Annotated in this window: 49 protein-coding genes, 1 tRNA gene and 8 pseudogenes (2 of these 58 cut by a window edge); 21 read left to right on the top strand and 37 right to left on the bottom strand. The window is 43.7% G+C overall.

All coding sequences use genetic code 11. The annotated features are described in order from the left end of the window. The 3 genes from HGD77_RS06060 to HGD77_RS06050 all read left to right on the top strand — a co-directional run. Positions 1-376, top strand: the 3' portion of a protein-coding gene (locus tag HGD77_RS06060; protein ID WP_005251436.1) for a CoA transferase subunit A. Its footprint begins 329 nt before the window's first position; the window shows 376 of its 705 coding nt (coding positions 330-705); its start codon lies off the left edge, out of view; its stop codon occupies positions 374-376. A 2-nt stretch (positions 377-378) separates the two neighbouring features. Beyond that, a complete protein-coding gene (locus HGD77_RS06055) occupies positions 379-1,017 on the top strand; it encodes a CoA transferase subunit B (RefSeq protein WP_005104503.1) in 639 nt (212 codons plus the stop codon). 96 nt (positions 1,018-1,113) lie between these two features. Next, positions 1,114-2,526 (top strand): short-chain fatty acid transporter, encoded by a 1,413-nt coding sequence (locus HGD77_RS06050; RefSeq protein ID WP_004646585.1) that lies wholly within the window; start codon positions 1,114-1,116, stop codon positions 2,524-2,526. 54 nt (positions 2,527-2,580) lie between these two features. On the opposite strand, the gene HGD77_RS06045 is transcribed toward HGD77_RS06050, so the two are convergent. From HGD77_RS06045 to HGD77_RS06030, 4 genes are all read right to left on the bottom strand, one after another. After that, the gene (locus tag HGD77_RS06045; RefSeq protein ID WP_121979738.1) at positions 2,581-4,071 is read right to left on the bottom strand and encodes an OmpA family protein; all 1,491 of its coding nucleotides are present in this window, start codon (positions 4,069-4,071) and stop codon (positions 2,581-2,583) included. A gap of 184 nt (positions 4,072-4,255) precedes the next feature. Further along, entirely contained in the window at positions 4,256-5,491 is a 1,236-nt protein-coding gene (locus HGD77_RS06040) for a dihydroorotase (RefSeq protein WP_005266789.1), read from the bottom strand. A 10-nt stretch (positions 5,492-5,501) separates the two neighbouring features. Continuing rightward, on the bottom strand, positions 5,502-6,518 hold the full coding sequence (locus tag HGD77_RS06035; protein ID WP_004280134.1) for an aspartate carbamoyltransferase catalytic subunit: 1,017 nt from the start codon (positions 6,516-6,518) through the stop codon (positions 5,502-5,504). A 224-nt stretch (positions 6,519-6,742) separates the two neighbouring features. Next, positions 6,743-7,087 carry a hypothetical protein gene (locus HGD77_RS06030; RefSeq protein ID WP_005251424.1) on the bottom strand — a complete coding sequence of 115 codons (345 nt, stop codon included), beginning with the start codon at positions 7,085-7,087 and terminating at the stop codon, positions 6,743-6,745. Between the two features lie 232 nt (positions 7,088-7,319). Here HGD77_RS06030 and rlmKL point away from each other — a divergent pair, with 232 nt between their 5' ends. Next, positions 7,320-9,524: a bifunctional 23S rRNA (guanine(2069)-N(7))-methyltransferase RlmK/23S rRNA (guanine(2445)-N(2))-methyltransferase RlmL gene (rlmKL, locus tag HGD77_RS06025; RefSeq protein ID WP_004280136.1), complete on the top strand. Its 2,205-nt coding sequence runs from the start codon at positions 7,320-7,322 to the stop codon at positions 9,522-9,524. 185 nt (positions 9,525-9,709) lie between these two features. Here rlmKL and clpB read toward each other — a convergent pair whose 3' ends face one another. The 4 genes from clpB to crp all read right to left on the bottom strand — a co-directional run bounded on the left by clpB (position 9,710) and on the right by crp (position 14,980). Beyond that, positions 9,710-12,289, bottom strand: coding sequence for an ATP-dependent chaperone ClpB (clpB, locus tag HGD77_RS06020; RefSeq protein WP_168730753.1), 2,580 nt, complete (start codon positions 12,287-12,289; stop codon positions 9,710-9,712). A gap of 251 nt (positions 12,290-12,540) precedes the next feature. Further along, positions 12,541-12,906, bottom strand: a complete 366-nt coding sequence (locus HGD77_RS06015; RefSeq protein WP_004280138.1) for an antitoxin Xre/MbcA/ParS toxin-binding domain-containing protein — start codon at positions 12,904-12,906, stop codon at positions 12,541-12,543. 143 nt (positions 12,907-13,049) lie between these two features. After that, positions 13,050-14,099 carry an NADP(H)-dependent aldo-keto reductase gene (locus HGD77_RS06010; protein ID WP_168730752.1) on the bottom strand — a complete coding sequence of 350 codons (1,050 nt, stop codon included), beginning with the start codon at positions 14,097-14,099 and terminating at the stop codon, positions 13,050-13,052. A gap of 173 nt (positions 14,100-14,272) precedes the next feature. Continuing rightward, on the bottom strand, positions 14,273-14,980 hold the full coding sequence (crp, locus tag HGD77_RS06005) for a cAMP-activated global transcriptional regulator CRP (RefSeq protein WP_004280141.1): 708 nt from the start codon (positions 14,978-14,980) through the stop codon (positions 14,273-14,275). A 147-nt stretch (positions 14,981-15,127) separates the two neighbouring features. On the opposite strand from crp, the gene HGD77_RS06000 reads away from it, so the two are divergent. Next, positions 15,128-15,550 (top strand): OsmC family protein, encoded by a 423-nt coding sequence (locus tag HGD77_RS06000; RefSeq protein ID WP_121979955.1) that lies wholly within the window; start codon positions 15,128-15,130, stop codon positions 15,548-15,550. Between the two features lie 65 nt (positions 15,551-15,615). Here HGD77_RS06000 and HGD77_RS05995 read toward each other — a convergent pair whose 3' ends face one another. Continuing rightward, complete coding sequence (locus HGD77_RS05995) at positions 15,616-16,653, bottom strand: metallophosphoesterase (RefSeq protein WP_121979956.1); 1,038 nt, start codon at positions 16,651-16,653, stop codon at positions 15,616-15,618. 220 nt (positions 16,654-16,873) lie between these two features. On the opposite strand from HGD77_RS05995, the pseudogene HGD77_RS05990 reads away from it, so the two are divergent. Beyond that, positions 16,874-17,404 (top strand): annotated as a pseudogene (locus HGD77_RS05990) (transposase); the annotation flags it as partial. A 168-nt stretch (positions 17,405-17,572) separates the two neighbouring features. Here HGD77_RS05990 and HGD77_RS05980 read toward each other — a convergent pair. The 4 genes from HGD77_RS05980 to HGD77_RS05965 all read right to left on the bottom strand — a co-directional run bounded on the left by HGD77_RS05980 (position 17,573) and on the right by HGD77_RS05965 (position 20,133). Beyond that, positions 17,573-18,355 (bottom strand): sulfite exporter TauE/SafE family protein, encoded by a 783-nt coding sequence (locus HGD77_RS05980; protein WP_071850361.1) that lies wholly within the window; start codon positions 18,353-18,355, stop codon positions 17,573-17,575. Between the two features lie 68 nt (positions 18,356-18,423). Then, on the bottom strand, positions 18,424-19,296 hold the full coding sequence (locus HGD77_RS05975) for an MBL fold metallo-hydrolase (protein ID WP_005262089.1): 873 nt from the start codon (positions 19,294-19,296) through the stop codon (positions 18,424-18,426). Positions 19,297-19,298: 2 nt separating this feature from the next. Beyond that, positions 19,299-19,715, bottom strand: coding sequence for a DUF6691 family protein (locus HGD77_RS05970; RefSeq protein ID WP_004646572.1), 417 nt, complete (start codon positions 19,713-19,715; stop codon positions 19,299-19,301). A gap of 1 nt (position 19,716) precedes the next feature. Continuing rightward, on the bottom strand, positions 19,717-20,133 hold the full coding sequence (locus HGD77_RS05965) for a YeeE/YedE family protein (protein WP_005251416.1): 417 nt from the start codon (positions 20,131-20,133) through the stop codon (positions 19,717-19,719). Positions 20,134-20,253: 120 nt separating this feature from the next. Between HGD77_RS05965 and HGD77_RS05960 the strand changes: the two genes are divergently transcribed. Further along, complete coding sequence (locus HGD77_RS05960; RefSeq protein ID WP_071850363.1) at positions 20,254-20,574, top strand: ArsR/SmtB family transcription factor; 321 nt, start codon at positions 20,254-20,256, stop codon at positions 20,572-20,574. Here HGD77_RS05960 and HGD77_RS05955 read toward each other — a convergent pair. From HGD77_RS05955 to HGD77_RS05940, 4 genes and pseudogenes are all read right to left on the bottom strand, one after another. Then, positions 20,571-20,933 carry a YidH family protein gene (locus HGD77_RS05955; protein ID WP_004646570.1) on the bottom strand — a complete coding sequence of 121 codons (363 nt, stop codon included), beginning with the start codon at positions 20,931-20,933 and terminating at the stop codon, positions 20,571-20,573. The genes HGD77_RS05960 and HGD77_RS05955 overlap by 4 nt on opposite strands. 107 nt (positions 20,934-21,040) lie before the next feature. Further along, entirely contained in the window at positions 21,041-21,781 is a 741-nt protein-coding gene (gene dsbG, locus HGD77_RS05950) for a thiol:disulfide interchange protein DsbG (protein ID WP_071850364.1), read from the bottom strand. Positions 21,782-21,799: 18 nt separating this feature from the next. Then, positions 21,800-22,648: a TlpA disulfide reductase family protein gene (locus tag HGD77_RS05945; RefSeq protein WP_071850365.1), complete on the bottom strand. Its 849-nt coding sequence runs from the start codon at positions 22,646-22,648 to the stop codon at positions 21,800-21,802. After that, positions 22,645-23,604 (bottom strand): annotated as a pseudogene (locus HGD77_RS05940) (cytochrome c biogenesis protein CcdA); the annotation flags it as partial. The pseudogene HGD77_RS05940 and the gene HGD77_RS05945, both read right to left, overlap by 4 nt. A gap of 2 nt (positions 23,605-23,606) precedes the next feature. Between HGD77_RS05940 and HGD77_RS05935 the strand changes: the two are divergent. The 4 genes and pseudogenes from HGD77_RS05935 to HGD77_RS05920 all read left to right on the top strand — a co-directional run. After that, positions 23,607-23,711: pseudogene (locus HGD77_RS05935) on the top strand (winged helix-turn-helix domain-containing protein); the annotation flags it as partial. Next, positions 23,704-25,083, top strand: a complete 1,380-nt coding sequence (locus HGD77_RS05930) for an ATP-binding protein (protein ID WP_121979957.1) — start codon at positions 23,704-23,706, stop codon at positions 25,081-25,083. The pseudogene HGD77_RS05935 and the gene HGD77_RS05930, both read left to right, overlap by 8 nt. A gap of 283 nt (positions 25,084-25,366) precedes the next feature. Continuing rightward, positions 25,367-25,513 (top strand): annotated as a pseudogene (locus HGD77_RS05925) (IS5/IS1182 family transposase); the annotation flags it as partial. A gap of 174 nt (positions 25,514-25,687) precedes the next feature. Beyond that, the gene (locus HGD77_RS05920) at positions 25,688-26,671 is read left to right on the top strand and encodes a potassium channel family protein (RefSeq protein ID WP_004280160.1); all 984 of its coding nucleotides are present in this window, start codon (positions 25,688-25,690) and stop codon (positions 26,669-26,671) included. Between the two features lie 114 nt (positions 26,672-26,785). Here HGD77_RS05920 and HGD77_RS05915 read toward each other — a convergent pair whose 3' ends face one another. The 6 genes from HGD77_RS05915 to arsC form a co-directional block, all read right to left on the bottom strand. After that, complete coding sequence (locus tag HGD77_RS05915; protein WP_071850368.1) at positions 26,786-27,847, bottom strand: ArsO family NAD(P)H-dependent flavin-containing monooxygenase; 1,062 nt, start codon at positions 27,845-27,847, stop codon at positions 26,786-26,788. Positions 27,848-27,988: 141 nt separating this feature from the next. Further along, positions 27,989-28,693 carry an arsenical resistance protein ArsH gene (gene arsH, locus HGD77_RS05910; protein WP_004280163.1) on the bottom strand — a complete coding sequence of 235 codons (705 nt, stop codon included), beginning with the start codon at positions 28,691-28,693 and terminating at the stop codon, positions 27,989-27,991. A 4-nt stretch (positions 28,694-28,697) separates the two neighbouring features. After that, entirely contained in the window at positions 28,698-29,738 is a 1,041-nt protein-coding gene (gene arsB, locus HGD77_RS05905; protein WP_071850369.1) for an ACR3 family arsenite efflux transporter, read from the bottom strand. A gap of 5 nt (positions 29,739-29,743) precedes the next feature. Continuing rightward, positions 29,744-30,217 (bottom strand): arsenate reductase ArsC, encoded by a 474-nt coding sequence (locus HGD77_RS05900; RefSeq protein ID WP_004646560.1) that lies wholly within the window; start codon positions 30,215-30,217, stop codon positions 29,744-29,746. 6 nt (positions 30,218-30,223) lie between these two features. Then, positions 30,224-30,544, bottom strand: a complete 321-nt coding sequence (locus HGD77_RS05895; protein ID WP_004646559.1) for a metalloregulator ArsR/SmtB family transcription factor — start codon at positions 30,542-30,544, stop codon at positions 30,224-30,226. Positions 30,545-30,752: 208 nt separating this feature from the next. Further along, positions 30,753-31,187, bottom strand: a complete 435-nt coding sequence (arsC, locus tag HGD77_RS05890; RefSeq protein ID WP_004646558.1) for an arsenate reductase (glutaredoxin) — start codon at positions 31,185-31,187, stop codon at positions 30,753-30,755. Between the two features lie 167 nt (positions 31,188-31,354). On the opposite strand from arsC, the pseudogene HGD77_RS16990 reads away from it, so the two are divergent. The 3 genes and pseudogenes from HGD77_RS16990 to HGD77_RS05875 all read left to right on the top strand — a co-directional run. Next, positions 31,355-31,596, top strand: a pseudogene (locus HGD77_RS16990) (S24 family peptidase); the annotation flags it as partial. Between the two features lie 81 nt (positions 31,597-31,677). Continuing rightward, positions 31,678-31,968, top strand: a complete 291-nt coding sequence (locus HGD77_RS05880; RefSeq protein ID WP_168730751.1) for a hypothetical protein — start codon at positions 31,678-31,680, stop codon at positions 31,966-31,968. Between the two features lie 858 nt (positions 31,969-32,826). After that, positions 32,827-33,771 (top strand): sensor domain-containing diguanylate cyclase, encoded by a 945-nt coding sequence (locus tag HGD77_RS05875; RefSeq protein ID WP_004646556.1) that lies wholly within the window; start codon positions 32,827-32,829, stop codon positions 33,769-33,771. A 630-nt stretch (positions 33,772-34,401) separates the two neighbouring features. Here HGD77_RS05875 and HGD77_RS05870 read toward each other — a convergent pair. The 3 genes and pseudogenes from HGD77_RS05870 to HGD77_RS05860 all read right to left on the bottom strand — a co-directional run. Continuing rightward, positions 34,402-34,818 (bottom strand): hypothetical protein, encoded by a 417-nt coding sequence (locus HGD77_RS05870; protein ID WP_228127478.1) that lies wholly within the window; start codon positions 34,816-34,818, stop codon positions 34,402-34,404. Between the two features lie 76 nt (positions 34,819-34,894). Further along, a tRNA-Val gene (locus HGD77_RS05865) sits at positions 34,895-34,971 on the bottom strand. A gap of 47 nt (positions 34,972-35,018) precedes the next feature. Then, a pseudogene (locus HGD77_RS05860) lies at positions 35,019-35,765 on the bottom strand (transglutaminase-like domain-containing protein); the annotation flags it as partial. Positions 35,766-35,852: 87 nt separating this feature from the next. Here HGD77_RS05860 and HGD77_RS05855 point away from each other — a divergent pair. The 3 genes from HGD77_RS05855 to tnpC all read left to right on the top strand — a co-directional run bounded on the left by HGD77_RS05855 (position 35,853) and on the right by tnpC (position 38,247). Continuing rightward, positions 35,853-36,236 carry a transposase gene (locus HGD77_RS05855; protein WP_005100287.1) on the top strand — a complete coding sequence of 128 codons (384 nt, stop codon included), beginning with the start codon at positions 35,853-35,855 and terminating at the stop codon, positions 36,234-36,236. Continuing rightward, positions 36,233-36,568 (top strand): IS66 family insertion sequence element accessory protein TnpB, encoded by a 336-nt coding sequence (tnpB, locus tag HGD77_RS05850; RefSeq protein ID WP_004282310.1) that lies wholly within the window; start codon positions 36,233-36,235, stop codon positions 36,566-36,568. Before HGD77_RS05855 ends, tnpB begins: the two co-directional genes overlap by 4 nt. A 74-nt stretch (positions 36,569-36,642) precedes the next feature. Continuing rightward, positions 36,643-38,247 (top strand): IS66 family transposase, encoded by a 1,605-nt coding sequence (gene tnpC / locus HGD77_RS05845; protein ID WP_005100285.1) that lies wholly within the window; start codon positions 36,643-36,645, stop codon positions 38,245-38,247. A 31-nt stretch (positions 38,248-38,278) separates the two neighbouring features. Here the strand turns inward: tnpC and HGD77_RS05840 are convergent. The 7 genes and pseudogenes from HGD77_RS05840 to efp form a co-directional block, all read right to left on the bottom strand. Next, positions 38,279-39,532, bottom strand: a pseudogene (locus HGD77_RS05840) (transglutaminaseTgpA domain-containing protein); the annotation flags it as partial. A 13-nt stretch (positions 39,533-39,545) separates the two neighbouring features. Next, positions 39,546-40,451, bottom strand: a complete 906-nt coding sequence (locus HGD77_RS05835) for a DUF58 domain-containing protein (RefSeq protein ID WP_004646553.1) — start codon at positions 40,449-40,451, stop codon at positions 39,546-39,548. Between the two features lie 12 nt (positions 40,452-40,463). After that, positions 40,464-41,426 carry an AAA family ATPase gene (locus HGD77_RS05830; RefSeq protein ID WP_004646552.1) on the bottom strand — a complete coding sequence of 321 codons (963 nt, stop codon included), beginning with the start codon at positions 41,424-41,426 and terminating at the stop codon, positions 40,464-40,466. A 56-nt stretch (positions 41,427-41,482) separates the two neighbouring features. Then, on the bottom strand, positions 41,483-42,511 hold the full coding sequence (locus HGD77_RS05825) for a transposase (RefSeq protein WP_080591915.1): 1,029 nt from the start codon (positions 42,509-42,511) through the stop codon (positions 41,483-41,485). Positions 42,512-42,971: 460 nt separating this feature from the next. Then, complete coding sequence (locus tag HGD77_RS05820; protein WP_171476920.1) at positions 42,972-43,277, bottom strand: YbdD/YjiX family protein; 306 nt, start codon at positions 43,275-43,277, stop codon at positions 42,972-42,974. Positions 43,278-43,284: 7 nt separating this feature from the next. Further along, positions 43,285-45,384, bottom strand: coding sequence for a carbon starvation CstA family protein (locus HGD77_RS05815; RefSeq protein WP_004279748.1), 2,100 nt, complete (start codon positions 45,382-45,384; stop codon positions 43,285-43,287). A gap of 171 nt (positions 45,385-45,555) precedes the next feature. Further along, on the bottom strand, positions 45,556-46,125 hold the full coding sequence (gene efp / locus HGD77_RS05810) for an elongation factor P (protein WP_004279747.1): 570 nt from the start codon (positions 46,123-46,125) through the stop codon (positions 45,556-45,558). Positions 46,126-46,507: 382 nt separating this feature from the next. Between efp and epmB the strand changes: the two genes are divergently transcribed. Genes epmB through HGD77_RS05795 form a run of 3 tightly spaced genes read left to right on the top strand, consistent with a single transcriptional unit; the run spans position 46,508 to position 51,432 of the window. Then, the gene (gene epmB, locus HGD77_RS05805) at positions 46,508-47,530 is read left to right on the top strand and encodes an EF-P beta-lysylation protein EpmB (protein ID WP_005251335.1); all 1,023 of its coding nucleotides are present in this window, start codon (positions 46,508-46,510) and stop codon (positions 47,528-47,530) included. A 9-nt stretch (positions 47,531-47,539) separates the two neighbouring features. Further along, on the top strand, positions 47,540-49,285 hold the full coding sequence (locus tag HGD77_RS05800; protein ID WP_168730750.1) for a GTPase: 1,746 nt from the start codon (positions 47,540-47,542) through the stop codon (positions 49,283-49,285). Continuing rightward, positions 49,267-51,432, top strand: coding sequence for an EAL domain-containing protein (locus tag HGD77_RS05795; RefSeq protein WP_005104571.1), 2,166 nt, complete (start codon positions 49,267-49,269; stop codon positions 51,430-51,432). The genes HGD77_RS05800 and HGD77_RS05795 overlap by 19 nt, the downstream gene beginning before the upstream one ends. A gap of 99 nt (positions 51,433-51,531) precedes the next feature. Here HGD77_RS05795 and rpmE read toward each other — a convergent pair whose 3' ends face one another. The 4 genes from rpmE to HGD77_RS05775 form a co-directional block, all read right to left on the bottom strand. Next, a complete protein-coding gene (gene rpmE / locus HGD77_RS05790) occupies positions 51,532-51,756 on the bottom strand; it encodes a 50S ribosomal protein L31 (protein ID WP_004279743.1) in 225 nt (74 codons plus the stop codon). A 195-nt stretch (positions 51,757-51,951) separates the two neighbouring features. Then, a complete protein-coding gene (locus HGD77_RS05785; protein WP_005104573.1) occupies positions 51,952-52,932 on the bottom strand; it encodes a bile acid:sodium symporter family protein in 981 nt (326 codons plus the stop codon). Between the two features lie 144 nt (positions 52,933-53,076). Continuing rightward, positions 53,077-53,478 (bottom strand): lactoylglutathione lyase, encoded by a 402-nt coding sequence (gene gloA / locus HGD77_RS05780; RefSeq protein WP_004279741.1) that lies wholly within the window; start codon positions 53,476-53,478, stop codon positions 53,077-53,079. Position 53,479: 1 nt separating this feature from the next. Continuing rightward, entirely contained in the window at positions 53,480-55,648 is a 2,169-nt protein-coding gene (locus tag HGD77_RS05775) for an AmpG family muropeptide MFS transporter (protein WP_085064286.1), read from the bottom strand. A 198-nt stretch (positions 55,649-55,846) separates the two neighbouring features. On the opposite strand from HGD77_RS05775, the pseudogene HGD77_RS05770 reads away from it, so the two are divergent. Beyond that, positions 55,847-57,671 (top strand): annotated as a pseudogene (locus tag HGD77_RS05770) (Lon protease family protein) (it continues 799 nt past the right edge of the window).

Genomic DNA, 57,671 nt, shown 5'->3' with positions numbered 1-57,671 from the left:
TGCTGGCGGTGCCGGTATTCCGGCTTTTTATACGGCGACGGGTGTCGGAACCGTGATCGCTGAAGGTAAGGATGTCCGTGAATTTAATGGCAAGTCTTACATTCTGGAAGAATCTTTAACAGCTGATGTTGCTCTGGTTAAAGCCTATAAGGCCGATAAAGCCGGCAACCTGATTTTCCGTAAAACCGCCCAGAACTTTAATCCGGTCTGTGCCATGGCCGGCAAAATTACCATTGCTGAAGTCGAAGAGATTGTCGAAATTGGCGTGCTGGATCCAGATGAAATCCATCTTCCGGGAATTTATGTGAACCGGATAGTCGTGAATGCTCAACCGGAAAAACGTATTGAACAGATGACCTTAAAGGCGGAGGCTTGATCATGGCTTGGACACGTAATGAAATGGCGCAGCGCGCGGCACAAGAGCTTGAAGATGGTTTCTATGTCAATTTAGGGATTGGCCTGCCGACGCTAGTCGCAAATTATATTCCGGAAAATATCAATGTCTGGCTGCAATCGGAAAATGGTTTGCTGGGGATTGGTGAATTTCCAACCGAGGAAACTGTCGATGCCGACCTGATCAATGCCGGTAAACAGACGGTTACCGCGCGAAAAGGTGCTTCATTTTTCTCAAGTGCCGACTCCTTTGCCATGATCCGTGGTGGTCATGTCAATATTGCCATTTTGGGAGCCATGGAAGTGTCTGAAACTGGTGATCTGGCCAATTGGATGATTCCGGGTAAAAAGGTCAAAGGCATGGGCGGTGCCATGGATCTGGTCGCGGGTGTACAAAAAGTCGTGGTCTTAATGGAACACTGCGCCAAAGATGGTACACCGAAGATTGTACCGCAATGTAGCTTGCCGCTGACTGGTCAAGCTGTGGTCAACCGGATTATTACCGACCTCGGTGTACTGGATGTTAGTCCTGATGGAATTCGACTGGTTGAACTGGCACCAGAGGTCAGTTTTGAGGAGATTCAAAAAGTCACTGGGGTAGCGCTATTACGTAATGCTGCCTGATCCAGCCAGCCCTTAAGAATGAAGCATCTTAAGGGCTTTTTTATATATAGCCGTTTCATTTCAAAATAATAATCGCAGAATAAATGGATTTTAATCATGCAAACTCAACAAAATATTTTGCAGCGCTTCGCCTTGCGCGTCAGCGACTGGTCTGAAAAATGGTTTCCGGATTCTTATATTTTTGCCCTGCTCGGCGTCATCATTGTGGCGATTGCCGCTATCGGAATTGGTGCACCGGCACAGGATGTCGCGATTTCCTTTGGTGACGGCTTCTGGAGCCTGATTCCCTTTACCTTGCAGATGTGCATGCTGATCGTGGTCGGTTATGTGGTTTCGGTGTCCAAGCCTGTCCAGCTTCTGATCCAGAAAATGGCGCGCCTGCCACATTCCGGTCGTGGTGCGATTGTCCTGGTCGCCACGGTCAGCCTGTTAATTTCTCTGATTAATTGGGCCATGAGTACTGTACTGACTGCACTCCTAGTGATTGCACTGGCACAGCGTAAAGAGCTTAACATGGATTACCGCGCTGCTGCGGCTGCCGCGATTATCGGGATGGGTGCGACCTGGGCACTGGGCATCAGTTCTTCAGCTGCACAGTTACAGGCCAATAAAAGCAGTCTGCCTGAACCGATTTATAATCTGACGGGCGTGATTCCATTTACCGAAACCATTTTCCTGCCGCAATCCATGATCATGACGGCGGTACTGATTGTAGCTTCAATTGCGATTGCTTACTGGTCAGCACCTAAAGGGTCTGACATTAAAACCATTGAGCACTTCCCGATTCAGATTGAAGAAGAAAAACCGGAAGTATCTGCCGAAAAAAGACCGGGGGATTGGCTGGAAAATTCACCCATTTTAAGCATTCTGATTGTGATTCTGGGCGCAGTCTGGATGTTTAACGAATTTTCCAAAAGCAATCCGATTCTGGCCATTTCCAGCTTAAATACCTATAACTTTATCTTCCTGATTTTGGGCGTGGCCTTACACGGTACACCGCGAAATTTCCTGAATGCGGTATCCAAAGCCGTACCCGCCATTTCTGGGGTACTGATCCAGTTTCCGCTGTATGGCAGTATTGCCTTTATGATGACCAATGCGCTAAACCCGGCCGATCTGTCATTGTCACATTACATTGCCGAGTTCTTTGTTTCCATTGCCTCGCAGGAAACCTTTGCCATTGTGATGGGCTTATACTCGGCGATTCTGGGTTTCTTTATTCCTTCTGGCGGAGGGAAATGGATTATCGAAGCGCCCTATGTGATGCAGGCTGCGCATGACCTGAAAGTGCATCTGGGCTGGTCGGTACAGATTTATAATGCGGCAGAAGCCTTGCCGAATCTGATTAATCCATTCTTTATGCTTCCGATGTTGGGTATCCTGAAATTAAAAGCCAAAGATGTGATTGGATTTACGGTGACCCAGTTGATTTTCCATCTGCCTTTGGTACTGTTCCTGCTATGGTTCCTTGGTCGGACATTGACTTATAGCCCGCCGGTATTTTCTTAATTTAAGATAATAAAAAAGGACGAAAATTCGTCCTTTTTTATTTAGGCCGCTCTCTTAATTTCCTGTCTTCTCAACTACACCTTCATCATCTACTTCACGTACAATTCCCGTTTCGGTATTCACGACCTCAAAGGTCACGCGACGATTCTGAAACTGTCCGGCAGGTGTGGCATTGGGTTCAACCGGCTGATCCTCTCCCATGCCAACTGCCTGTAACTGTGCAGGATTGACCCCTTTTCCAACGAGATAACTGGTAATCGCTTGAGCTCGTTGCACAGACAGCACCTTATTTTCTGCTTCACTACCCTGAGCATCGGCATGTCCTGTAACCTTCAGAATGACATGCGGTGCTCGTTGCAATAATGCAGCAGCCTGATCCAGCACCAATTTATTGACCTCGGGAACTTCAGTCGATGCCGTATCAAAATTAATGATCTGTAAATTCAGTGCAGTCGCCACATCCAGCGCTTTAACATTATCGGTCTTGATACTGGCCAAGGCTTGTTCTGCCTCACTATTGGCGGTATTAATCACGTCACTTCTATTGAGCGGCTGCTGGGTCACCACTGTGACATTTTTGGCCAGACTACGAATTTGTGCTGCCAGACGCTCGGCCTCTGCATTGGTTGCTGCACGCACTGAAACCTGATTGCCAATCCAGTCAAGTGACACATTTGGCATTCCCTGCATTGTTCTCAACACAGTCGGAATAGTATCCTGATCAATAAATTCTGAATGATAAACCTCACTGCTCAGCGCCCCACAACCAATATTATAATTAAAGATCTGTTTGATCTCGTTTTGCAAAATTTCCATATACTGCGGATTATTCAGCTGTAATTGACAACTGACAATTTCGCCATTACTGCCTGTACTTAATCGCAAGGATGCAGGCTGAGCTGCAGCAACTTCACTGGTCGCTTGGGTATTTGAATCTTCAACATCATCCTGCATGCAGCTACGAACCAAAAACAGGATCAAACCCGCCAGGATCAGAAAAATAATAAACGGCCATAAAAAGCCGGTTTTTCTTTCTTCCTGAACAATGATGGTCTGCTCCGCCAATACAGGTTCCTGATTTAAATTCTGCCCTGCCAAGGGTGAAACTCCAAGCGCTGCCAGAATAGGGCCAGCCCAAAGGGGTAATGCGCGCTGAATCGAATCGGCGTGGGTTTCCAGCAAATGGCTAATCGCTTCCGGACTCGAAGCACCTGCTTCAGTCTGTAAAAAATTCATGGTCGGTACAATTGACCGGTTCAAGGTATGCTCTATTTCATCTTGCGGCGCGCTCTGATCCACTTGATCGAGAAATTGCTGCTTGAGTGCCGGGTTTGCATTGAATAATTCATGGATTTTTGGATTGAGTTGCTGACCAAGATTCTCAATCCAGGCTGGACGTGCACGCAATATATTTAAAAATATAGGATAGAATTGAGTCAGTGCCTGATCTTTGGCAAATAAATGCTCGGTTTCACCTTGAAGCACAATCGCCGTAACATCGCTTTTTAAGCGTTCTATAAAGTCTATATTCATAATCGTCACCATTCTTTTGATTTTTCTAATAATGTTTAATATTTAATCAGTGTAACGATCCCCATTTTTTTAAAATGTAAATAATTGTATGAATATCATAAAGTTTCACTATTTTTATTGAGCACTCATTTTACTGATACAGAATTTAAAAATAAAAAAAGCCAGCCGAAGCTGACTTTTATAAAATTGGGATCACTTAAGCAGTAAAAGTTTGAACAACTTTACCCAGCACTTTTTGATTAATTAGCGGGGTATTTTTACCTTGTGACACGATGCTTTCTTTATTCAGGGTCCATTCCAGTTCCGGATCTAGCAGCACCCAGCCTGATTCATTTATCCATCGATCTGCCATTTGTGCAACACGTGCCGGAGCTAAGGTTACTTTTTCCACCCATTCCAGTGGGGTCAACAAACCCTCACGAATCAGTTGCAGACCAAAAGGCACATAGGTATCAAAAGCAGTGAAACCTGGCTGCGTTTCAGCAAACGGCGCCATTTTCGCAGAGCTGCTCAGCGGTTCATGATGAGTACAAATCGCATCAATCACACCTGATTTTACACCCTGACGCAGTAATTCTTTATCCTGCTCAGAACGGAGTGGCGGACGTACATGTGCAAGAGAGTTAAATCCATCAATCAAATGATCGGTCAAATGTAACTGATGCATCGCTACATCACAGGTCACCGGTAAGCCTTTTTCCTTGGCAATACGGATCAATTCGACTGATGCACCACAAGACAACAGACCGAAGTGTGCACGTACATGGGTTGCTTCAATCATCAACAGATATTTGGCAATCGCCACGGTTTCAGCCAGTGCCGGAATCATCGGCAAGCCCTGACGTGAAGCAATAAAGCCTTCATGCACACAGCCGTCTTTGGCAATTTGTGGTTCTTCTGCATAGAACACCACCGTCAAGTCTAAACCTGCAGCATATTCAAGTGTACGTAATACCACATCATCATTGGCAAACGGCGCACTGGCATTGGAAACCGCAGTACAACCGCCCTTTTTCAAGCCCGCCATATTTGCCGGTTGTTGACCATTTAAGCCTTGGGTTTGCGCACCAATCACTTGAAGATAGATCCCACCATCCAGCATGGCTTTTTCGACCAGACCATGAATCAGCGCACCATTATCTTGTACGATTGGCTTTGAATCGGGTGGCGTAAATACGTGCAAAATGCCATTTTCACGTGCCGCTTTTCCTTCAGACTTAAGCGTACCGTGTTGCTGTTGACCCGGTTCACGTAAACGCGCACACAAATCGACCATGGTTGGCATTAACCATTTGCCTTGACCATCAATCGTTTCAAAGACGTCTGCTGTTTCTGCAACGAATTTACCATTTTCCAGATACACGGTCTGGATAGAATTAGTGTTTTGGATCGGATCAAGAACACGGACATTTTCAATTTTTACAATAGTCATGACTTATTCCTTAACCCGCAATCGCTTCAATCAAACCTTGTTCTTGTAACTGGCCTTGCATCGATAAAGCCAACACCGCCATACGCACGGCAATACCATTGGTCACCTGCTTCAAAATCACAGATTGCGGACCATCCGCAATACTTGAGTCGATTTCAACGCCGCGGTTCATTGGTCCCGGATGCATCACGATACAATCCGGTTTGGCCATGGCAAGACGTTCTTTATTCAAGCCATACATTTTGTAGAACTCTGCTTGCGAGGCCAGTGCCGGAGAATCAATACGCTCGTTTTGAATACGTAAGGTAATGATCACGTCGCAGTCTTTGATGCCGTCTTCCATATTGTTAAATAGACGAACACCATCGCCATATTCTTCAAAACCCAATGGCAGCAAGGTATTCGGTGCAATCACCCGGATATCCTGGCAACCTAAAGTTTGCAAGGCAGCCACATCTGAACGCGCGACACGTGAATGCTTGATATCGCCAATAATGGCAATCGACATTTCTTCGAATTTTTTATTGGTTTCGCGGCGAATGGTCAGCATGTCCAGCATCGCTTGAGTCGGATGCGCATGACGGCCATCACCGGCATTAATAATTGCCACTGTTGGACAGACATCCTTGGCAATAAAATGCGCTGCCCCTGAAGATGAATGACGCACCACGAAAATATCGGCCGCCATGGCTTCCAGATTCCATAAGGTGTCACGCAGGGTTTCACCTTTGGAAGTACTCGAACGGGCAATATCGATATTGAGAACGTTGGCAGAAAGGCGCTTGGCAGCGGCTTCAAAGGTGGTGCGGGTACGGGTTGAATTTTCGAAGAACAGGTTCATCACCGTTTTGCCTTCGAGCAAATTATTGGTGATCAGCTGATTTTGGTCATTAAAAAAGGACTGTGCAGTGTCCAATATTTTTGTCAGGGTTTCTTTAGAAAGACCTTCGATGGTCAAGAAGTGTTTTAGATTACCTTCTTTATTGAGTTGAATCTGGCTCGGTGTATGCAATGCCGCCAAGTGCATGAGAGATTCCTTATGCGTTAAGTCAACATATTATACAGAGATTGGCGAATTTTTATAGTTGGCCATGCTGCTACTTGTACAAAAAGCATCTGAACAATAAAAACAAAAAATCAGATTCCTTTGTATTTTTTCAATAACATAATTTAACCCGATTTGCATCTTGCTGATTTTAAGTACAAAACCAACGGGCGCTTCAGTCTGGAGCATTCACACCCATCTCAGGTTTAACGCAGTGCACCAATATACCGATGTGACACCTGTGCACGATAGATATCGTCTTCATCCGGTTCGACCGAGATCAGCCCTTCCTGCTGGATCGGATGTGCAGATTCTGTTTGTGAGTCTTGTGCTGTTTCAGAAATCTCCAGTACCATTTTGAGGCGCTGGATCAGATGATTCAAATCTGGATCCTGGGTTTGCTCTGCCAGTTGAATCACATGCCGGGCATAATCCAGGTTCTCTGCCAGATAAATTGCATCAATTACCCGACCGGAAACCCGTCGTAAACGTGCATAAATTAAAGTGGCCACTGAAAAAGCGTCATGGTTGCGTAACTGATTCTCTAACATCTTAACCCCCATTATAAAATTGAAAAATCAGGCAGCCATCGCTCCCCATCGACTGACCGCCTGATTTGCCATGTATAGAGCAAAATGCATACCAGTTCCTCAATTTATAGTGTGAATATTATTTTTCTCTATCACATGCCACGGCCTTTCAGAGAATTTCAAAAGCTTTCAATATAAAAATACGGTAAACTTAGCGCAGTTTTTTATTTATCTTTTTTGGTCTCTCTATTATATGAATACCTCTCCACGTTTAAGCAATTATTGGGTCACCTGTGCCGATGGTCTGGAAACCTTATTAGAAGAAGAAATACAAGGCTTAGGTGTTCAGAATATTGAGCGTTTTCCAGGCCGTTTAACCTTTAAAGGTACACTGGAAAATGCTTATCGTATCTGCATGTGGTCACGTCTGGCTTCACGTGTCTTGATGCCGATCCACACGCATGAAATTGAATTTTCTCATGATGCGCGTGATGTGGCAGAAGAACTCTATGAAGGGGCTCTCAGCTTTGACTGGTCGCTGATTTTTGCACCACAAAGTACCTTTGCGATTCGTTTGCATGTCGAACGTGATATCAAGGTCAATACCCAGTTTGCGACTTTACGTGCCAAAGATGGTGTCGTAGATTCCTTTATGGAAGCCGTAGGCAAACGTCCAAGCATTGATACCAAACAGCCTGAAATTACCATGTATATTCTGGCAGGCAAGAAAGAACATACTTACTGCCTGGACCTGTCTGGCGACTCTTTGCATAAACGCGGTTATCGCCGCTTTATGACTGACGCCCCAATCAAGGAAAACCTGGCCGCTGCGATTCTGCAAAAAGGTGGTTTAAAAGCGTTAAATCCGGACATCATTGTCGATCCAATGTGTGGTTCAGGTACCTTTATTATTGAATCCCTAATGATTTTGACCGACCGTGCACCGGGTCTGGTCCGTCGTTTCGGTTTTAATGGCTGGAATGGCCATGACCATGAACTGTGGATGAGCATCAAGGCCGAAGCTGCTGAACGTCATCAAGCGGCAATGGAAAATCCATTACCACAATTCTATGCCTTCGATGCGGACTGGGAAGCGGTTAAAGCCACCAGACAAAATATTATCGCGGCGGGTTTTGAAGCTGCTCTCGACAATATCATGATCGAAGAACGGACTTTAAATGACTGGCCTGATTTCCATGCAGAAGGCAAGAAAGTATTCTTCGTGACCAACCCGCCATATGGCGAACGTCTCGGCGATAAAGCGCAAAACCGTTCTTTATACCTGGGTTTATCGGCTTTATTGCAAAAGAATTTCCCGAATCAAAAAGCGGCTGTGATTGCCTCCCAAGTGGAACAGGCCGATGTGCTAGCGTTCAATGATCCGCAAATCCTGCGTTTGATGAATGGTAAATTGCCGATCTATATCCGCTTCGGTACGGTTAAACCGGCCGCAGTGGTACGTCCATTCCTAGAAAGCTGGCAGCCTCAGCAGTTTGAACCGATTGAAGGTGCGATGGAATTTGCCAACCGTCTGACCAAAAATATGCAAGCTCTAAAAAAATGGGCAGTCAAGGAACAGATCCATTGTTTACGTCTCTATGATGCAGATTTACCTGATTTTAACGTCGCAGTAGATCTGTATGGCGAGCGTTTGCATGTACAAGAATATGCGCCACCTAAAACTATTGATCCGGAAAAAGCCAAAAAACGTTTCAACCTGGCCTTACAGGCAATTCGTGCCGTGACCGGTTTGGGCCGTGATGCGATCTTTATCAAGACCCGTGCACGTCAGGAAGGTAAAAACCAGTACACCAAACAAAGTACAGCATCCAAGCGTTTTATCGTTCAGGAAGGTCAAGCCAAGATTCTGGTCAACCTGACCGATTATCTGGATACCGGTCTGTTTCTGGATCACCGTCAAATGCGTTTACGTATTGCACGTGAAGCAAAAGGCAAACACTTCCTGAACCTGTACAGCTATACCTCAACGGCAAGTTTACATGCTGCTTTGGGTGGTGCTGCAAGTACAACCAGCGTCGATCTGTCGAATACTTATTTGAACTGGTCTAAAGAAAACTTTGTTCTGAACGGTTTAACTGTAGATCATGCGGATGAACAACACCAGTTCTTTGCCTCTGACTGTTTCGAATGGCTAAAAGAAGGTCATGAGCAATATGAGCTGATCTTTATCGACCCACCAACCTTCTCAAACTCGAAGAAATTCTACGGGACCTTTGACGTACAGCGCGACCATTTGTCCCTGTTAAAACGTGCGATGAACCGCTTAACCACTGATGGTACCTTGTATTTCTCAAATAACTATCGTGGTTTTGAGATGGATGAAGAAATTCTGGCCTTCTTTGATGTTGAAGAAATTACCCAGGAAACCATTGGACCTGACTTCAAGCGGAATCAAAAGATTCACCGTGCCTGGAAAATCCGTCATCCGCAAGTGTAATTTGATGATGAATTAACTGTCTTTATCACGATTGATATCTTCTTTATTTTCCCTGAGCTGAGTTTTAAGCCATGCTTTAAAGCTCGCCGCAACAAGAATACAAAAGTGTTGCAATGCTCGAAGTTAAAAATAAGATTAAAAAAAACCCAGCCTAGGCTGGGTTTTTTGTTGCAAGGAGAAGCGGTTTAGTTAAGTTTCATTTTTTCAAAGATTAACTCACCTGCTTCAGCTTTCACCAGAATGGTATCGCCCGGCTGGAATTCTCCGCCCAGGATTTTCTGCGCCAGACCATTTTCAATCCGCTGCTGGATTGCACGTTTCAGTGGACGTGCTCCATACAATGGATCAAAACCGGCCTCGATCAGCTGATCGAAAGCGCTGTCATCTACCGACAAGCGCATATCGCGTTCTGCCAGACGTTGACGTAAACGGTCCAACTGGATATCGGCAATACCGCGAATCTGGTCTTTTTCCAGCGCATGGAACACTACCAGTTCATCAATACGGTTGATAAATTCCGGACGGAAATGTTCCGATACCGCATTCATCACCACCGTACGGACTTCTTCTTTAGTGGCATTACCGCCCAATTCACGTACATCCTGCGAACCCAGGTTCGAAGTCATGACGATCACAGAGTTTTTAAAGTCCACTACCCGGCCTTGCGAGTCAGTTAAACGGCCATCATCCAGTACCTGTAGCAAGATGTTAAATACGTCCGGATGCGCTTTTTCGACTTCATCAAACAAGATCACACTATACGGTTTACGACGTACGGCTTCAGTAAGCACCCCACCTTCTTCATAACCGACATAGCCCGGAGGCGCACCAACCAAACGGCTGACCGAATGTTTTTCCATAAATTCTGACATATCGATACGCACCATGGCATCGTCGCTGTCAAACAGGAAATTTGCCAGAGCTTTGGTCAATTCTGTTTTACCGACACCCGTTGGACCCAGAAACAGGAATGATCCACTTGGTCGGTTCGGATCTGACAGACCGGCACGTGAACGGCGTACTGCATTGGATACCGCCACCACGGCTTCATCTTGCCCTACTACACGGTTATGCAGGAATTCTTCCATATGTAGCAATTTGTCACGCTCGCCTTGCAGCATTTTCGCAACCGGAATACCGGTCGCAGCACTCACTACTTCAGCAATTTCATTGTCGGTGACTTTGTTACGCAGCAATTTTGGCGTTGCGCTTTCATCGGCTTTTTCAGCCAGTTCAAGCTGCTTTTGCAACTCTGGTATCACGCCATATTGCAAACGCGCGGCCTCGCCCAGATCACCTTCACGTTGCGCTTTTTCAAGTGCTGTACGTGCCTGATCCAGTTTGATCTGTACGTCTTTATTGCCTTCGACCAGCGCTTTATCTGCACGCCAGACTTCTTCCAGGTCATGATACTCTTTTTCAACTGTGGCGATCTGATCGGACAAGTATTGAATCTCAGCTTTGGCACCTGAGTCTTCATCTTTTTTCACCGCTTCCAGCTGCATTTTTAACTGAATCAGACGGCGTTCCAGTTTATCTAAAGCTTCTGGCTTAGAATCGAGTTCCATTTTGATGCGCGATGCTGCTTCATCAATCAGGTCAATGGCTTTATCCGGCAACTGACGGTCGGTGATATAACGGTGTGACATTTTCGCAGCAGCAATAATGGCTGAATCCAGAATCTGTACCCCGTGATGGGTCGCATAGCGATCTTTCAGACCACGCAGAATCGCAATGGTATCTTCCACGCTTGGCTCATCCACCAGCACTTTCTGGAAACGACGTTCCAGCGCTGCATCTTTTTCAATATACTGACGATATTCATCCAGTGTGGTGGCACCGACACAGCGCAGTTCGCCACGGGCCAGCGCAGGTTTAAGCATATTGCCGGCATCCATCGCGCCATCACCTTTACCAGCACCCACCAGGGTATGCAACTCGTCGATAAACAGGATGATTTCGCCTTCGTGTTTGGCAATATCTTTCAGAACGGCTTTTAAGCGCTCTTCAAACTCACCGCGGTATTTGGCACCGGCCAGCAAAGAACCCAGATCTAGAGATAAAACACGTTTCCCTTTGAGTCCTTCAGGCACTTCACCATTAATAATCCGCTGCGCCAGACCTTCGACGATTGCAGTTTTACCGACCCCTGGCTCACCGATGAGTACCGGGTTATTTTTGGTACGGCGTGATAAGACCTGAATGGTACGGCGGATTTCATCATCACGGCCAATCACAGGATCAAGCTTGCCTGCCAACGCACGTTCAGTTAAATCAATGGTGTACTTATTCAGTGAATCACGCTGATCTTCATGATTATTGCTCATGACTTTTTCATCGCCTCGAAATTGATTAATCACTTGGCCTAAAGTCTCTGCCTTTACGCCAATACTATTTAATAAGGTTTTGGTATTTCCGGTTTCTGCCAGCGCCAACAGCACCCAATCCGTAGATAAAAACTCATCTCCGGCTTTTTGCGCAAAGCTGTCTGCCAGATGCAATACTTTTGCCGCTTCAGGACTGAGGTTGATATCTGCTGATGGATTGGTCAGGGTTGCCACATTGCTCAATGCTGTTTGCAGCTTGGTTTGTAGCTCACGCAGATTAGCACCGGCCTGTTGCAGCAGGCTGACATTGGATGCTTCATCCATCAAGGTGGCCAAGATATGGATCCCATCAATGGAGGTATGATCCTTACTCATGGCCAGCGATTGTGCATCGGAAAGGGTTTGCTGCAGGCGATTGGTAAATTTTTCAAAACGCATTCTTGTTATTCCTCACAACAAATTTTCTACTTGATGGATATATGGGTGCACTTGATAAAATTTCAAATCATTTTTATATATTTTTCAAAAACTTAATATAAACATTTAGACAGTCTTTAATAATAATATTGGTGTAATCAAATCATATTTCAAGTGAGGTTAGAAGAATTTTTAAGGTGAAGATAAACAATTCATATTTTATTTAATTTACTCTGCTATTTTTCAGCTTAGTAGAGAATAGAGAGATATTTTTAGTACGGTTGCAACCTTCCTAGTAATCGCAATACTTCACTCAAACCATGTTCTGTTTGCATTAGAGATCTTGGCGTTTGCTGATCCAAAAGCTTGTTAGGTGAATTGATAAACTGCCGCATCCAGCTCAAGTCTCCACCATGCAAGCTAAATAACTTTTGATAGATATTTACTAAAGCTATAGCTTTTTCGCCTGCTGTAGTATCTGGTTCTAATTCTTTTTCATTTATAACCAGAGATAATTCCGCCTCAGATAAACCCAGAATCAATGCAAGTTCGAATTCTTTCAGTTGCAACTGCTCAGCTAAGTTGAATACTGCTATAGCTAATACTTGGGATTTAGAAATACCTGTTTCACTATTCATTTTTATCAAATCATCTTGATGCGTCTTATTTCGATTATGCTGCTTTTATTGTTTTCCGGCCATGTTGTTTATCATCAAATTTAATTTCTCATAAAATTAAAACACCCTCGCTTGGAGGGTGCTTTAAAATAACAACACCATGATTATGGTGCCGGATTCGGTTGCTGACGGTGAATTGCCTCAATACCTTTCAGTATTTCCTCAGACAGATCAATTTCAAATGCCTGAATATTTTCTTTCAGCTGATCCAGATTGGTGGCACCAATAATCGTACTGGTCATAAAGAACTGCTGCTTGATAAAGGCCAAAGCCAATTGGGTAAGACTTAAGCCATGCTGTTCTGCCAGCTGGGCATATTGCTCGGTTGCCCATTCACTTTGCGGATTGCTATAACGGCTAAAGCGGGAGAACAGTGTTACACGCGCATTGGCAGGACGTGCACCATGCCGGAATTTACCGGTCAGATAACCAAATGCCAAAGGTGAATACGCCAACAAGCCCACACCTTCATAATGGGCAATTTCTGACATGCCGATTTCATAAGTACGGTTCAGCAGGTTATATGGGTTTTGTACACTGACAAATTTGGACAAACCTAATTTCTCTGCGAGGTGCAGAAATTTCATCGTGCCCCACGGGGTTTCATTGGAAAGACCAATATAACGGATACGGCCTTTTTTAATTTCATCCTGCAAGGCGGTCAGGGTTTCTTCGAGATCTGTCACGGTACGGTCTTCTGCCGCTTCAGCATTGCCATAACCCAGCTTGCCAAAGAAATTGGTTGGGCGTTGCGGCCAGTGCAGCTGATACAGGTCAATATAATCCGTTTGCAGGCGTGACAATGACTGGTCAATTGCTGCTGAAATTTCATCGGCAACGAAACGGGTTTTACCATCCCGGATATGGCTACCACCTTGCGAGGGTCCGGCAATTTTTGAGGCTAAAAAAAGTTTGTCACGGCCACCACGGGCAGCGATCCAGTTCCCGATAATACGCTCGGTAGCACCCTGCGTTTCAGGTTTTGGCGGTACCGGGTACATTTCCGCAGTATCCCAGAAATACACTCCCTGATCTAAAGCATAATCCAGTTGCTGAAAAGCCTGTTCTTGTGTGTTCTGCTCACCAAAGGTCATGGTGCCCAAACAAATTTCTGGCAAAAAAATGCCGGTATCCGCCAATGGTCTGAATTGCATAAAAACATCCTGTGAATTTTATTCAGTGAATTGAGATCAAGTGGGCTATAGCCTATCGGAATTATAAGGGAGACTTAAATCATCTTTTCTGAGAAGCTTGTTCTAAATTTTTATGTATTGAGTAATGACGCATAAAAAAAGCAAATCCGAAGATTTGCTTTTTAATATCTGGATTATTCGTCTATGGCACCATCTGCCACTGCTTCAGATGCTTCTTCTAATGAAGCATCAAAGATCAGGATGGCTTTACCATCGGTTTCGATCATGCCCTGCTCTTCCAGGGTTTTTAGTACACGTCCGACCATTTCGCGGGAACAGCCAACAATGCGACCAATTTCCTGACGGGTAATACGAATCTGACGGCCATTCGGCAAAATCATCGCTTCTGGCTGTGAAGACAGGTCGATCAGACAACGTGCAATCCGGCCTGAAACATCAATAAATGCCAGATCAGTAACTTTACGTGTGGTATTTTTCAAACGACGTACTAATTGAGCAAATACCGCATAGCTCAGATCAGGATATTGCTTGCTGATTTCGTGAAAGTTTTCATAGGTAATTTCGGCAATTTCACACACATCACGCGTACGAACTTCCGCAGTACGTTGTGGATTAACCTCGAATAGACCCATTTCCCCAAAGAAGTCACCCGCATTTAAATAAGCCACGACAATTTCACGATCATCATCTTCACGAAGAATGATAGATACAGACCCCTTCAGAATTAAATATAAAGATTTAGATTCTGATCCTGCATCAATGATCGTGGTACGTTTTGGATAACGATTAATATATGCACGTTTTAACAGTGCTTTCACGGATTCTGGTAATTGCCCCGGAGAAAGCGCATCAGTGCTTAATTGTGAAAAGTTTGAAGTCATGCTAACAGTTCCGATTATGGATAATTTATAGATCGCACAAGACCTAATGTGAACTTGTCACACAGTGGGATTGAAATTCCGTATCAACCCAATTTATGTTAGTGTACAGTTACTTGACAAATTTATAGCTTTTTTTAGGTAGTTTCAATGCAAACAAGCGTTCATTGGTTAGAGAATGTTGCTTTTAAAGCAAAAACTCAAAGTGGTCATACTATTATCATGGATGGTTCAGCTGAATACGGTGGTGAAAACCGTGGTCCTCGTCCAATGGAGCTACTTTTAACTGGTCTGGGCGGCTGTGCGTCTTTTGATATTGTTACCATTTTAAAGAAGGCTCGTCAGGATATTACCGATGTACGCTGCGAATTAAAGGCTGAACGTGCAGATACAATTCCGGCAGTATTCACGAAAATTCACTTGCATTTTGTAGTGACCGGCAAAGCGATTAAAGAGAAACAGGTCGCAAAAGCCGTAGAACTTTCTGCTGAAAAATATTGCTCTGCCAGCAAAATGCTGTCTGATGGCGGTGTTGAAATCACCCATGATTATGAAATAATCGAAGCAGAATAAAATCTAGATTCTGTAAAAAAGCGGCTGGAAAAGCTGCTTTTTTTGTATCAGAAAATTGCCTTTTCTCAGAACCGCTGAACTGAATACTGATTGCCATCTTCAAAGCTCAAGATATTTTCTGGAAATCTTAAGGCGCCGAGTCGATGTCTGAACGCGACACCCTGTTGACGATCGAGATAGCGTTTACCCACTGAATAATCCACACAAAATACGTTTTGTTGCTGTCCATACCATTGCAGTGCATCGATCGATTTGAGTAAACCGGTTTTTTCTTCAGTAGATTTAAAGTTCCGCCAATAATGTCCAGTAATGACTGGAATTTGGTCGGTATAGCTGTCCCACCATGGCACGCGGTCGATCATCCGCCACCTTCCACCGGCATAAATCGGTTCTAAGGCGATTTTTTCCGCACCAGAAGTAATGACCCGAATCGGATTGTGCATTTGCTCACGTAGCTCTTTTTCTGCGAGATGTTGCAATAAAGGTAAAGTTGCAGCCGGGTCTTTGAACTGGTGTTGGTAGCGTTGCTGCTCTATCTGGATGAATTCATTAATACCTAAGGCTTGCAGATCCAGCGCTGTATGTTGAACGAAATCAGCATAGGCTTCGCCAAGCGAAGTAAAACCAGAATTGCGTAATTGATCAATTGATCCTTGATGCCAACAGGCATGTACAACACGCAGCTGCTCCGACTCCAAGGCCAACGGTAAGCTATTTAAAAAATCCAGAATCCATTGTCGATCTTTGATTGAGGCTTGGATCGAATCAAAAGGTTTCAGATCATCCTGATGCGGTGAACCAAAAAACCAGCCATTGCCTTCCCGCAAAGTATCGGTCAATAGGTTCAATTCATGATTACCCATCACACATTGTGCATAGCCTTCATCTACCAGCTGTTTGACGCGTTTGATCACCGCAACACTGTCTTGCCCCCGGTCACATAGATCACCGACAAAAATTAGTTTGCGCTGTTCTGGATGATGACCATTCCGGTCATAACCTAATACCTGGATCAGTCGTTCCAGCGCGGCAATCTCACCATGAATATCCCCTACGATATCCACGGGACCAGTGAAAGCCTGCTGTATAAATGAGTACTTCATTTATGCATCCTGAATTAAGTCTAAAACAGAATATATCCCTAATAAGTATCCTTTAAATTTATGAAGATCTGAATACAGAATGAATCATCATTTAAATAATTTAACCCGAATCACGGATAAGAAATTGACTTGAAAAATAAGAGGACTAGAGCCATCAGTTGAGTTACCAAACCAAACTCACAACTCTAGTCCTGATGTTCAATAGTACCGATTCTGCTTAATTGATGATTTCTTTCTTAAATTTGAAGCAACTTATTGGAAGTTCCTCAAACAAAGTCATCATTCTCTAAGAATCAGAAATGCTCAGCTCACAATTTCAGAAATCTGCTTTATCACCATTTGGTACAAATGTTCTCATTTCAATAATTTCAAAGCCTTTTTTACATGGCTAAAGCTGGATAAAAGCTTTTTATTTAAGCACTTGCCTTGCTGCCAACGCATGATTCACTTGATCAATAGGCATGAATTAGCACTACATGCCCTGTATGTAGCTTTGATGAAAGGCAAAGATAAACAATACTTATAGATTGATTCAACAACGCTACCTGTTTGTAAAAATCAACGTATTCAATGCCATAAATCATTAGCCCAAATCGCATCACGTGGCAAAAGTTCTATGGGTTGGTTTTATGGCTGTAAATTACATATCGTGATGAACCAATTTGGTGAAATTAGTTGTTCTGCTTTATCGAATGGACATGTTGCTGACATAAAAATGGTTGAGCAATTGGTTGATGGTTTTGCATCGCTTCAAACAGTTCATTTACGCTGACTTCCTGAATCCGGCTTTTTGCATTCTGGATCAATTGCTCTGCAGTTTTCATCATTTTCATTCTTCCTCGGCCATTAAAATTATATTTTGTATAAACGATGCTCAGGTAGATTGAAAGCGTTTGAGTTTAAATTTCCAACTGGCTATTTAGCCCATGAGCGCTGAATAGATTAAATACATCGCCACCCCAACCACGGTAGTGGCAAATATTTTCTGTACCTTGTTACTGTCAATCCGCTGCATCAGACTGCGTCCAATTAACATCCCGACAATACAGGCCAGGACAAAGGTCAGCGTAACCGAAACAGGATATTGAAAGCCATCCAGCACGTGTGCAGAAATACTGACCCCACCAATCAGGAAAATAATCATCAGGGAAGTCGCAACGATACTGCGCATATCAAGGTCGGTGAATTTACGCAGGGCTGGAACAATTACAAAACCACCCCCCACCCCCAACAGACCGGTTAATAAACCTGCCACAACACCAATACCTGCTAGGAACGAAGCAGTTTTGACATTCCAGATCAGACGACCGGTCGATTGATTGACCTTGCACGGTGCATTGCCATGATCGGTCACTTTATTAAAAAAGATCCGGTAAGCCACGATCAGCATGACCAGACTGAAAGCCAGCGTCAGCCAGACCGGAGAAACGATATCGGCCAGATGCACGCCATAACGCGCTGTAGGAATACTAATGAGAGCAATCCAGAGGGCAGCGCGATAACGTACAATACGCTTGAACAAACCCTCGAACGTTCCGACCAAGGCCGACAGCGTGACCGCAAGCAATCCCACCGGCGCAGCCTGGGCCACCGTCCAACCCTGGGTCGTCATCAGTGCAGGTACAGCCAGAATACCGCCACCGGCACCGGTCAAACCCAATAGCACTCCGATAACTAGCCCTTCAAGTATTAATGCCCACATCGCCCTCTCCCTTATCCACAAAAATGATTCAATAAAGGTTGAACTTTTTGTTGAATCACGACACAAGCTTATTTGAAGTAGTTAAGAGGAAGCTTGAGGTAAGAAACACCGTTTTGTTCTGGCTCAGGAAACTGTCCTGCTTTCATATTGATCTGAATCGCCGGTAGAATCAGCTTAGGCATACTCAGTCCTGAATCCCGCTGATTTCGCATCTGAGCAAATTCAGCTTTACTGATTCCCTGATGAATATGGATATTCTGTTTTTTCTGCGTCTGTATATCAGATTCACACACATACGATTCACGTGTTTCAGGCAGATAGTCATGACATAAAAAGACCCGGGTATCTTCTGGCAACTGAAACAGGCTTTGCACCGAATCATAAAGCTGTTCTGCGCTGCCTCGCGGAAAATCACAACGTGCTGTACCATAATCTGGCATGAACAACGTATCACCCACAAAAACCGCATCGCCAATCACATAACTCAGGCAAGCAGGCGTATGTCCCGGTGTTGGAATGTTATAGGCTTTCAATGTTCCAATTTGGAACGACTCATGATCTTCAAATAAATAATCAAAGAGCTGCTGAGCATTCCATTGTTTAATATCCAGATGATAAATCGCGCCAAAAGTTTCCTGAACAATACCAATTTTCTGGCTCATGGCAATTTTGCCACCCAGTTCTTCTTTGAGATATTGCGCTGCAGTTAAATGATCAGCATGGACATGGGTTTCGAGAATCCACTCGACCGTTAAACCCTGCTCTTTAATATAGGCAATAATTTTATCGGCATGAATAGTGGATGTACTTGCTGATGCCGGATCATAATCCAGAACGCTATCAATAATGGCGCAGGCTTTGGTCGCCGGATCACGTACAACATAACTGAAGGTATTGGTATCTTCGTGAAAAAAATCTTTTACTATAGGTAAATTTGACATCGTTAAGCTCCTGACCATTTACGGTGAATCCATACACCCACCAGCATTGCTACAATAAAATAGAGCACTTGATAGTGGCCCAAACCGATCAAAGTGAAACTTGGCGCCGGACAGATGCCGGCAATGCCCCAACCTGCACCAAATAAAACCGCACCCGTGATCAGCTTCTTATCTATCTGATTATTTTTAGGTAAATCAATAGGTTCATTAAATACTGTTTTCGGTTGCGCCGTACGTAATGCTTTCTGGAAGGGAATAAAGGCCACAGTAATCGCGCCCATCATCACAAAGGCCAGACTGGCATCCCAATCGCCAAACAGATCCAGGAAATCGAGTACTTTTTCCGGATTGGACATGCCCGATACCATCAATCCCACAGAGAACAGCGCACCAAATAAAAAGGCAAACACATTTTTCATTTTAGAATGCTCCTGTGATATGACGGATAATATAAACAGCGACAAAACCTGCAAACATAAAAGTCATGGTCGCGATGATAGAACGCTTAGACAGCCGACTAATGCCACAAATTCCGTGACCACTGGTACAGCCCGAACCCAAACGTGTCCCAAAGCCTACCAGCAGACCTGCCACAATCATCATCAATGGGCTGGCATTCAATTCGATTTCAGGTTGTACAAACAGACCATAAATAAACGGTGTAATGATCAAGCCTGATAAAAACCAGATCGCAGGCGTTTTAAATACGGTTTTTGGGTTTAATACCTGCCCAACCAAACCACTGATTCCTGCAATACGGCCATTGACATACAGATAGCCGACCACTGAAAGTCCGAGCATTAAACCGCCAATAAATGCGATGAGGAAGTCATGCATGGTGAATCAATCTCTATACAATATACTTTTTTATATTATATATTAAAAAATAATAATCAAGCAGTTTTGTGGTAAATTGTGTAAACTGCATGGGTTACATCAAAGGTTTCAAGGACATCTATGGATATGATTGCTGCAAATGCCAAAATTGATTTTTCACAGGTCGATTTCGTCAGCCAATGCCTAAAAGTTTTAGCCAATCCTGATCGTCTGAAAATCTTATGTGTCCTGGTTGACGGGGAAATGAATGTTCAGGAAATTGAAGAATCTGCCGATATTCATCAACCTACACTTTCACAACAGCTGACTGTACTGCGTAAGGCCGACATGGTTGGCACCCGACGTGAGGGCAAACAGATTTTCTATCGTCTGAGTGACCCCAAGGTCTTGAGCCTGATGCAAAAGCTGTACGAGCTGTATTGCGCCCAGCCCTCTTCTTAGTGCAGCCAAAAAGAAATGATCAGAAGCAGTCCGCTAAAAGCAGTAAACAGATTTAGCCATACGGGATACTGGGTGTAATAACCTTCAATAAATTCCGGCGGTCGCAGTGATGTCAAACCCCGTCGATATTGCAGGATTGAGGCGAAATTCACCAACATACCAAATACAATCACCGCAATTCCCAACCATTGTGAATAAGCTATTTTCTGTGCATAAGTGTCTGGGTCCACCAGTTGCACTAGCAGGTTGGATTTTTCAATCACAAAACCAAAAGCAATTAATGCCAAACCACTCCGGTTCCACGCCAGAGCGGTTCGTTCCAAAGCAAGCAGTACCCGTGGATCATCCAAATTTGACATATCTTATCTGCTCTTCATGCTTAGCCTATCCACCAATGTAAATCTGCCTCCCTATCATGTATAGATGTTTTAAGTAAAAATTACTTTTCTATCATGTAGTTAAAATATTATTGTTCAAAAATTTCCTTGACATCCATCGCCAGGCCTTGAGCAGATTTAAATTCACCCTGATTGTTTTTCCAGACCATCGACGGTGTGGAGAAAAAGCCGTATTTCCCCATTAGGGCCTGGTTGGCATCAATTTTTGCAGCAATTTCGACAGGAATCTTTTCCATTTTCTTGAGCTGCTTTTTGCCTTTATTCTTGTTTATATCATTAAAAACTGCCGCTGGATCTTTCGAATTCAATAGTGTTGCCACCTGGCCACGGCTTTCTTCACGGATCACACCGACCTGAATATGACGCAGCTGTACCTTCCCTGATTCTACCCAAGGTCGGGCCGCCTGCCAGAATTTATAACAATATGGACAATTTGGATCGGAAAAGACATAGACCACACGTGGTGCATCTGGCTTGCCATCCTGGATCCAGGTGGATTTTTCCAGGGTTTTCCAGACATCGTCCAATACCGCTTTTTTCATATGCTTTTCAATCTGCTCATTGGACAGGCTTTTCCCTTGTGCATCAAACAGTTCGCCCTTGATATAATATTTGTCATCGTTGGAGATAAATACCGTATTGGAGTATTGGTCTTCATGCCCCACCCAGCCGGTCATTCCTTGCGGTGCCGGAATCTGTTTTACAAACACAAAGCCCTGTTTTTCAATATGCTGTTTAATATTTGCCTGTGTGTGCATGCTCATGATCAGGAACATGCCTGCACCAAGCACCTGGTAAATTTTGTTCATACTGAGTCCTTCCATTTTTTAAGGTTGATCTGAAATTCTATTTAAATATTGCTGCAACATAGCCGGACTGAGTTCCCCCATATGCCGCTCGACCAGCTGGCCTTGAGCATTAAAAAACAGCGTCGTTGGCAGACCAAAACTATTCAGCTGCTGTGGTAGTTCACCATATGGGTCCAGCAGGACATGTTTAAATTGAAACTGATGTTTTCTTAAATAGGCATTTACGGTGGCTACCTCCTCACCCTGATTCAGCATGACAAAATTCACTTGAGGATGCTGCTTGGCTGCTTTGGCCAACACCGGCATTTCGCGGTGACACGGCGGACACCAGCTCGCCCACAAATTAATTACCGTGGGCTGGCCAACGAATTGGCTGAGTGGAATCTTGTCTGTACCCAGACGCTCCTGTTCTAGTCCAGCAAAGGCTAGATCAGGAAACGCTGCTTCAGTTTTTAGACTGGATTTGAACGCGAGTCCAAGCCCGATCCAGAGTACAAAGATGATCAACAAGATGGCTTTGAATCGGGTCTGCAACTGTCTGTTTCGAATGACATACCACAAAGCACCAATCAGCACCCCTCCCCATAAATGGAAACCTTTGTCCTGGATTTTCAGTATGTCGATGGGTGCTGCAAAATACAGCTCGGCATTGAGCAGAACGAAAACAAGACGTGCACCCAGCATCCCCAGCAAAAAACTGCTCCAGAGCAAATCCTGACTTTGTCCAAGCAGTTGTTTAGACCATGAATACTTTCTGGCTAATCCAAACAAAACAGCAGATAACAGCATCAAGCCAGTGGCAACAATTATGAGTGTCCAGGGCAACATCAAAGGTCCCAGATGTAGCGCATCACTTGAAATCATCATGGTTGTTCCCCTTGCAGTTGCTGCAATTTACCGAGCAAATGTGTTGCGCTAAAAGTTCCTGTCAAGCGCAACTCGCGCTGTTCCTGATGTGCGGCATTTAAAAATATAAAGGTGGGCGGACCGAGGATTTGCCATTCTTTTAGCAGCTCATCCTGACTTGGATGATAGTGGGTCAGGTCTAATTTGATACGAACCACATTTTGTAAAGCCGCTTGGACATCACTACGTGGAATCACTTCCTTTTCAATCGGTTGACAGGCCACACACCAGTCTGCATAGACATCAATCACCACCGGCTGTGCAGGATGTTTGGCTAAAACCTGTTGCAATTGTGCGGCTGTACTGACTCTCTGCCATTCAAGCCGTGATTTCACATGGGCGACCTGTACCTGACTCCAGACATGATAGAGCTGCATGCCTCCTGCATAGACCAGTAAACCACTGAGCAGCATCAGGACTATTTTCGATACAGACCGATGCACATGAGGCAGCATCTTGAACAAGAAGTAGCCTGAACAGGTGATCAGTACCACACCCAAAAGGCCCAGGTATAAAATGCCGGGCAATAATGGAGGGGCGAAATACAAGGCCAGAGCCAACATGACAAAGCCAAAACTAAACTTCAGGCGATCCATCCAGATGCCAGGTTTGGGTAAAAGATGGGACCCAAATACGGCAGCAATAAATAGCGGCAAGCCCAGCCCAAGGCCTAAGACGAACAGATAACTAGCTCCCAGCATCGGTTGATTGAGCTGAGACACATAGATTAAGGCACCGGCCAACGGCGCACTCATACATGGCCCGACAATCAGTGCAGCGATCATGCCCATAAGACCGGCACCAATCAGCGTGCCACCCTTCTGCTTTTGCTGCCATTGATCCAGACGCTGTAACATGCCTTTAGGTAAGGACAGCTGAAATGCTCCAAACAGATTAAATGCGAACAAAACAAACAAAGAATGTACAGATTTATCACCTGAGACAAAAACTGCATCCAGATTTAATTCAGACCATTCGTGGTGTGGGATATATTTTTAAACCGTTTGAGCAGCGTCATGTTTAGTCACAGCTTGAAATGGCGTTTGGTCATGAGTCTTTTGGCCGTGTTTATTGTGCTGTGGAGTGCAGTATTTTCATGGCTGTATATTGACCTGAAACAGCGTTTACAAGACACACTGGATCAACGCTTATCGGCATCTGCACAAATGGTTGCCCGGCTGATTCAGCAGTTACCGCTGGATAGTCTAGGGGATGCAACCTTATCCAAATTAGCCAAGAATGATGATGCAAACCAGTTAATTGCCTGTGAAGTTTCTCTTTTTAGCTCTGACATCTCGTTAGGTAATCAGGTGATTGCCAAAACACGCGGTGCCCCCCAAAATTTAAGCCAGCGACCAGAAGGATTCAGCACCTGGCAGCAGGGTGATACGGAATGGCGCAGTTATGTTCTGCGTCGTGGCGATATTCAGGTGGTGGCAGCAGAACGTATGTTCTTGAGGGATACCTTACTACAGCAGATTCTGCAGTCCGTACTGATTCCCTTGGTCTTCTCACTGCTGATCTGTATTGCCCTGATCGTTTTTATTATCCGCCGACAGTTCCGGTCTTTGGATCAGCTCAGTCAATACCTGAACCAGAAAAACCTTAGCTATTCAGAGGTGGCAGATTTTTTAATACAGCTCAAGCCTGCAAGTATTCCCCAAGAAGTACAGCCTTTTGTCAACAATTCCACGCAGTTGATTCAAAAACTCAATGACAGTCTGCAACAGGAGAAAGCCTTTAGTGCCTATGCTGCACATGAATTACGCAGTCCCCTGACTGCAATTAAAACCCATGTACAACTGGCCCAGCTGATCGGTCAGCAGCAGCACCTGCCTGAATCCATTCAGCATAATTTGCAGCAGGCCAATGAGAGTATCCGGCGTTATACGCTGTTACTCGAGCAGCTTTTATTGCTGACCCAATCAGAAAACAGTATCCAGGCAATGCCTGAGGCCATCTGGCTTCGCCCCACACTTGAGAAAGTTCTTGCAGACTTAGGTACACGCTATCCAGAAATGAACAAAAAAATACAAGTAAACTGGGACAACTTGGGCGAAATTCAGCTGCCTGAATTTGTGCTGTATACCGTACTGAAAAATCTGCTTGAAAATGCCCTGCTGCATGCACAGGCTGCCCATATCTGGATTTCCATGCAGTCTGGTTGCCTAGTGATTGAAGATGATGGACAGCAACTGACAGCACAGGATATCCAACATTTAGGACAACGCTTCTGGCGCAAATCTGCTCAGCAGCACGGCCATGGTTTAGGACTGGCATTGACCGCTAACCTGTTAAAACAGTATGGCTATCAGCTCTCTTTCAATGCCCGACAGCCCTATGGGCTTCGCATTGAAATCAATTCAATACAATCGAAAACCCTAGAGATTTTTTGAAATAAAAATTCTTACTTTTCAACATCCAATAAAGATATCACCAATTCAAATCACTTCCTTTGTTTATACAAATAACTTTTTCTTCAACAAAAACCTTCTCTGTATTCTCAAGTTTATGAGCAGGCGATCACAACGCACTTTTAATTTTTAGCATAGAAACAGGTATAAAAATAATAAGACCCCTCTATGAAAACAAAAATGCCAGAGAAAAAAGATCACTTGATGCAACTAGGCCTGTCACCAATTAGCTTAAAAAAATCTAATCTGTCCTCATTATTTTTTCATGACTAAACGCTATGCATTAAGAGATGATCAGTGGGAACAGATTAAGGATCTGTTGCCCGGACGAGCAAGTACTGTTTGAGTAACTGCCAAAGACAACAGGGTATTTGTTGAAGCAGTATTGTATCGGTATCGTTCAAGTATTCCGTAGTGAGATTTACCAGAATGCTTTGGGGATTTTAGAGTCGTGCACACTCGCTTTAGCCCTAAAAATCCAGGATAATCACCACCCCACAATTCTGATTAATTTTTTAAAAATTTCCTTTCGATGGCCGGGCTTGCGCTAAACTCAAAGCATCTTATCGCACCGTAATGCACTGTTATGGAATTCAAGGCCTGGTATAAGCTTCGCAGATTTATTTATGACAATTTGCATAATGAAGAACACGAAAGCATCTTAAGTCGCGTCATCAATATATTTCTGATTATATTGATTATTGGGAATACTGCTGCCGTTTTACTTGAATCAATCAATGACCTCTATCAATCCTATCAGCTGCTGTTTGATGCCTTTGAATTATTCTCGATCTTTATTTTTACCCTGGAATATTTATTAAGATTTTGGGCCATTGCGGAAAAAGACCCCTTTGAAGGTGCATGGAAAAACCGATGGTTATGGATCCGTAGTGGCGGTGCCATCATTGACCTGTTGGCGATTCTCCCGGCCTATATTAACTTCTTTGTGCATCTCGATTTACGCTTCCTGCGAATCCTTCGATTATTCAGATTACTCAAATTAACCCGTTATTTCGTCTCCCTGCAGATTTTATTGCGGGTGATCAAGCGCGAAAAGGGCTCATTTCAGGCGGTTATTTTTATCCTGCTGATCATGATCATCATCGCGGCGGCTGGAGTATATGTGGTTGAAAATAAGGCTCAACCAGAAGTCTTTAGCTCCATCCCTGCATCCATGTGGTGGGCAGTGGTGACACTGACCACAGTCGGCTATGGCGATGTGACACCAATCACCCCCTTAGGCCGCTTTCTAGGGGCTTTAATTACTATTTTAGGGGTGGGTCTGGCAGCGCTTCCTGCGGGTATTCTGGCAAATGGTCTGGCCAATGAGCTGAGACAGCGCAAGCACAAACTGGAATTAAGATTTCGTGAACTGCTCGATGATGCAGAAATTGACTTAATTGAAGATCAAGAAAAAATTGAAATTTTACGTAAAGAAGTCGGACTGAGCAAAGAACAAATGCAGGATATCCTGTTAGAACTTATTCATGAGCGTAAGAAAGAACAACTCGAGCAGGAAAAAAACAAATATTTCTTCTGTCCACATTGTGGGCATAAGTTACCTGATTAAATTCGAACGTCAATGCAAGCGTATCATCACGAGCATCAGACCATCGGGTATGACGCTCGTTGCAGACAGATACTATTCACTCAATCCACTCGACTGAATCAGGATCAAATCCTCTCAGGCCAAAAATGCAGCGATGTCTTCCGCTACTGCCCGAGCTGTCCGGGAAACCCCGACCAGCGTGGCCGAAGCAGCACCTGTCCATTCTCCATAGCCCACCAGCCATAAATTTGGTACCTGAACAGAGCGGCCATTCTGAACCGCAATGGTCTGGTCCGGCTGGATAATTCCGAGGCTGCTGAGGTGATTCAGCGCCGCCTTAAATCCTGTACACCAGATCACCACATCCACATGCGCTGTGCTGCCATCTTCCCAAATCACGCCATGTTCTGTAAAAGCTGAAAATGGACGCCTGCTCTGCAAAATGCCTCGCTCACGTGCATCTTTAACTGAATCAATCATGACAATATCACCCACCCCCCCAATGGGCTGCTCAATCTTTCTACCTTCCTGCTGGGCTTTCAGGCGCTCAGTCGCCCTTAAGAACAGGACACGGCCATCGACATCATCTGCCAGAAACTGCGGCGGTGTCTGGGTGATCCAAAGCGTTTCGGCCACCTGAGATACTTCTGCCAAGATTTGTGCACCAGAGTTACCGCCACCCACCACCATGACTTTCTTGGTTTTAAATAACTCAGCATTTTTATAATCTGCGGAATGCAGTTGTACGCCCTGAAAATGCTCACGGCCGGCATACTCGGGAATAAATGGTTGGCTCCATGTCCCTGTAGCGCTTACCACCGCTTTGGCTTTCCAGGATTGTTCCCCGGCATAAACCTCTAAATACTGGCCCTTACTTTCCACGCGTTCCACACGCACCGGACGAACTACAGGAAAGTGATAGCGCTGCTCATAGGCGGTCAAATAATCGATCACCTCATTGCGGGTCGGATAGGTCTGTTCGGTCGCCGGCATCATCCAGCCTGACAGCGAACTCCAGCTATTCGGGGAGAAAAGGCGCAAGGACTCCCAGGCATGCTGCCAGGCACCTCCAGGCTGAGGCTGATCATCTAGGATGATAAACGGAATGTTCTTACGCTTTAAGAAATAAGCCGTGGACAAACCGGCCTGTCCACCACCGATGATGATCACATCAACTTCAGCTTGTAATTGAGCCAAAATATTTCCCCCCTTCTTTATTGTCATCAAATAAAAACCCAGCCTGCTTATCAGACTGGGCGTATTTCATAAAATTTTCAAGCGTTTAAATTAGCCTTCCATTGCTCAAGATACTTTTCAGTCTCTCTGATCACCTAGAATTTATAAACTACGCTGATTTACCCGTTTGGAAAGCTCTTCAGCCGATTCCTTGCGTTCCGAATAACGGTTGGTCAAATAAGCACTTTGCCCACGGGTTAGTAAAGTAAACTTATACAGTTCTTCCATCACATCGACAATCCGGTCATAGAATGCTGATGGCTTCATTCGTCCATCTTCTTCAAATTCCAGGAATGCTTTTGGAATTGAAGACTGATTTGGAATCGTGATCATCCGCATCCAACGCCCCAAAACACGCATCTGGTTCAGACTATTAAAGGACTGTGATCCCCCACTGACTTGCATCAAGGCAAGGGTTTTTCCCTGAGTGGCACGAATTGCACCCCCTGCCAGAGGAATCCAGTCAATCTGGGATTTAAAGATGGAACTCATAGAACCATGGCGTTCCGGTGAACACCACACCATACCTTCAGCCCATGCCAGAAGCTCATGCAGTTCTTTTACTTTTGGATGTTCAGTATCAGCATCTTCCGGTAAAGGTAGCCCTTTGGGATGGAAGATTTTGACTTCTGCCCCAAAATATTCAAGGATTCGACCAGCTTCAAGAACTGCAAGGCGACTGTAAGAACGTTCCCGATTAGACCCATAGAGCAGTAAAATCCGAGGAGGATGAGCTAGTTCTTTGGCTTGGACTTTTTCAAAGGTGGGTTGTTCAATAAGATTTGGATCTACGTTAGGCAGGTTCATCGGATCAAGCCTCTTTAAAATATTTCTTTCTTAGCCACAGTGAAACACTCACTAAAGCAATTAACACAGGTACTTCAACCAATGGCCCAATAATCGTGGTAAAAGCAACCGGCGAAGCGATACCAAAAGTTGCAATAGCGACTGCAAGTGATAATTCAAAATTATTTCCAGCCGCAGTAAATGAGATTGCAGCAGTTTTTGGATAATCATTGCCCATCCATTTACTCATAAAGAAGCTAATAAAGAACATGGCCACAAAGTAAATGATTAAAGGAATCGCGATGCGTAAAACTTCCAGTGGAAGACTTACGACATCCCCCCCTTTTAAGCTAAACATCGCCAAAATCGTAAACAGCAAAGCCATCAAACTCAGCGGGCTGATTTTTGGAATGAACTTGTTTTGATACCATTCTACGCCTTTTTGTTTCACCAAAATTAAGCGCGTTAAGAAACCCAATAAGAACGGAATTCCAAGATAAACCAGAACAGCATGGGTAATGGTCCAGAAGCTAAGATTGATCACTTGAGCTTCAATACCAAAATATGGCGGAAGGAAGGTCAGGAATAACCAGGCATAGGTACTGAAGAATAAAATCTGGAAAATACTGTTAAACGCCACCAATGCTGCAACATATTGGTTATCACCACAGGCCAGACCATTCCACACCAGTACCATGGCGATACATCGAGCTAAACCAATCAGGATCACGCCTGTCATATACTCTGGATAGCTATGCAAAGAAATCACAGCCAACGCAAACATCAGTACCGGAGCAATCAACCAGTTTTGAATTAAAGATAGCGTCAGGGTTTTCTTATCCTTAAACACTTGCGGCAAGGTCGCATAATCCACTTTTGCCAGGGGTGGATACATCATCAGAATCAGACCAATCGCGATTGGAATATTGACTGAATTAATACTGAATTGATCCAGAGCAACCGATGCTTGAGGAAAAAAGTTTCCTATGGCGATGCCTAACGCCATGGCAATAAAAATCCAGAGCGTCAGGTTGCGATCTAAAAAGGACATGCGTTTTTCAGACATGTGACTTACTCAACATTCGAAATTTGATTAATCGCTGCAATCAATTGCGAGCGAGAAAGCTCATTTACGTTAAGTTTAAACAAAGCATCCAGGCGACGATTGATATGTTCAACAGTGCTCATAAAGGCTTTCATTTTTTCTTCTTTATCCACCTCTAAATGGGACGGATCAGACAGGCCCCAGTGCGCCTTGATCGCTCCGCCAAGATAAAGAGGACACGCTTCCTGTGCTGCCGCATCACAGACGGTAATCACCACGTCTAGCTGATACTGTTCACAGGCATCAATGCTTTTGCTGGATAAGCCTTCAGTCGACAAGCCCAGATTGTGCAGGGTTTCAAGCGTCAAGGGATGCACCTGACCGGAAGGTTTGCTGCCGGCACTGTAAGCGACCCAGCCTTCTGGCGCACGGCTATTGAACAACACTTCAGAGAGAATGCTGCGGCAACTGTTCCCCGTACATAAAAACAAAAATTTCATGAAAACTTACTCGCAATGGCTCTGAATCGATAGAGCGGAAGAATCAAATAAAACCGGAACCTCACTAGCTTTTAGCACGTCCAGAATTTCAAAACACCAGGCCGGCAATTGCTGATTAATGCTGTAGTACACCCACTGGCTTTGCCGGCGATCGTTGAGTAAACCACAAGAACGTAACAAGGCCAGATGACGTGAAATTTTCGGCTGGCTTAACTGCAGTTTATCGGTCAGATCACAGACGCATTGCTCTTTGTTTTGTGCAATTAGCAGGACAATACTGAGACGTGTTTCATCAGATAAACATTTAAAAAACTGAACGTGGTCCATAATTGCTCCCATTTTTTATGCAAATATACACATATCCATATATATGGTAAAGATGACCTGTCAAAAATGATATCCAGATCAGAATATGCCTACCAGAAAGCGCTCGCTTGAACAATTTCCCGCTTTTTCCGATATAGATCATCGTCAATGTGTTTTTCAGATAAAAAAGCTCCAATCAAGTTGAAGCTTTTTCGCATGGGGGGACACTTTATTTTACCCGATTGCCCTGTTCATCCACGATGATTTCACCGTCTTCTTTGGCAAAGGCTTTTAATTGTGGCAAAGGCAGAATATCCAGTACCACTTCCGATGGACGGCATAATCGGGTTCCAAACTCGGTAACCACCAACGGGCGATTGATCAGGATCGGATGTTGCAGCATGGCATCCAGCAGTTTCTCATCGCTCCAGCCGGCATCATCCAGATTCAGCTCGGTGTAGGGATCGACATTTTTACGGAGCACTTCACGAACCGTCAAACCGGCATCCCGAATCATGTTGACCAGCTGATCTTTCGAGGGTGGCGTAAGCAGATATTCGATCACTTCCGGCTCAATTCCCGCATTGCGAATTAACGCCAGCGTATTGCGTGAGGTGCCACAGGCCGGGTTATGATAAATTTGGACTTTTGGCATTTGATTCATGAGCTTCCCTCTTATCGACGAATCATAGCTTTATATATGAATATACGCATATTCGCAATATAAAATATATGTGCTTTATGAATACAATCTGAGATGGGGACTCCAAAACCATTGGAAACAGTTTTAAAATGAGGCTGTCTTATGTCTAGGATACTGGGAGCAGTCCAGTTGATCCGGATGCTTATTACGGAGACATGCAATCTGATGACATTATTATGGTTCGTTACGGTGATGATGCTACTTTCAAAAATTAGTTATTGAGACAAATGGAAAAAGATATCTTCAGGCTCTAAGTCCAGAGTTCAAGCCAAATATTATTGAGTTAAACAACCAATGTATATTTGTAGGTCAGGTAGTTAACTGTATACGCTATGTTTATCGAGCGAGAACAAGATTTAGAAAGAATTAACAAAAGCCAATATATTCAGCGTTGTCTAAATTGATAAAATCGCCGTTTTCTACAGAAAATTTAAGATTGTTAAGGATTGAAGTGAATATTCAAAATGATTTACCAGAACTAAGTAATTACAGTGAGTTAAGCAGTAAAGAGCAATTAACTATCCATCAAATCCTTATTTCGTACGTACGCTCAGATCACCTCTATAATATTATCTTGACCCATAATGTTGAACCTTACGACTTAGTTAAACTTGTAAGTATTAGTTTTGAGAATAGAGATGCTGCTATCTGGGTTCATTTTGAAACTATTACAGCTGAGAGACTGACAATGCCTCTCGATATTATTTCAAGAATAGAAGTATGTAATTACGAAGTTTTTTAAGACTAGAATCGAGTCCCCCTAGCGGGGGGATTTATGTTAAATAAGATCTAAGACAAAATAGAAATACTCCTGGTAACATACATAAGAAGCCAGCAGCTTTTGCAGCCATATAATTCTTGACCTTTTTATGGGAAATATGTGGTCTAAAAATTATCCCTGTAAAACATCATATAAATCCTATAATTATTAGAAACGATGACATGATTTTAATCACTTATTTTTCTAAGTTCATATTAAACAATCCGATATGTACGAGTTCTCTTTTATAAGATTCTCTATATAATTCAAAGTTAAATAACAATAAACTTTATATTTTTTCTTATATGTGAAGCTTATCCCAAAAAATTTAAAGGAAACTATATACCAGCTCTTATAAGATTGTCCCCCCAATGCGTACAATGAAGATAAACTGTTGAATGATTTGGATAAATCACTAAATTAATATAAATATTATTATAATATAAAGGGTTAGACACTTTTCCTTTCGACTTTACAATTTCCTTTCGTTGTTAATAATTAAGATACATTTAAAATGCTTCTTTAGAACTATAATTTTGAAAATTTTTTGGTAGCTTCGATTCATTATGACTTTTTATATATTTCTAATACTTATGAATATCGCAGCTATAATGGCAGTGATTGCATTTTTTCATAAGTAATAAGAAAATTACATCTTGGTATTTCTAACCGCAGGCTAATTTTAAATTTCATTATAAAAATAAATTTCTTTAAGTATTATTTTTAGTATAAATTTCACACATTTCTATATAATACCTATTTTAGGCTCCCGTTTATAAGAATTACTCATATATTGGGTATTTCGCATATATATTCTTACTGTTGCAGTAGGTTCACTTCATGAATAATATTAACTTTAATAACTTTGAAGAAGCTGGCCAAGCCATTTTAAAATTCTTATCTCAACGCTTTGGCTTCAAATTGTGGATGATTACTCGTACTGAGGGTGACGACTGGATTGTATTATTGAGTGAAGATAATGGCTATAACGTTAAGCCCGGACAAGTATTTCATTGGGCAGACTCATTCTGCTCACACATGGTACAAAGTAATATGCCTCGTATTGCTCCCTATTCACCTGATATTCAAGTTTACGCAGATGCACCTATAAATCACCTAGTCTCAATTAAAGCCTATATCGGCCAACCTCTGTATAAAGAAGATGGCTCTCTTTTTGGCACTCTATGTGCAATTGATCCCGAACCTCAACCTAAAATTCTTGTTGAAGATGCTCCATTATTCGAGTTGATAGCAAAGGTACTCAGTTATACGATTCAAGCTGATATGAAAGCTGCTGAGTACATACGTAAAGCTGAGCGTTTTGAAATAGAAGCAATGTCCGACCCAATGACTGGACTTTTCAACCGTCGTGCTTGGGATGAGCTTATTATCAAAGAGGAAGAGCGCTGTAAGCGTTATGGTCACCCTACTGCTATTCTTATGATAGACCTTAATGATCTTAAGATCACAAATGATACTCTGGGTCATGCTGCAGGTGATGAGCTCATTCAAAGAATGGCTTTAGCTCTCAAAAACACGGTACGTAGTAATGATATTATCGCTCGCTTAGGAGGTGATGAGTTTGCTGTGATGACCATTGAAACTAACTTAGAGCATGCGAAGAAGCTTGCATCAAGAATTCAAAATACTTTTACAAAAGTTGGAATTAGTGCTGCAATTGGCTTTGCAATGCGTAATCCAACCTTTGGGTTAGCTGAAGCTATCAAAGAAGCAGATGCAAAGATGTATCAGAATAAAGTTATGGTCAAATCGAGTAGCCATTAATTAAACTACTTACCCGATGCAGTCTTTGTATCTGGTAAGGCCTTATCTACAATCTGAAGATGTACTATTGAAATAATTCAATACAACCGAAAACCCTAGAGATTTTTTTGAAATAAAAACTATTATTTTTCATATCATTAAGAGCTTTAATCCGTTTTAATTCTGCACTTAGCCCTATCAAAATTGCGACTTTTCCAACAAAAATCCTGCAGTTTATTCCCAGGTTTTTGATCAAACGGTTAGGATCAACAATTTACTTTTATCATGAAGACTGATTATAAAAATAATAAAAGTCCATGCCAAAAAACCTTAAGTTCGCCAGCGAGCGCCGTAGTGACCAACGTAAAAAAGTCATACAAGCCGAAATGCTGCAGGCCCAAACATTTATACAGATCTATCTGCTCTTACCCTTCTTCTTTAAGGCATATCAGCATCAGCAACATCTTACGATGCGCAAACCCTAGAAGATGTCATCTAGCATGAAGCAAGCGCTGTGCGTGATAAAAAATTGACTGAACCTACACTGCGAATCTGCCTGTAGCTGATCAGCCTATTCCAGCCGAGTACAACGCAAGTGCAGCACTTCAATCAATTTATTAATTTGCGGAACTTTGAGCTGAAATATTTAAGCTAAATGTCATGAATAGACATATCTGCCAGTGCACCAAACTTTTCATCAAACGGCGCTAATTGTTCTTTGACGTATTTGGATCCGCGAAGTTTACGGCCATGCTTATCATAGTATTTATGAAAAAGTGTTTTGAAGGGATAGTACTGTTTTATGCTCAAGTCTTCCGCCATCTGATTGACCTTCGCTTCAAGCATCTTTTGAGCTACCCCTTGCTCACATTCTTTTGCGGTATCACGAGTTGCTGAAGAACGTTTTCCATTGATCATTAGTTCAATGTAGTAGGCCGAACCGCGCTTTCTGGGCTTGGGTAATTTCATGACGTAATTTCCAAAATTCTTGACGTAAACTTGACGTAAATTTAACGGCAATAACTGCATAAAATACGGGTTTTGCAGATAGTGCGGATAACGGCTCACTTTACTCAAGGCATTAAAAAAAGGCTTTAAGCTACTGTTTTCGCTTAAAACCCTTATAACATAACGTTTAGAATCTTGGTAGGTATAAGCAGACTCGAACTGCTGACCTCTACGATGTCAACGTAGCGCTCTAACCAACTGAGCTATACACCTAGAATGCTTGGCATATTATAAATTTTTCCGACCGAAAACAAGCCTTTTCATTTAGTTTTTAAAACGTCCGCGCAAGTTTTAAGCAAATCCTTGAATTTTTTCAATTCTTGTTCAGTTATTGGGGTTCCCGAATAAAGATTTTTTTCAAAAACCTGTATAGCTTGAATAAAGGCAGTCTGGTTTTCAATCTGAACCTGTTGAGATAAACGCTGCATCCAGTGATGAAAAGTTTCAGCAGACTGTTTTTTGAGATCGTCAGCTAAAGATTGATTCAGCTGCTGAATAGCGCGATCTAATGGAGATTGAGCCTGTCGGGCTTTCAGATAAATTCTGAAGACATAGGCCAAAATCAGTAGCACAATATTGCCCAGCAAAATTATGACACTCGAATAAACTGAACCGAGTCCTAATTTTGATAACCAGCTCTGTTGTGATTCTGCATTATAACCCACCACCTTACTTTGCCATTGGTAGATGGCATAATCGCTCCAAACGCGTAGTTTGGTGACCCATAGATTATGCTGCGAGTTCCAGGTCGACTGATTTGCCGATACCCATGCATCCTGAGAAAGCAGATTTTGCATGCCATCATCTATACGCTGTGGAGCGATCATCGCGGTTGGATCAAAGCGTTGCCATCTCTGGTCAATCCAGACTTCTGTCCAGGCATGAGCATCCATTTGTCGGACTTCCCAGCTCATGCGATCTGGTGCCAACTCCCCACCCTGATAGCCGGTGACGACCCGTGCAGGAATCCCGACATAACGCATCAACATCACGAAACTCGAGGCATAGGTAAGCGTCCGCTGAACACACCTTATGAATTCGTCCTATAAGCCTTAATTTAGTCCTCACTTAAAAACAAGTGGGAACTTAAATTTATGACTACAAATAACCAGACATCCATCGCATCTCTTACGATAATACGAAGAACATATAGTGCTGAATTTAAACAGCAGATCGTTCAGGCGTGTAAAGCATCGGAGGTTTCAATTGCTTCGGTCGCTTTGCAACATGGATTGAATACACATCTTGTATCCAAATGGATTCGCTTAATTGATGCTAAGCCAGGGAATGATCGCTCACTACTACCGAATAAACCTGCATTTATTGCCTTATCTTGCTCTGCACCATTAGATCCTATTTCTACTGGCATGTTAACGGTTCAAATTACTTTACCCCACTCAAAAGCAGAAATTGGCTTGAAATGGCAAGTATCAGAAATATCTGCTTTAGCAAAATTACTCAAGGCACTTACAACATGATCCGTATCGATGAAATCTGGTTGTCTACTCAGCCCATGGACATGCGTGCAGGTATGGATACGGCCATGGCTCAGGTGGTGAGAGCCTTTGGCTACATCAAACCGCATTGTGCTTACCTGTTCTGTAATAAACGTGGCCATCGCATGAAAGTGCTGGTACATGATGGACTGGGGATCTGGCTGTGTGCTCGGCGGTTGGAACAGGGAAAATTCCACTGGGCTAAAGTTCACCAGGGTGAAAGCGTAGCCCTCAGCCCGGAACAGTTACAGGCACTGATCCAGGGTTTGCCCTGGCAGCGCATTGGACAACAGCAGGTAGTGACGATGCTCTAAACCAGGTTGGTGCATTCTGCTATTCTCCAAACGTTCTATTTCCTCTGCGTCATGACCTCAGGCATACTGCGGTCATGAATACGCTGCCTGACTTAAGCCAACTGACCCATGAACAACTGCTGGAATTTACCAGACAGTTGGCAATGCAGCATCAACAACTCGCAGAAGATAACCAACAATTAGATACCAAAGTTCAGCATCTTGAAGCATGCAACCAACATCTTTCCATTCTCAATCAAAAATACGAGCATGAACTGGCGCTGTTTAAAAAGCACAAATTCGGCAGTAAAAACGAACATCTCACCGCAAAACAAATCCATCTATGGGACGAAGCGGTCGAAGAAGATATCGCAGCCGTTGATCTAGAATTAGAACGATTAAATGCAGATAAAACCGATGCAGCGACACAGAAAGCCACAGTCAACAAACCTAAACGTCGACTGCTGCCCGATCATCTACACACCATCCGTATCGAGCATGAACCAACATCAACCCAATGTGCTTGTGGCTGCCAGTTACGTCGTATCGGCGAAGATATCAGTGAAAAATTGAATTTCAGACCGGCACAGTTCTATAAGGAACAGCATGTGCGTGGCAAATGGGTCTGTGATCAGTGTGACACCCTGACTCAGCAAGCGATGCCCGCCTATGTGATTGATAAAGGTATTGCCAGTCCTGAACTGCTTAGCCATGTGTTGGTCTCGAAATACGCAGATCATTTACCGCTGTACCGTCAACGTCTGATCTATCAGCGGGCGGGAATCGAGCTTTCTAGATCAACTTTATCTGACTGGATAGGTCGCTGCGGTGTAGAGCTGGAGCCTCTGGCCAATGCTTTAAAAGAGGTGGTGCTGCAACAGCGGGTGATCCATGCCGATGAAACACCAGTCACCATCATGCGGATGGGTGATGATGAGAAAAAACCGAAGAAAGGTTATGTCTGGGCCTATGCAACAACCCAATATAATCCAATTCAAGCCGTGATCTATGACTTTCAGGATAGTCGTTCAGGCCAGCATGCTGAAGCGTTCCTGAAAGACTGGCAGGGCCATCTGGTCTGTGATGATTACAGTGGTTATAAAGCACGCTTTAAATCAGGCCAGGTCATTGAGGTGGGCTGCATGGCGCATGCGCGTCGTAAATTCCATGAACTGCATGTGACCGGGAAAAGTCAGGTCGCTGAACAGGCCTTAGTGCTGATTCAGAAACTGTATGCCATAGAAGCAGAACTCAGGAAAAAGACCGATGGTACAGCAGAACAGCGCCGCGAATACCGACAACAGCATAGTCAACCAGTGATGCAACAACTGTATGAATGGCTCAACCAGCATCAACTGACGGTGCCATCGAGTTCTCCAACCGCCAAGGCCATCAATTACACTCTGAAGCGTTGGCCAGCTTTAAGCCGCTATCTGGATGATGGCAATCTACCGATTTGCAATAATTGGGTGGAAAACCAGGTGCGGCCTTGGGCGTTGGGACGTAAGAACTGGTTATTTGCAGGTTCGCTGCGTAGTGGTCAGCGAGCGGCAAACATCATGACTTTAATCCAGTCAGCAAAGCTGAATGGGTTGGATCCATATGCCTATTTAAGTGATGTGCTGAAAAGATTGCCGACCCATAAAGTGACCCAAATAGAAGAATTACTGCCACACCGCTGGAAACCTGAACCGAATTAAAAATAGACATGGGGTTCAGCGGACGCTTACAGGCATAGTGTTCACAAAAACCTTGCCGGGAATTAAACAGGAATTCATCAATCCGGTTTTGCCCCAGTTGGCCCGGCTTCAGGGTATAAATAAAGTTATTCTGCTGATACCAATTCAAGACTTGCTGCACATAACGCCGAGGATCTTCCGCACTTTGCGCATATAGACGTTGTGCTAATTGTTGCGCTCTCGGGTCAAGTCGGCGCTGCACCTGAGTATTCGTTCTTTCGATATATTGCGTTGGCAAAGCCTGAGGATCATATGCTGTCCCGACCCACTGTAACGAAATCGGTTCAACACGTTGCGTGAGCCGTCTCGGCACAATGCTCCAATCCTGACGGTTATAATAACGGCGTTCCACAGGTATCGATTTTTCCAACCCCATGATCCAGAACACCGAAGGATCCGCAGCCAGATATTGGTAGTTCCAGCCTGTAGGTACGGGTGAAGTATCCATCGGTTGTCGCATTAAAGGCTGCTGATTGACGAAACTGCTGGTCCAGCGTTGCCCATCATATTCATCTAGCACCAACGCTCGCCAATAGAGTTCTGAGCGTGGCGGAAGCTTGCTGATATCACCAATAATCCGGAAAGCAAGGGCACTGGATTGGGATAATTCAGCAATATCCCCAGGTGACATACTATCGCCAATGCCGGTCACACCCTTATTTTCAGGAATGGGAATATGCCAAAGTGGTGGCAAGCGCGGAAAGAAAATAAACAGCAAGATAAAAAATGGAACAGCGTACAAGATAAACTTGCCCACATGTTTGGCATCCTGTTGCAATGCTGCGCGCTGAGTGATCTGCTCCTGCTCAAAATCGCTAGTCTGAATCCGGTACAAACCAATCAGACAGCTGATTAAACACAGCACGATCACAATCGCCATCCCAAAAGATTGGCTATATAGGAATGAGCTGGCAGCAACAAACAGGGCAAAATTAAACAGAATAATCAGGTCACGTTTATTTTTACTTTCCAGTGATTTAGCAAATAAAAAAGTAGATAAAACTGCTACCCCAGCCTCAACACCAATAAAACTATGATGGCTCAAATAAATACTGCCGAGTGCCAAAGCCGTCAGTAGAAAAGTGCCCGTTTTGGGAAATGGCTGCTGACGTTTCAGGAAAATCCAGATACATACAATACTAATCGCAAAAATAATACTGAGTAGAACCGGAATAAATGCCATCTGGGCGATGAGAATCAGGCCCAAAGTCAACACAATCGAGGTACGGATTTTTGCATTGATCATGAATTTACCCGCCTTAGGCCTGCGCCAACAATTGTTTGGCTTTCCGCAGTTGTTCTTCACCTGCACCCTGAGGCAATTCGGCCTGTGGCAAATGCAGACTATACGCACATTGCTGCTGCTCGCATTGCTCGACCAGACCCATCACAAATTCAAGTTTTTCTTCATGTGACTGACTCGGCATATGTGCATAATGAATCTCGATACTGTGTTCATCCTGATATTGCTCAAAGACTTTGACATACAAGCCTTGTCCACGCGCAAACTGCTTCCAGGACACCGCCTGCAAGGAATCGCCTGACTGGTAATTGCGCAATTCACGAAACTCATCCATATCCGGTTCAAAACGGTTAAAGTGATATTTATTTTCTGTGCTAAAAACTTCAGCTTTAGGCGCGACCCAGGCCGAATGCTGATGATAAAGATAGGTCCAGGCTCGAACTAACCCAAAGGGATAAACCGAATAAATCTGAATCACCGGATAATCAAACTTGCCACGTTGCTCTGCATAAAATGGCAGAATAAATTGCTGTTTTTGTGCATTCAGATAAACTTTCGCTAGCTGATTCCCTGCTTTGATATACAAATAGCGGGGGCGAAGCTGCTGCTGTTGAAAATAAAGATGCAGATTCACGCTATGACCGACCTGCCCCACATCATCTGCGATCAATTCAATTTTCAGGTCATGCAATTGCTTAAAAGTCAGATAAAAACTGATACACAGCACCGCACTGATTAAAAAGCAGAAACCTAAAATCAGGTTATTGGCATAGTTCACCCCGGCCACAAAGGTGATGAAGATCAACACCAGATACAGATAGCCCTGCTGATAAATAAATACCAAGACATCTTTCTGCGAGAGCTGTTTCTGCTGTGAGAATTGAAAGCGCTTGGCCAGCCATTTTTGCCAGGTTTTATCCAAGAGAGGACTCCTTTAGCTGACCGCAACCTGTTGCATCACATTAAACGTTTCAGCTTCACTTAAACCCAGACGATGCGAAGTCACCGCGACAAATACAGCCTGCACATCATCTGGTGTGACAAAAGCACGTTGCTGAATCAAAGCATACGCTTGTGCTGCGCGCTTCAAGGCCAGAAGGCCACGCGTAGAAAGTCCATGACGGCTTTTACGGGTTTCTTCTGCTAGATCAAGCAAATATTCCTGAATCGCTTCACTGATAAATATCTGATGCGTCAGACTTTGCAGATCCAGAATTTCATCTTCGGTAAAAATATGCGCCAGACTTGCAATCAGGGCAAAACGGGATTCCTGCTGTAATAACAGTTTTTCTGCATGGCGTGATGGATACCCCAAAGATAAACGCATCAGGAAACGGTCTAGCTGGGATTCCGGCAAAGCGTAAGTACCACTTTGGAATAGCGGGTTTTGTGTCGCAATCACCCAGAAAGGTTTCGGTAAGGCATAGCGTACGCCATCAATGGTGGCATAGCCTTCTTCCATGGCTTCGAGTAAGGCACTTTGGGTTTTGGGACTACAACGGTTGATTTCATCTGCCAGTAAAATCTGAGTAAAAATCGGGCCTTGTTTAAACTCGAACTGATGTTCTTTCTGGTTAAACATGTTAATACCGATGACATCACTGGCCAGCATGTCATTGGTAAATTGGATCCGCTGGAACTTTAACCCAGCCAGATGTGCCAGACTGCTGGCTAATGTAGTTTTACCCAATCCGGGTAAATCTTCAAATAAGACATGTCCGCCTGCAATCAAACAACAGAGTGCCAGTGTGGTCTGGGCCTGCTTATCCAACACAATGGCATTAACTTCTTCAAAAAAACGCTGGATCTTGGGTGCATAACTTGCAATTTTTTGTTCAAGCACAGTATTGATGTGTGCAATGTCGTTATTTTCCTTTTGTTTCATGCCCCAGATCACAATAATTTCCTTAATAAAACATGGCCTAAGATTAACATACTAGGACTTACGCACTGTTATTTATAGACTCTCTGTGGTAGCAGATGATTTTTATCGAGAATAAAGTCATCAATGAAGTTTTTGATCATTGGTCTAAATAATTTCTTCTGCCAACGATATACATTTTCAAAGATCCCCTCAAACTGGTTCTTTTGTATCTCAACGTAGGCCATTAAGGCTGAAAAAATATGATTCAAAATCAGTTTAGACCGTCTTACTTGAAACTTTTCAATATGACAAACCTGTTTAATCACTCGGTGATATTGTTCTATTTTCCAATGACTTGAATGTAATTCATGAAAACCCTCAAAGGACAATAAATCATCTTCATCTTGATACACAATATAAAACCTCTGCTGTTCTTTTAACTGAGTCTTAAATAATTGTACAAAGCCAAAATCTTTGAGCCAGACCACTTGACCCTGATGGAAATTCGGCAATAAACGCAGTTGAAACCATTGTCCTTTTTCAGGGGAAACCTTACGGTTACAGTCGATACCAAACATAAATCGAATACCATGTTTTCTTATGGTTTTTAGATTTGCAGTCGATGAATACCAACTATCACCTGTAATAAATTGAATCTTTGCACCCCAACTAAGTACTTCACTTAACATATCCATAAAGTAATCATTCTTGGTTTTACCCTCAGATTTGTCATAAATTCGGAAATTAATTGGAATATTTTGACCATTCTGATCTGTCGCATACAAGGTAATGAGATTAATCCCCTTGACGGATCGGTGGTGTTTGCCTGACCAAAAATAGCTAACCAAGTCCATATGTTGACTATATGGTTTATCTAAAACAGTATCATCAATACTGACTATAAGTTTATTATTATCAATATGTTGAATTGCTTCTTGATATAGGTCGTGAGGTGTGTAGTCTTCACGCTCTAGAAAGCGATTTACACTATCATGCGAGATATTATAAGTCTCGGCAAGTTGTGTGCAGCTAATAGAGTTCGGTTCTGTCATGAGAAAGCCCATATAAATGGGTAATGTACAAGTTGCTGTAGAAGCATGTTTAGTTCGTCTGATCACAGATACTTTATAAACTATTTTAATACTTTTTTGAATCCGTCAATGCGTAAGTCCTACATACACTGAAATTTAAATTTTCCCAAAAGATCAATCATCTGTCTGTGTAACTGAATAAAAATACTGATTAGAAAATGGCGAGGATTTAAATAATAGAAGAGTCAAAATGATCAGGTTGAAAAGAAGTAAGAAGCGCAGAAAACAAATAAAATGATCGACACAAATAGAGATCATTTTTCTTTTCGCTCAAATCTCAAAATACCAATCTGAGCTCATCCATCTATTTGAAAAGAATCATACTTAAAAGGTATAGAGACTTAAGCGATTTCATGGATTTTTATAATAAAACTTTTCTACGCTAGCTCAATCAATGACCTCAGATTTAACGCGATCGTCTATTCCTCATATTAATTTTTAACGATAAAAAAAAGCGCCCCGAAAGGCGCTTGCTATGAATTAATGATTAACACGGACACTTCTTCATATCACCGCCCGCAGATGGATAACGGGAATCCACACAGTGACGATAAAATGTTTTCGGGTCCATGGCTTCCAGATCGGGATGATGCTTGCGCATATGCTCCACATAGGTATGGTAATCAGGTACACCGACCATCAGACGGAAACTTTGCTGCAAACGTTGCCACAAGGTCGCAATCCGCGACCAGTTTTTCGGATTCAGTATTAAATCCTTTTGTGACATTACGGTCATCTTGATGATTTTATAAATCATCGTTTTCCCGCTTTTGGCAAACTTCAGATTCATAATATTCCCCTTAATGACCTTTCGCTGGCTGAATCTCTTCAGGATCGCGATAAATCGCTTCTGCTTCATGTACAGATGGCTCAGGATTTGCCAATGCACGACGGATAACGCGAATTGCAGCAAACAACATGACAAAGGCTACAATCATAAAAAAAGCACAGAGTGCAGCATTAATCTGGTTCGACATCGCTACCGTCTGCATTTCTGCCACAGTTTTCGCTGGCGCTAGGATTTCATTATTGGCAATCGCCGTGTTGAAACGATCTGCCTGCGCCAAGAAACCAATCTTTGGATTTTCGTGGAAAATCTTTTGCCAGCCTGCTGTCATGGAAGTGATGAACAGGAACACTGTCGGGATAATTGTCACCCACACATATTTCTGTTTTTTCATCTTGAACAGAATGACAGTACCAAGAATGAGCGCCATCGCAGCCAAAATCTGGTTACCAATACCAAACAGCGGCCATAAACTGTTAATCCCGCCGAGTGGATCGACTACGCCCTGATAGACGAAGAAGCCCCAGCCTGCCACTGCAACCGCAGTACCCAACAGGTTTCCGAAGAAATTATGTGATTGTTTTACTGCTGGAATCACAATACCGACAGTATCCTGCACCATGAAACGACAGGCACGCGTACCCGCATCTACAGCAGTCAGGATGAATAGTGCTTCAAACAAAATCGCAAAGTGATACCAGAACGCCATCATTTCACGACTGTTGAAAATTTCGGTGATGATATGCGCCATACCAATTGCAAAAGTTGGCGCACCACCAGTACGCGACAGAATCGAGTTCTCACCCACTTCCTGTGCCAGTAAATTCAAGGCTTCAGGGGTTACCACAAAACCAAGGGTTCGCACTGCTTCTGCTGCGCTTTCTGCGGTAGTACCGAGCAAGGCTGCTGGTGAGTTAATCGCAAAATAAATTCCTGGATCCAGAATTGCAGCACAGATCAAAGCCATGATCGCTACAAAAGATTCCATCAACATACCGCCATAACCGATCATACGGATATCGCGTTCGTTGTTGACCAGTTTCGGTGTCGTCCCTGAAGAAACCAAGGCATGGAAACCGGAAATCGCACCACACGCAATAGTAATGAACAGGAATGGGAACATAGAACCTGCGAATACAGGACCAGTCCCATCAATGAATTTGGTAATCGCTGGCAGTTTCATTTCAGGCATGGCAAACAGGATACCCACGGCCAAACCTGCAATCACGCCAATTTTCAGGAAGGTCGACAGATAATCACGTGGAGCAAGCAATAGCCAGACTGGCAGTACCGATGCAATGAAACCATAAATGATCAGTGCCCAAGTGAGTTCAGTGCCAGAAAGCGTAAAGAACGGACCCCAATATGGATGTTGTGCGATGTTTTCACCGTAGATAATGCCCAGCATCATCAAGACAAAACCAATAATCGAGACTTCAGCAATTTTACCCGGGCGGATAAAACGCATGTAGATGCCCATAAAGATCGCAATCGGAATGGTCGCTGCAATACTGAATACACCCCATGGGCTGTTGGTCAGAGCTTTCACCACTACCAGTGCCAGTACCGCCAGAATGATAATCATCACGCCCAAGGCACCAAGCATCACGATAATACCGGCAAAGGTTCCCAGTTCCTGTTTTGCCATTTCCCCGAGTGATCGACCGTCACGACGGGTGGAAATAAACAGTACCAGAAAATCCTGGACTGCACCCGCAAGTACGACACCGACTAACAGCCAGATCGTCCCAGGTAAATAGCCCATTTGCGCTGCCAGGATCGGGCCTACTAGCGGACCTGCACCGGCAATCGCTGCAAAGTGATGGCCAAACAAAACACTTTTATTGGTCGGCACATAGTCCAGACCATCGGCCAGACGATGCGCAGGCGTTAAACGGCGTTCATTCAGCTCAAATACTTTGGTGGCAATAAATAAACTGTAGAAACGGTAAGCAATGCTATAGACACAGGCGGCGGCAAGTACCAGCCAGACTGCATTGACATGCTCACCCCGACTCAGTGCCAGAACTCCAAAAGAGACTGCACCCACAATGGCTACCAAAAGCCAAATCATTTTCGAAGTCAGCGTCGACTTCTTTTGTAAAGTTTCCATTCAATCCCTCATATTGTGATGCATACAAATCAGCGTGATTGTTGTTGTTCGAGGTACTGCTGTTTTCCCTTGCGACTTTACGCCTGTTCTTTCGCTTTTCCTCTAAGACTTTGGCATAAAAAAAGGGATGATTTAAATCATCCCTCTCGATAATAGTCTATTTTCAAACCATTATGCACGTTCTAAATAATCACCAGTACGGGTATCTACACGAACGCTTTCTTCTTGCTGTACGAATAATGGAACACGTACCACAGCACCTGTTTCAAGTTTCGCTGGCTTACCGCCACCGCCAGAAGTATCACCACGAACACCTGGATCAGTTTCAACGATTTTAAGTACGACGAAGTTCGGTGGAGTCACGTTTAAAGGCACGCCATTGAACAACATGATGGTACATTTTTCATTTGAATCGTCTTTTAACCATTTTGCAGCATCGCTCATTGCTGTTTTATCAGCTGCGATCTGTTCAAAGGTAACAGGATCCATGAAGTTCCACATTTCGCCATCGTTGTACAAGTATTCCATTTCTACTTCAACGATATCAGCCGCTTCTAGGTTCTCGCCTGATTTGAAAGTTTTTTCCAGAACTTTACCTGATTTAAGGTTACGTAATTTTACGCGGTTAAAAGCTTGGCCTTTACCTGGTTTTACGTATTCGTTTTCCATGATTGAACATGGGTTGCCATCAAGCATAACCTTAAGGCCTGACTTGAAATCATTCGTAGAATAATAGGCCATGACTGGCGCACTCCAAACTTACTAACTTTAATCTATTGATGCTATGGGCTGTTGCGATGTCATTTAGCAAGTCTGACACGAACATTGAGTTGCCACATGCACATTCATTTGATGTTGCGTATTCTAAATGAGCAATACACTTTGCCGCAATGAAAAAATCCGCTTTCACCCACTCAGGCTGTTTAAGTTACAATCAGACATGAAAATCCTTTGTTTATTCATGTCTTGCTCAACGTTAAAATACCATCAGGCGAGCACGAAGATCAGCATAGCTTAATCACTCTTTATTTTATAGCGCAGTGGATTATTGCGCTTCCGCACAAACTGTTAAACTGCGCCCATCAGGCTTTGTCCTCTCACTTATTATTGTTAATCTTCCGGCATGACGAACTATTTATATCAAGAACAAAACTGGCAATCACAGCTCAGCGACCTGATCACTGATCCACGCGAATTGCTTGAAGTACTGCAACTTGCACCAGAGCAACTGCTCTCAGGCGCCATTTTAGCTTCTGAACAGTTTAAACTGCGGGTACCACGTGCTTTTGTGGGCAAAATGCAGACCGGAAACCCTTTAGACCCATTGCTTTTACAAGTGCTGCCCCATCATCTGGAACTGGAAGAACATCCAGGATTTGTTACCGACCCCTTGGGCGAAGAACAGGCCAATCAGCAACCCGGCGTACTGCACAAATATAAATCCCGTTTCTTGCTGACACTGACTGGTGCCTGTGCTGTACATTGCCGTTATTGTTTCCGCCGGCATTTCCCCTATCAGGAAAATCTGCCTAAAAATGAAGACTGGATAAATATCAAGCAATATCTGGAAAGCCAACCCGATATTAATGAAGTGATTCTGAGCGGCGGTGATCCACTGACCTTATCGAACCGGAAATTAAAAACCTGGATTGAACGACTAGAATCAGTACCACATCTCAAATTCTTAAGAATACATTCACGAGTTCCTATTGTGATCCCCAACCGAGTCGACGAAGAGCTACTTAGCATGTTAAAAAACAGTAGGCTACGTATTATTCTGGTGGTACACTCAAACCATGCATCGGAGCTGGATGACTTCACTTGCAAGCGTTTAAACCAACTGGTTCAACAGCAGATCACTGTTCTGAATCAGGCGGTTTTATTAAACGGGGTAAATGATTCTGCTCAGGTTTTAGTGGATTTAAGCTATCGCTTGTTTGATGCCGGGGTCATGCCTTATTATTTACATGTACTTGATAAAGTAAAAGGTGCGCATCATTTTGATTTAGCGCCTGACCATATTAATGAGATTTATACAGAAGTTTTAGCGAACCTTCCGGGGTATTTGGTTCCTAAACTGGTTCGAGAAATAGCGGGCGAGAAGAATAAGACACCGCTTTTTGGGGTTTCAACATTTTTGAGTTAAATAATAAAGATGAGCACGCATACTTCAGACATTTTTCAGACACCGACGGAACTTAAACGAGAGCAGTTGAGCTTTTGTCCAACCACTGCCAAGGCTTTGCAGGAATGGGTTGCGGGGATTTCGATTCTACAGCTGGGGAATTCCTCCAAATCCCTGTTTAATGCCTTATTGGAAGTTTCCGAGCTGAAATGTCCAGAAACCCTGCGCTTTGACCTGATTCAGGTCTTGCATCCCACCCTTGAAAATGTCCTGACCAGTCTGGAAAAGCATTTCGTCAATCAGGGCCTGATCACTTCCGACCGGAATGACCAGATCATTGAACTGGCCATGCTGCTGCGCAGTCATTTTGCCAAAATTTATATCGATATCGTCAAACGCTGTAATCATCAGCTGACGCATCAGAAGTTTTCGCTATTTTCTCTAGGCAAAAAGAAGAGCATTCAAACTGCCCGGATGGTGTCGATTTATTATGCCCTGCAACAACTCACCCTTCTGTTATATCAACAGCATATGCTGTATAGCACGCCAGGTCTGGGACAATGGCTGGCTGCCCATCAACTGCTTGAATGTGCAATAGACAATAATTTCTATCAAAGCAATATCAATCAGGTATTAGGCACCCAGCATGAAATCCAGAATATTGCACATGCCTATGCACAGCTGATTTTACTGGATATCTTCAATACTCATCAGATCCGGCCTGCAGAAATCCAGGGCCTGTATCTATGCAGTTTTGACTGGGCCAAACTGGTGCAGATCTTGCCGAAGGAAACCACGCTGTCCCGTTATGTGGTCGATGCCAGCAAAGATCATCCACCGATCTTTAATACCCATCAAGAGCCACAGTTTCAGCCGAGCTTCTATATTTCCACCCAGAACCTGATGGATCATTTAACGGGTACTCAAAGCAAAAATGCGCAGTATCTGTCGCGGAATGAAAAACTGTTCCTGACCCCTGCACTGCATTTTCATATCTACAATCTGCTCTCGAACAATGTCGAGCGTCGTCATGAACGTTATGAATATTCAGCACAGATCAATATCTGCTTTGGCTTGAGCGTGGCGCATTTTTACCTGTCTAAAGGTAAAAACTTCAATGAAACCCTGGAACTCGATGCCAATTATAATTTCCAGAGCGAAAGCAGTTTTGTCAGCTCGATGGAAAATACGATTCCAAGTGCCTTTAGCAGTATCAAGGCGCTCGATCGCGAAACGAAACAGATTCATAGCGCTGAAGTTCTGGATATTAGTGTCAATGGTTACCGGATTAAATGGACTGGTATTACACCTGCCAATTTAAAAACTGGTGAATTTATTCTGGTTCAGGAAAAAACCCAGAGCCAGTGGCGTGGCGGTGTGATTCGCTGGATCAAGCAGTCCACTGACAAGAGCCTGGAAATCGGACTAGAAATTCTGGCACAAGAACTCTTTCCTTGTGCGGCCTATGCCCGTACCGAACGTCATCATGTCAACTATCAACCCGCACTCCTGGTGAAAATGACGCAACTGGATCAGGTTTCAACCAGTCTCATCGTGTCTGGCTCCCAGATGTTTAGAGAAAAACAAACCATTCATTTACGTCTCGGTCAGGAAGAACTCAAAATCTATCTAACCAAAGCACAACTGATTACGCAGAGTTTCATCCGTTTTGATTATGAATTATTGAATGATCAGGAAGAAGAGATGATCGAAAACTTTATCGATCAGCACATGAATGAAAGCAGAAATCATGATTTATGGGAAGCATTGAAGTGAGAAATCCATTATTGTCTAAAAAGTTAAAACGTACTGAAACACGTTTACTGATTATTGATGATAATCAAATTAGATATAACCAAATCCGTGATCTGCTGACCAGTAATGATTATCAGGTAGATGCTGTCCTGCTGGATGATCTGCAATCTTTTGAAAAACAATTAAATTTCAACTGGGATCTGATTATTTTTGGACGTGCCTACGACCTGAAATATGAACAGGCCTTAAGTTTGGTGCGCCTTTCGCAGCAACCTAATCTGCCGATGATTTTGCTTAAACCGGATGATTACCAGGCTGAACAATATGCGCAATATATCCGTAAAGGGGTATATGACATTCTCAATTTTGACTACCTGGAACGCTTTTATGTGGGACTGGTCCGAGCATTGTCATTTAGCCGTTTGTCACAGTCTCAGCAACATTTAATGACTGAGCTGGAAACAGCACAAATTCAGGCACAATCTTTAGTAGACGACAGCAACCGTGCTGTTGCCACCATTCAGGAAGGGATTCATATTCAGGCCAATGCGGACTACCTGAAACTGTTTGGCTTGCAAAATGAAGATGAGATTATTGGCCTACCGCTTCTGGATCTGCTCCAGCCTTCAGATTTGAATGATTTTAAAACGCGTTTCAAAAAGATTTCTCAGGGTCAATTTGATTTAGGTCGGGTCGAGATCCAGTCTCTGAATCCGCATGTGTCCGCATCTAATCCATTAAAACTGGAATTCTTGCCTTCAACGGCTGAAGAAGATGCGGTACAAATTAGCATTGATACTCAATCTAAAACGGTTTCCTCCGATAAAACTCCTGGAAAACCAAGCGTTTTTCAGTCACTTAAGCGTGAACTCCATAAGCAGTCTGCACCGGTGAATGCCTTGGTCACTTTCTCTTTTAGCGCTTATGATCCGGAACTTCTGCAGTCTGACTGGGCAACTTTTAGTGGCTACTTTAAAGCAGCCAAAGAATTCCTCACGGAACAGACCCATATTCCCCTGTTTAAACTGGAATATGATGTCGTTGTCGGTCTGTTCCAGGCAGACTCTAAAGCAATTCTTGAATCCAAACTGATCAGTTTAAATGCCTTAAGCAAACCGCAACTCATTACAGTGGGACCAAAGTCATTCCCTCTAAATTTGCGCTTGGGCTATGTCATGCTTGAACAGGGTTTGCAAGATGAAATGCATTGTAATACGCTGATTGGACAAGCATTCTCGACATCTTTACCTCAAGCAGAAGCTGTACCTGAATTTAAACTTGATATTCCTGCGTCACTGAGCAGTCCGGTTGCGGTAGAAATGCCAAGTATAGATTTCAGTGTTGCTGAAACACCAGTTGCCAGCCCAACATTGGCAGCCGTCAGTCCAGCAGTCACGTCTATTCCTAGCGCTACACCTTCTATTTTGAAAGCCTTAAGTGAATGTCTAGAACGTGGTGAGATTCATTTAAAATATCAACAACTCTATGATAAAGAAGATACGCGTTTATATGCCTATGAAGTGACCAGTGGCTTTATTTTTGAGAATAAATGGCAGGATATTTCTAGCCTTTTAGAACTTCATGAAGATGATGAACTGTCCATTAAACTGGATCGCTGGATTCTGGTTGAAGCCAGTAAACAGCTACACAACTTTATTACCCAGTATCCTGATGCAAGCTTAATTGTCAATTTGAACCGTGCCGTACTATTTAAAGACCGCACCTTCCCGGAATTTATTTCCAAGCTGATTACGATTATTCGCAGTAAAGTGAAGCATCCGCTAATCTTGCAATTCTCAGAAGAAGATATTTTACTGAATCAACAAGATGCACAAAAATATCTACGCGTGCTGTATGAACATGGCGCACTGATTGCACTGCGTGATTTTGGTCAATCCATGTACAGTCCAAATTTACTGCGCGAACTTGAACTGGATGGTGTCAGCTTACATTCAAACTTAACCAATATGCTCAATAAAGATACCGAGATTGAGCAACTACAGGAAAAAATTACCAGCTACAATGAAATCAAGCCACTCAATATTCTGATCCGTGAATTAAATGATATGACACTGTTCGCGAATGCCTGGAACGTGGATGCCCGCTTTATTCAGGGGAATTATTTCCAGAAAAAACTTGATCATTTGATTGATGTACAAGATCACTAAGATCTTGTACAAGCCTGTGCATTTAGGAAATCGAATGATAATTTTCTAAATTGCAGGCACAAAAAAACGGGCTTAAAGCCCGTTTTTTCATTTTGGGTATTAACGTTTAACAGAACGTGACATACCAGCAAAACGTTGTTTGAACTTGTCGATACGACCGCCAGTGTCAACGTTCTTTTGCTTACCAGTGTAGAATGGGTGGCAAGCTGAACATACGTCTAGATAAAGAGTTTCTTTACCAAGAGCTGAACGAGTTTCGATTACGTTACCACATGAACAAGTAGCAACTAAAGTTTCATATTTTGGGTGAATATCGGCGCGCATCGTCGATTACTCCATTAGATTCAAGAAGGTTTAGCTGTCATCGCTATTGATCACTCTCAAATGAGGAAGCAGGAACATCGTTCATGCAGATCAACACCACAACAGACCATTCTTTTGGCCCACCGAGACGGATACCGTCAGAGCTAAGCACAACAAGTGGGCATAATTATACGTGAAACGAATTCAATATGCGAATTATTCTTCAGCTTCTGATTCACTCTCTTTGGCCCACAGATTGGCAATAATCCCGCAGACCATTAACTGAATCTGATGAAAAATCATGATCGGCAGGACAATCATGCCCAGCGGCTGGCCAATAAATAAAATTTGCGCCATCGGCACTCCACTGGCCAAGGTTTTCTTGGAACCACAAAAGAATGCCGTTTTTTGGTCAGCGCGGCTAAAGCCCAGCCAGCGTGGAATATAAAGTGATAATAACATCACAATGGTGAGTAACACCGAGCAAGCCAGCAATAGCAACAACAAGGTACTCAAGCTCACTTCATTCCACAGCCCGGCCACGACGGCGCTACTAAAAGCGCCATATACCACCAGTAAAATCGAGCCTTGATCGAAGACCTTGACGATTTTTGGCATTTTCATCATTTGCGGATAGATCCATGGACGCAGAATCTGTCCTAAAATAAACGGCACCAAGAGCAGCAGTGTAATCTGGATAATCGAAGAAGTCGGATCAAAACCATGATCAGATTGACCGAGAATAAAAAATGCTACCAATAATGGAGTAATAAACATACCGATCAGATTGGAAAAAGAGGCACTACATACCGCCCCGGCGACATTGCCATGAGCCACTGAAGTAAAGGCGATCGAGGACTGCACGGTGGATGGCAGGAAACACATAAACAGGAAACCCCAATATAGTTCCTGTCCGAGCATGGGTAATAAAATCGGCTTGGCCAAAAGCCCGAGAATCGGAAACAGGGCAAAAGTTAGCGCAAAAACTAAAGTATGCAATTTCCAGTGCATAATGCCTTGCACCACAGCTTCACGAGACAGTTTGGCGCCGTGCAGGAAAAACAGGATGGCAATCGCTCCTGTCGTCACCCAGCCAAAGACTTCAGCCGCCTGCCCCGAAACTGGCAGCACACTGGCCAGCAAAACCATCACAAACAACAGTATCGTAAACCGATCCAATGCCAAGAACTTAAGCATATCCCTATAATCCCTCAGATTTTATTGTTTGATATAAAAATGCCCGGCTATCTTAACAGATGCCGAGCCCATGCTATGCACTCAGATTGATGTAATATTTTCATCTATACATGAATGCATTTCATATATCTCGCTACGTCACACTTAGTTATTACGTGCATTGTTGTCTTGCTGGATCAGCTCGATCTTGTAGCCATCTGGATCTTCAACAAATGCAATTACAGTCACGCCACCTTTCATTGGGCCAGCTTCACGCACCACATTACCGCCACGCGCTTTAATCTCTTCACACGCCTTGTAAGCATCATCGACTGCAATTGCGATATGACCATAGGCATTACCCAGTTCATAGCTGTCTGTATCCCAGTTATGGGTCAATTCCAGTACGGTGTGATTCTCTTCATCGCCATAACCGACAAAAGCCAGGGTAAAACGGCCCTCTTCGTAATCACGCTTACGAAGCAAAGTCATGCCAAGTACTTCAGTATAGAACTTGAGAGATTGTTCTAAATTGCCTACACGTAACATGGTATGTAGCATGCGCATATTAATCATCCTTCTGTACAGATTGTTGTTGGTGTTCACCGAGCAATTTTGCCACCCAAACCACCAGAATCAGAATGGGAATTCCAATTAAAGTGGTCATCAGGAAGAAATTCGGATAACCGATATTGGTCACTATAGTACCCGAATATCCGCCTAAAATCTTAGGGGTCAGGGTCATGAGTGAGCTGAAAATCGCATATTGAACCGCGGTAAATGACACACTGGTCAGGCTCGACAAGAAGGCAATAAATGCAGCACCAGCCAGCCCGGCAGCCAGATTATCGACAATAATGGCAAAATAAAGCCACTTGTCGCTATAAGGTTTAATCACTTTACCACTGACTTCGACCGCATCTGAACTGTTGCCATCCACCACTGTTAAGGGCTGAATATCGACATCCAGATCCTGGGTATTGGCCAAGTGATCATTGACTTGAAACACATGTGTTGTTTGCTGTAGTGCCTGATCATCTTGCATCAAGACGGCACTGATAATATGTGCAGGTAACTGAATCAGTTGTTGTGCAGGAATCGCGGCAGTAAATACGCCTTCACTTTCCAGTTTAGCCTCAATATTTTGATCATTGATTTGCAAAACAATCTTTTGATTCTCTTGCAGTGCTTCACCGACATATTGGCCGCGCACCACAATGGTCTTGTCCTGCTCAGCTGCGGTGAGAGTATTGTCACTGGTGATCGGCAGGATCTGTAACTGAGTGCTGCCCTGTTGTGCAGTCAAATATGGCATATTGACCTGCACAGGCGCTTGATTGGTATTATCTGTATTGAGATAAGCGGCTGAGACTTGCAGCTGTTTGCTCTGCGCCAGCACTGCACTTGGGATATCCAGCTTCCAGTAACCCACTTCATCGGTCTCTGCCTGATAAACCTGATTACCGGCTTTAACTTCGACAGCTGCCAGTTTTTCACCTGACTTGACCAGTCCGATAAAAATCAGGTTGGTGGAACAGGCTAGCACGGCACCGACAAACATCAGTTTCATGATGTTCATCTTCTGGGCCAAGAGCCCGCCAAGGAATCCACCGACTAAAGAGAAAATGACTCCATAGACTTTAACCGCCTCGGCAATCTGTTCTTTACTGAAATTCAGGTCCTGATAGAACACATTAGAAATGACGCCGGCAATAATATCGGAGACCCGATAAAAACCGATCAGCAATAACAACACCAATGCCAGTTTCAAGCCATAACGTTTAAAGAAGTCGGCAACCGGATTGACCCAGGTTTCATAGGCCATTTGCTTGTTAACCGCACCCATCTTTACCAAGCTTGCACCAATCGCAAAGGCCACTGCACCCGAGCCAACAAAGCGCAAAGCTTCAAAACAGAACAAGGCAAAGGTATCTTGAATGGCGAATTGTTCGGTGATGCTGGCCACCAGATTGCCCGAATAGATATAGCTCAAGACAAAACTGATCACCGCCACAAAAAATACGGCGACTAAACGGAAATAATCACTGCGCACATAGTGTTTTCGCACACGGTCAACCTGCGGCTCCCGAATGGACAGTGTGGTGATAATACCGACCAGCATGACAGCAGCCATCGCCAGATAGGTCCATTTCCAGGCATCATAGATATAGTTGCCTTTCGCAGTTCCCAAATAGGCCGCCAGAAACAAGGCACCAGCACCGGCCACAATCATCCCGATCCGGTAACCTGCATTATAGGTGGAAGCCAATACGGTCTGCATCTGGGTTTCTGCCAGCTCAATCCGGTAGGCATCAATCACAATATCCTGCGTTGCTGCGGAGAAACCAAGCAGGACAGCACCGAGCGCCATTTGCTGTAAATGTGTGGCACCCAAAGCCGGATCAGAAAAGGCCATAATGGAAATGGCACAGACAATCAGAATCTGCGCAATCAGCAACCATGCACGACGACGTCCCAGAGCCTTGGTCAGAAAAGGGACAGGAAGTTCATCAATGAGCGGTGCCCAGACGAATTTAAACGAATAGCCCAATGCGGCCCAGCTAAAGAAAGTTACTGCACTTTTGCTGATTCCGGCCTCACCTAACCATAAAGACAGACTGGAAAAAATCAGAAGAATCGGCACACCAGCCGAAAATCCCAAGAACAGCATGATCAATGCACGTCGATCTAAAAATGCTGTAAAGGCGGATTTCCAACCCGTCGTTTGTGTTGTCATTGCTTTATTATTTTCCACAGAAAAACCAATTGCTGCTATTCAATCCTGTAATAGCGTATCTTTCAACAAGATTTATATATTTATCACATTTCCGGTTTTTTATTTTCGGGCAAAAGCGACATGTTGGCTTGAATTTTTCAAGTAAATCTGTATACCTTAACTCTTATCAACGTAATATTTCGTTTTGGATTTTCAACAGTGACCCAGAGACTCGATCAAATTAATTCCTCTATTGCCAGCAACACCAGCACAACTCCACAAAAAATCCGCTCAGATTTACTTATCTCTGCATTTGAACAAAGCGAAATTAAAAATACTCTGGACCATACCCGGTTAATATCCACCCAGCTGACGCATATTCCAAACCTAGAAAAATTCCTGCGTCAACCAAACGGATCAAACCCCTGAATAACTTTTTGGGCCAAGATCGTGCACGTGCCTCAGTTGAGGCCGGGATTGCCCTACCTTATTCCGGTTATAACATTTTTGCCGTCGGTACAGCAGGACTCGGAAAACGCACCATGGTGAAGCGTTTGCTGCAGCAGCACGCCAAAACTATGGAAACCCCGAATGACTGGGTGTACGTCAATAACTTTCAGAACCAGCGTCAGCCGATTGCACTGGAACTGCCTCCGGGTCAGGGTCCAAAATTCCAAGCCATGTTGAATCAAAGCTGGCAAACCATTCTGAAACAGCTTGAGCGCCGTTTTACTGCAGAGACCTATCACAACCGCATTGAAATGATTCGCCAGGAAACTGGTGATGAGCAGCAGCAGGCGCTCATCGAACTGACCAAGGAAGGCGCAGAACTGGATCTGAAGCTGATCTCTCGACATGATGAGCACTGTTTTGTCCCTGTGCATCTGATTGATGACAAATTGCAGGAAATGTCTCAGGAAGATCTGAATGCCTTAAGCAACAAAGATCGTGCCGAACTGGCGTCCAACATGCGCTATATGGACAAGAAACTGGAACGTCTGGGTTTGCATCTGGGTGATCTGGAAGATGATGCACGCGATCGCGTACAGATCCTGAACCGCGATATCGCCAAGCAGGTGGTCTTACCGCGAGTCGAACAGATTCTGGCGAAATTCAAACACGTGGAAGGTCTGGAACATTATCTGAAGTATTATGCTGAAGACATTATCAATAATGTTGAAATTGTGCTGGAACAGGAAGAAGATGACTTCACTCCGGCACTGTTCAGTCGCGTTCCCGCACGTTATCAGGCCAATGTGATTATTACGCACAAGCCGAACAGTGGCGCACCGGTGATCTTTGAAGATTTTCCAACGCATTACAATTTATTGGGACATGTAGAACAACTGACCCAAAATGGCACGATCACTACAGACTTCACCCTGATTCGTCCAGGGACATTGCATAAGGCCAATGGCGGTTTCCTGATGCTGGAAGCGGAACAATTGCTGGAACAACCCTATGCATGGCAAGGCTTGAAGCGCGCGCTTAAATCGGGGCATTTAAAACTGTCCTCGCTCGAGCATATGATCACGCTGACCGGCAGCATTTCGATTGAACCTGCTTCGATTCCATTGAATATCAAGGTCATCTTGCTGGCTGAGCCTGAAATTTATTATGAAATTTTAGAGCTTGAACCCGAGCTGGGCAGCATCTTTAAAATCCGTGCTGATTTTACCGATACATTACAACGTAATGACGATAACGAGCAGGCCTATATGCAGCTGATTGCCGACTATGTACAATCGGATAAATTACTGCCTTTTGACCGTTCTGCTTTAGCCGCCTTGCTCACAGATTCCAGCCGTCAGGCCGAAGATCAAAGTTCATTGTCATTACACGCCCTGACGCTGGGCGATCTGATTCGTGAAGCACATCATCATGCCTTCCAGGCCGGTGACAAGATGGTCTCGGAAAAACATATCAATACCGCACTGGATCACCGTAAATATCGTCTCGGCTATTTACGTGAACTGTACTGGCAGGATCTGACCCGTGGTACCCAATTGATCGAAACCCGTGGTCATCGTCTGGGCCAAATCAA

Source organism: Acinetobacter sp. NEB149 (genome assembly GCF_012516415.1).
Lineage (GTDB): Bacteria > Pseudomonadota > Gammaproteobacteria > Pseudomonadales > Moraxellaceae > Acinetobacter > Acinetobacter lwoffii_V.
Note: the sequence above shows the minus strand (reverse complement) of the source record. Positions and strands in the feature narration are given on the sequence as shown.

Excerpts from the sequence above, each read along its gene's own strand:
- HGD77_RS06055 (WP_005104503.1), top strand. The coding sequence starts at position 379 with ATGGCTTGGACACGTAATGAAATGGCGCAGCGCGCGGCACAAGAGCTT.
- HGD77_RS06050 (WP_004646585.1), top strand. The coding sequence starts at position 1,114 with ATGCAAACTCAACAAAATATTTTGCAGCGCTTCGCCTTGCGCGTCAGC.
- HGD77_RS06045 (WP_121979738.1), bottom strand. The coding sequence starts at position 4,071 with ATGGTGACGATTATGAATATAGACTTTATAGAACGCTTAAAAAGCGAT.
- HGD77_RS06040 (WP_005266789.1), bottom strand. The coding sequence starts at position 5,491 with ATGACTATTGTAAAAATTGAAAATGTCCGTGTTCTTGATCCGATCCAA.
- HGD77_RS06035 (WP_004280134.1), bottom strand. The coding sequence starts at position 6,518 with ATGCACTTGGCGGCATTGCATACACCGAGCCAGATTCAACTCAATAAA.
- HGD77_RS06030 (WP_005251424.1), bottom strand. The coding sequence starts at position 7,087 with ATGTTAGAGAATCAGTTACGCAACCATGACGCTTTTTCAGTGGCCACT.
- rlmKL (WP_004280136.1), top strand. The coding sequence starts at position 7,320 with ATGAATACCTCTCCACGTTTAAGCAATTATTGGGTCACCTGTGCCGAT.
- clpB (WP_168730753.1), bottom strand. The coding sequence starts at position 12,289 with ATGCGTTTTGAAAAATTTACCAATCGCCTGCAGCAAACCCTTTCCGAT.
- HGD77_RS06015 (WP_004280138.1), bottom strand. The coding sequence starts at position 12,906 with ATGAATAGTGAAACAGGTATTTCTAAATCCCAAGTATTAGCTATAGCA.
- HGD77_RS06010 (WP_168730752.1), bottom strand. The coding sequence starts at position 14,099 with ATGCAATTCAGACCATTGGCGGATACCGGCATTTTTTTGCCAGAAATT.
- crp (WP_004280141.1), bottom strand. The coding sequence starts at position 14,980 with ATGACTTCAAACTTTTCACAATTAAGCACTGATGCGCTTTCTCCGGGG.
- HGD77_RS06000 (WP_121979955.1), top strand. The coding sequence starts at position 15,128 with ATGCAAACAAGCGTTCATTGGTTAGAGAATGTTGCTTTTAAAGCAAAA.
- HGD77_RS05995 (WP_121979956.1), bottom strand. The coding sequence starts at position 16,653 with ATGAAGTACTCATTTATACAGCAGGCTTTCACTGGTCCCGTGGATATC.
- HGD77_RS05980 (WP_071850361.1), bottom strand. The coding sequence starts at position 18,355 with ATGTGGGCATTAATACTTGAAGGGCTAGTTATCGGAGTGCTATTGGGT.
- HGD77_RS05975 (WP_005262089.1), bottom strand. The coding sequence starts at position 19,296 with ATGTCAAATTTACCTATAGTAAAAGATTTTTTTCACGAAGATACCAAT.
- HGD77_RS05970 (WP_004646572.1), bottom strand. The coding sequence starts at position 19,715 with ATGAAAAATGTGTTTGCCTTTTTATTTGGTGCGCTGTTCTCTGTGGGA.
- HGD77_RS05965 (WP_005251416.1), bottom strand. The coding sequence starts at position 20,133 with ATGCATGACTTCCTCATCGCATTTATTGGCGGTTTAATGCTCGGACTT.
- HGD77_RS05960 (WP_071850363.1), top strand. The coding sequence starts at position 20,254 with ATGGATATGATTGCTGCAAATGCCAAAATTGATTTTTCACAGGTCGAT.
- HGD77_RS05955 (WP_004646570.1), bottom strand. The coding sequence starts at position 20,933 with ATGTCAAATTTGGATGATCCACGGGTACTGCTTGCTTTGGAACGAACC.
- dsbG (WP_071850364.1), bottom strand. The coding sequence starts at position 21,781 with ATGAACAAAATTTACCAGGTGCTTGGTGCAGGCATGTTCCTGATCATG.
- HGD77_RS05945 (WP_071850365.1), bottom strand. The coding sequence starts at position 22,648 with ATGATGATTTCAAGTGATGCGCTACATCTGGGACCTTTGATGTTGCCC.
- HGD77_RS05930 (WP_121979957.1), top strand. The coding sequence starts at position 23,704 with ATGTTTAGTCACAGCTTGAAATGGCGTTTGGTCATGAGTCTTTTGGCC.
- HGD77_RS05920 (WP_004280160.1), top strand. The coding sequence starts at position 25,688 with ATGGAATTCAAGGCCTGGTATAAGCTTCGCAGATTTATTTATGACAAT.
- arsH (WP_004280163.1), bottom strand. The coding sequence starts at position 28,693 with ATGAACCTGCCTAACGTAGATCCAAATCTTATTGAACAACCCACCTTT.
- arsB (WP_071850369.1), bottom strand. The coding sequence starts at position 29,738 with ATGTCTGAAAAACGCATGTCCTTTTTAGATCGCAACCTGACGCTCTGG.
- HGD77_RS05900 (WP_004646560.1), bottom strand. The coding sequence starts at position 30,217 with ATGAAATTTTTGTTTTTATGTACGGGGAACAGTTGCCGCAGCATTCTC.
- HGD77_RS05895 (WP_004646559.1), bottom strand. The coding sequence starts at position 30,544 with ATGGACCACGTTCAGTTTTTTAAATGTTTATCTGATGAAACACGTCTC.
- arsC (WP_004646558.1), bottom strand. The coding sequence starts at position 31,187 with ATGAATCAAATGCCAAAAGTCCAAATTTATCATAACCCGGCCTGTGGC.
- HGD77_RS05875 (WP_004646556.1), top strand. The coding sequence starts at position 32,827 with ATGAATAATATTAACTTTAATAACTTTGAAGAAGCTGGCCAAGCCATT.
- HGD77_RS05855 (WP_005100287.1), top strand. The coding sequence starts at position 35,853 with ATGACTACAAATAACCAGACATCCATCGCATCTCTTACGATAATACGA.
- tnpB (WP_004282310.1), top strand. The coding sequence starts at position 36,233 with ATGATCCGTATCGATGAAATCTGGTTGTCTACTCAGCCCATGGACATG.
- tnpC (WP_005100285.1), top strand. The coding sequence starts at position 36,643 with ATGAATACGCTGCCTGACTTAAGCCAACTGACCCATGAACAACTGCTG.
- HGD77_RS05815 (WP_004279748.1), bottom strand. The coding sequence starts at position 45,384 with ATGGAAACTTTACAAAAGAAGTCGACGCTGACTTCGAAAATGATTTGG.
- efp (WP_004279747.1), bottom strand. The coding sequence starts at position 46,125 with ATGGCCTATTATTCTACGAATGATTTCAAGTCAGGCCTTAAGGTTATG.
- epmB (WP_005251335.1), top strand. The coding sequence starts at position 46,508 with ATGACGAACTATTTATATCAAGAACAAAACTGGCAATCACAGCTCAGC.
- HGD77_RS05800 (WP_168730750.1), top strand. The coding sequence starts at position 47,540 with ATGAGCACGCATACTTCAGACATTTTTCAGACACCGACGGAACTTAAA.
- HGD77_RS05795 (WP_005104571.1), top strand. The coding sequence starts at position 49,267 with ATGGGAAGCATTGAAGTGAGAAATCCATTATTGTCTAAAAAGTTAAAA.
- rpmE (WP_004279743.1), bottom strand. The coding sequence starts at position 51,756 with ATGCGCGCCGATATTCACCCAAAATATGAAACTTTAGTTGCTACTTGT.
- HGD77_RS05785 (WP_005104573.1), bottom strand. The coding sequence starts at position 52,932 with ATGCTTAAGTTCTTGGCATTGGATCGGTTTACGATACTGTTGTTTGTG.
- gloA (WP_004279741.1), bottom strand. The coding sequence starts at position 53,478 with ATGCGCATGCTACATACCATGTTACGTGTAGGCAATTTAGAACAATCT.
- HGD77_RS05775 (WP_085064286.1), bottom strand. The coding sequence starts at position 55,648 with ATGACAACACAAACGACGGGTTGGAAATCCGCCTTTACAGCATTTTTA.